Source organism: Aeromicrobium panaciterrae (assembly GCF_039537165.1).
Lineage (GTDB): Bacteria > Actinomycetota > Actinomycetes > Propionibacteriales > Nocardioidaceae > Aeromicrobium > Aeromicrobium panaciterrae.
Map to the genome: position 1 here is coordinate 2,429,997 of NZ_BAAAZZ010000002.1, position 57,157 is coordinate 2,487,153.

At 67.7% G+C, this 57,157-nt stretch carries 50 protein-coding genes (1 of these 50 running past the window's edge); 28 read left to right on the forward strand and 22 right to left on the reverse strand.

Going from position 1 to position 57,157, the window contains the following annotated elements:
- Positions 1-21 precede the first annotated feature (21 nt).
- From ABD683_RS12800 to galK, 3 genes are all read right to left on the reverse strand, one after another.
- Positions 22-1,110 carry a GNAT family N-acetyltransferase gene (locus tag ABD683_RS12800; RefSeq protein ID WP_344770340.1) on the reverse strand — a complete coding sequence of 363 codons (1,089 nt, stop codon included), beginning with the start codon at positions 1,108-1,110 and terminating at the stop codon, positions 22-24.
- Between the two features lie 11 nt (positions 1,111-1,121).
- Complete coding sequence (locus ABD683_RS12805; RefSeq protein ID WP_344770341.1) at positions 1,122-1,958, reverse strand: prephenate dehydratase; 837 nt, start codon at positions 1,956-1,958, stop codon at positions 1,122-1,124.
- Between the two features lie 72 nt (positions 1,959-2,030).
- Complete coding sequence (galK, locus tag ABD683_RS12810) at positions 2,031-3,125, reverse strand: galactokinase (RefSeq protein WP_344770342.1); 1,095 nt, start codon at positions 3,123-3,125, stop codon at positions 2,031-2,033.
- Positions 3,126-3,150: 25 nt separating this feature from the next.
- On the opposite strand from galK, the gene trpS reads away from it, so the two are divergent.
- Positions 3,151-4,176: a tryptophan--tRNA ligase gene (trpS, locus tag ABD683_RS12815; protein ID WP_425548507.1), complete on the forward strand. Its 1,026-nt coding sequence runs from the start codon at positions 3,151-3,153 to the stop codon at positions 4,174-4,176.
- Positions 4,176-4,712, forward strand: coding sequence for a 2'-5' RNA ligase family protein (locus ABD683_RS12820; RefSeq protein WP_344770344.1), 537 nt, complete (start codon positions 4,176-4,178; stop codon positions 4,710-4,712). The genes trpS and ABD683_RS12820 overlap by 1 nt, the downstream gene beginning before the upstream one ends.
- On the opposite strand, the gene ABD683_RS12825 is transcribed toward ABD683_RS12820, so the two are convergent.
- Positions 4,694-6,994, reverse strand: coding sequence for a hypothetical protein (locus tag ABD683_RS12825; RefSeq protein ID WP_344770345.1), 2,301 nt, complete (start codon positions 6,992-6,994; stop codon positions 4,694-4,696). The two genes, ABD683_RS12820 and ABD683_RS12825, sit on opposite strands and share 19 nt — an antisense overlap.
- A 12-nt stretch (positions 6,995-7,006) precedes the next feature.
- Entirely contained in the window at positions 7,007-7,909 is a 903-nt protein-coding gene (locus ABD683_RS12830; RefSeq protein ID WP_344770346.1) for a LysR family transcriptional regulator, read from the reverse strand.
- 87 nt (positions 7,910-7,996) lie between these two features.
- Here ABD683_RS12830 and ABD683_RS12835 point away from each other — a divergent pair, with 87 nt between their 5' ends.
- The 5 genes from ABD683_RS12835 (at position 7,997) to ABD683_RS12855 (ending at position 13,370) form a co-directional block, all read left to right on the forward strand.
- Complete coding sequence (locus ABD683_RS12835; RefSeq protein ID WP_344770347.1) at positions 7,997-8,830, forward strand: hypothetical protein; 834 nt, start codon at positions 7,997-7,999, stop codon at positions 8,828-8,830.
- 27 nt (positions 8,831-8,857) lie between these two features.
- On the forward strand, positions 8,858-10,756 hold the full coding sequence (locus ABD683_RS12840; RefSeq protein ID WP_344770348.1) for a fumarate reductase/succinate dehydrogenase flavoprotein subunit: 1,899 nt from the start codon (positions 8,858-8,860) through the stop codon (positions 10,754-10,756).
- Positions 10,756-11,514: a succinate dehydrogenase/fumarate reductase iron-sulfur subunit gene (locus tag ABD683_RS12845; RefSeq protein ID WP_344770349.1), complete on the forward strand. Its 759-nt coding sequence runs from the start codon at positions 10,756-10,758 to the stop codon at positions 11,512-11,514. Before ABD683_RS12840 ends, ABD683_RS12845 begins: the two co-directional genes overlap by 1 nt.
- 162 nt (positions 11,515-11,676) lie before the next feature.
- Positions 11,677-12,087, forward strand: coding sequence for a MarR family winged helix-turn-helix transcriptional regulator (locus ABD683_RS12850; RefSeq protein ID WP_344770350.1), 411 nt, complete (start codon positions 11,677-11,679; stop codon positions 12,085-12,087).
- A complete protein-coding gene (locus ABD683_RS12855) occupies positions 12,084-13,370 on the forward strand; it encodes an MFS transporter (RefSeq protein ID WP_344770351.1) in 1,287 nt (428 codons plus the stop codon). Before ABD683_RS12850 ends, ABD683_RS12855 begins: the two co-directional genes overlap by 4 nt.
- Positions 13,371-13,375: 5 nt before the next feature.
- Here the strand turns inward: ABD683_RS12855 and ABD683_RS12860 are convergent, their stop codons facing one another.
- On the reverse strand, positions 13,376-13,684 hold the full coding sequence (locus ABD683_RS12860) for a hypothetical protein (protein ID WP_344770352.1): 309 nt from the start codon (positions 13,682-13,684) through the stop codon (positions 13,376-13,378).
- A 71-nt stretch (positions 13,685-13,755) separates the two neighbouring features.
- Here ABD683_RS12860 and ABD683_RS12865 point away from each other — a divergent pair, with 71 nt between their 5' ends.
- The 10 genes from ABD683_RS12865 to ABD683_RS12910 all read left to right on the forward strand — a co-directional run bounded on the left by ABD683_RS12865 (position 13,756) and on the right by ABD683_RS12910 (position 24,596).
- Positions 13,756-14,922, forward strand: a complete 1,167-nt coding sequence (locus ABD683_RS12865; RefSeq protein WP_344770353.1) for an amidohydrolase — start codon at positions 13,756-13,758, stop codon at positions 14,920-14,922.
- 222 nt (positions 14,923-15,144) lie between these two features.
- A complete protein-coding gene (locus ABD683_RS12870; RefSeq protein ID WP_344770354.1) occupies positions 15,145-16,221 on the forward strand; it encodes a BMP family lipoprotein in 1,077 nt (358 codons plus the stop codon).
- A 111-nt stretch (positions 16,222-16,332) separates the two neighbouring features.
- Complete coding sequence (locus ABD683_RS12875) at positions 16,333-17,844, forward strand: ABC transporter ATP-binding protein (protein ID WP_344770355.1); 1,512 nt, start codon at positions 16,333-16,335, stop codon at positions 17,842-17,844.
- Positions 17,841-18,932, forward strand: a complete 1,092-nt coding sequence (locus ABD683_RS12880; RefSeq protein WP_344770356.1) for an ABC transporter permease — start codon at positions 17,841-17,843, stop codon at positions 18,930-18,932. Before ABD683_RS12875 ends, ABD683_RS12880 begins: the two co-directional genes overlap by 4 nt.
- Entirely contained in the window at positions 18,929-20,173 is a 1,245-nt protein-coding gene (locus ABD683_RS12885; protein WP_344770357.1) for an ABC transporter permease, read from the forward strand. The genes ABD683_RS12880 and ABD683_RS12885 overlap by 4 nt, the downstream gene beginning before the upstream one ends.
- Positions 20,173-20,592 carry a cytidine deaminase gene (locus tag ABD683_RS12890; protein ID WP_344770358.1) on the forward strand — a complete coding sequence of 140 codons (420 nt, stop codon included), beginning with the start codon at positions 20,173-20,175 and terminating at the stop codon, positions 20,590-20,592. The genes ABD683_RS12885 and ABD683_RS12890 overlap by 1 nt, the downstream gene beginning before the upstream one ends.
- Positions 20,589-21,773 carry a cytochrome P450 gene (locus ABD683_RS12895; RefSeq protein WP_344770359.1) on the forward strand — a complete coding sequence of 395 codons (1,185 nt, stop codon included), beginning with the start codon at positions 20,589-20,591 and terminating at the stop codon, positions 21,771-21,773. The genes ABD683_RS12890 and ABD683_RS12895 overlap by 4 nt, the downstream gene beginning before the upstream one ends.
- Positions 21,766-23,049, forward strand: a complete 1,284-nt coding sequence (locus ABD683_RS12900) for a thymidine phosphorylase (protein WP_344770360.1) — start codon at positions 21,766-21,768, stop codon at positions 23,047-23,049. The genes ABD683_RS12895 and ABD683_RS12900 overlap by 8 nt, the downstream gene beginning before the upstream one ends.
- A gap of 9 nt (positions 23,050-23,058) precedes the next feature.
- A complete protein-coding gene (locus tag ABD683_RS12905; protein WP_344770361.1) occupies positions 23,059-23,517 on the forward strand; it encodes a MaoC family dehydratase in 459 nt (152 codons plus the stop codon).
- Complete coding sequence (locus ABD683_RS12910; RefSeq protein WP_344770362.1) at positions 23,514-24,596, forward strand: adenosine deaminase; 1,083 nt, start codon at positions 23,514-23,516, stop codon at positions 24,594-24,596. The genes ABD683_RS12905 and ABD683_RS12910 overlap by 4 nt, the downstream gene beginning before the upstream one ends.
- Before the next feature lie 79 nt (positions 24,597-24,675).
- Here the strand turns inward: ABD683_RS12910 and lon are convergent, their stop codons facing one another.
- A complete protein-coding gene (lon, locus tag ABD683_RS12915; RefSeq protein ID WP_344770363.1) occupies positions 24,676-27,006 on the reverse strand; it encodes an endopeptidase La in 2,331 nt (776 codons plus the stop codon).
- 77 nt (positions 27,007-27,083) lie between these two features.
- Positions 27,084-27,848 carry a class I SAM-dependent methyltransferase gene (locus ABD683_RS12920; RefSeq protein ID WP_344770364.1) on the reverse strand — a complete coding sequence of 255 codons (765 nt, stop codon included), beginning with the start codon at positions 27,846-27,848 and terminating at the stop codon, positions 27,084-27,086.
- A gap of 225 nt (positions 27,849-28,073) precedes the next feature.
- On the opposite strand from ABD683_RS12920, the gene ABD683_RS12925 reads away from it, so the two are divergent.
- Positions 28,074-28,202, forward strand: a complete 129-nt coding sequence (locus ABD683_RS12925; protein ID WP_344770365.1) for a winged helix-turn-helix transcriptional regulator — start codon at positions 28,074-28,076, stop codon at positions 28,200-28,202.
- Between the two features lie 6 nt (positions 28,203-28,208).
- Here the strand turns inward: ABD683_RS12925 and ABD683_RS12930 are convergent, their stop codons facing one another.
- From ABD683_RS12930 to ABD683_RS12940, 3 genes are read right to left on the reverse strand one after another with little or no spacing between them, the layout of a single operon-like run.
- Complete coding sequence (locus tag ABD683_RS12930) at positions 28,209-29,180, reverse strand: hypothetical protein (protein ID WP_344770366.1); 972 nt, start codon at positions 29,178-29,180, stop codon at positions 28,209-28,211.
- Positions 29,177-29,722, reverse strand: a complete 546-nt coding sequence (locus ABD683_RS12935) for an RNA polymerase sigma factor (protein WP_344770367.1) — start codon at positions 29,720-29,722, stop codon at positions 29,177-29,179. Before ABD683_RS12935 ends, ABD683_RS12930 begins: the two co-directional genes overlap by 4 nt.
- Positions 29,723-29,772: 50 nt before the next feature.
- Positions 29,773-30,330, reverse strand: a complete 558-nt coding sequence (locus ABD683_RS12940; RefSeq protein WP_344770368.1) for an ATP-binding protein — start codon at positions 30,328-30,330, stop codon at positions 29,773-29,775.
- Between the two features lie 111 nt (positions 30,331-30,441).
- On the opposite strand from ABD683_RS12940, the gene ABD683_RS12945 reads away from it, so the two are divergent.
- On the forward strand, positions 30,442-31,137 hold the full coding sequence (locus tag ABD683_RS12945) for a CE1 family esterase (RefSeq protein WP_344770369.1): 696 nt from the start codon (positions 30,442-30,444) through the stop codon (positions 31,135-31,137).
- 14 nt (positions 31,138-31,151) lie between these two features.
- On the opposite strand, the gene ABD683_RS12950 is transcribed toward ABD683_RS12945, so the two are convergent.
- The 3 genes from ABD683_RS12950 to deoC are packed head-to-tail and all read right to left on the reverse strand — an operon-like array spanning position 31,152 to position 34,401.
- Positions 31,152-32,015: an aldehyde dehydrogenase family protein gene (locus ABD683_RS12950; protein ID WP_344770370.1), complete on the reverse strand. Its 864-nt coding sequence runs from the start codon at positions 32,013-32,015 to the stop codon at positions 31,152-31,154.
- A complete protein-coding gene (locus ABD683_RS12955) occupies positions 32,015-33,463 on the reverse strand; it encodes an aldehyde dehydrogenase family protein (RefSeq protein ID WP_344770371.1) in 1,449 nt (482 codons plus the stop codon). Before ABD683_RS12955 ends, ABD683_RS12950 begins: the two co-directional genes overlap by 1 nt.
- 2 nt (positions 33,464-33,465) lie before the next feature.
- Positions 33,466-34,401, reverse strand: a complete 936-nt coding sequence (deoC, locus tag ABD683_RS12960) for a deoxyribose-phosphate aldolase (RefSeq protein ID WP_344770372.1) — start codon at positions 34,399-34,401, stop codon at positions 33,466-33,468.
- A 239-nt stretch (positions 34,402-34,640) separates the two neighbouring features.
- On the opposite strand from deoC, the gene ABD683_RS12965 reads away from it, so the two are divergent.
- The 3 genes from ABD683_RS12965 to ABD683_RS12975 all read left to right on the forward strand — a co-directional run bounded on the left by ABD683_RS12965 (position 34,641) and on the right by ABD683_RS12975 (position 40,523).
- On the forward strand, positions 34,641-36,863 hold the full coding sequence (locus tag ABD683_RS12965; RefSeq protein WP_344771601.1) for a 5'-nucleotidase C-terminal domain-containing protein: 2,223 nt from the start codon (positions 34,641-34,643) through the stop codon (positions 36,861-36,863).
- Entirely contained in the window at positions 36,863-39,619 is a 2,757-nt protein-coding gene (locus ABD683_RS12970; protein WP_344770373.1) for an ExeM/NucH family extracellular endonuclease, read from the forward strand. The genes ABD683_RS12965 and ABD683_RS12970 overlap by 1 nt, the downstream gene beginning before the upstream one ends.
- A gap of 127 nt (positions 39,620-39,746) precedes the next feature.
- Entirely contained in the window at positions 39,747-40,523 is a 777-nt protein-coding gene (locus ABD683_RS12975) for a DUF2510 domain-containing protein (protein ID WP_344770374.1), read from the forward strand.
- Positions 40,524-40,559: 36 nt separating this feature from the next.
- On the opposite strand, the gene ABD683_RS12980 is transcribed toward ABD683_RS12975, so the two are convergent.
- Both ABD683_RS12980 and ABD683_RS12985 read right to left on the reverse strand, forming a co-directional pair.
- Positions 40,560-42,173 (reverse strand): phospho-sugar mutase, encoded by a 1,614-nt coding sequence (locus ABD683_RS12980; RefSeq protein WP_344770375.1) that lies wholly within the window; start codon positions 42,171-42,173, stop codon positions 40,560-40,562.
- Positions 42,173-42,979, reverse strand: a complete 807-nt coding sequence (locus ABD683_RS12985) for a purine-nucleoside phosphorylase (RefSeq protein ID WP_425548508.1) — start codon at positions 42,977-42,979, stop codon at positions 42,173-42,175. Before ABD683_RS12985 ends, ABD683_RS12980 begins: the two co-directional genes overlap by 1 nt.
- A 43-nt stretch (positions 42,980-43,022) precedes the next feature.
- On the opposite strand from ABD683_RS12985, the gene ABD683_RS12990 reads away from it, so the two are divergent.
- The 4 genes from ABD683_RS12990 (at position 43,023) to ABD683_RS13005 (ending at position 49,697) form a co-directional block, all read left to right on the forward strand.
- Positions 43,023-44,381 (forward strand): NAD(P)H-quinone dehydrogenase, encoded by a 1,359-nt coding sequence (locus ABD683_RS12990; protein WP_344770376.1) that lies wholly within the window; start codon positions 43,023-43,025, stop codon positions 44,379-44,381.
- Positions 44,382-44,526: 145 nt separating this feature from the next.
- A complete protein-coding gene (locus tag ABD683_RS12995; RefSeq protein WP_344770377.1) occupies positions 44,527-47,454 on the forward strand; it encodes a SpoIID/LytB domain-containing protein in 2,928 nt (975 codons plus the stop codon).
- Positions 47,455-47,487: 33 nt separating this feature from the next.
- Entirely contained in the window at positions 47,488-49,326 is a 1,839-nt protein-coding gene (locus ABD683_RS13000; protein WP_344770378.1) for an N-acetylmuramoyl-L-alanine amidase, read from the forward strand.
- Positions 49,323-49,697, forward strand: coding sequence for a hypothetical protein (locus ABD683_RS13005; RefSeq protein ID WP_344770379.1), 375 nt, complete (start codon positions 49,323-49,325; stop codon positions 49,695-49,697). The genes ABD683_RS13000 and ABD683_RS13005 overlap by 4 nt, the downstream gene beginning before the upstream one ends.
- Positions 49,698-49,801: 104 nt before the next feature.
- On the opposite strand, the gene ABD683_RS13010 is transcribed toward ABD683_RS13005, so the two are convergent.
- Genes ABD683_RS13010 through ABD683_RS13025 form a run of 4 tightly spaced genes read right to left on the reverse strand, consistent with a single transcriptional unit; the run spans position 49,802 to position 54,564 of the window.
- Positions 49,802-50,938 carry a hypothetical protein gene (locus ABD683_RS13010; RefSeq protein ID WP_344770380.1) on the reverse strand — a complete coding sequence of 379 codons (1,137 nt, stop codon included), beginning with the start codon at positions 50,936-50,938 and terminating at the stop codon, positions 49,802-49,804.
- Positions 50,935-51,585 (reverse strand): hypothetical protein, encoded by a 651-nt coding sequence (locus ABD683_RS13015; RefSeq protein ID WP_344770381.1) that lies wholly within the window; start codon positions 51,583-51,585, stop codon positions 50,935-50,937. Before ABD683_RS13015 ends, ABD683_RS13010 begins: the two co-directional genes overlap by 4 nt.
- Entirely contained in the window at positions 51,582-52,784 is a 1,203-nt protein-coding gene (locus ABD683_RS13020; RefSeq protein ID WP_344770382.1) for a hypothetical protein, read from the reverse strand. The genes ABD683_RS13015 and ABD683_RS13020 overlap by 4 nt, the downstream gene beginning before the upstream one ends.
- Before the next feature lie 13 nt (positions 52,785-52,797).
- Entirely contained in the window at positions 52,798-54,564 is a 1,767-nt protein-coding gene (locus ABD683_RS13025) for an acetyl/propionyl/methylcrotonyl-CoA carboxylase subunit alpha (RefSeq protein WP_344770383.1), read from the reverse strand.
- Between the two features lie 129 nt (positions 54,565-54,693).
- Between ABD683_RS13025 and ABD683_RS13030 the strand changes: the two genes are divergently transcribed.
- Both ABD683_RS13030 and ABD683_RS13035 read left to right on the forward strand, forming a co-directional pair.
- The gene (locus ABD683_RS13030) at positions 54,694-55,860 is read left to right on the forward strand and encodes an acyl-CoA dehydrogenase family protein (protein ID WP_344770384.1); all 1,167 of its coding nucleotides are present in this window, start codon (positions 54,694-54,696) and stop codon (positions 55,858-55,860) included.
- A gap of 243 nt (positions 55,861-56,103) precedes the next feature.
- Positions 56,104-56,619, forward strand: a complete 516-nt coding sequence (locus tag ABD683_RS13035) for a TIGR03086 family metal-binding protein (protein WP_344770385.1) — start codon at positions 56,104-56,106, stop codon at positions 56,617-56,619.
- A gap of 2 nt (positions 56,620-56,621) precedes the next feature.
- On the opposite strand, the gene ABD683_RS13040 is transcribed toward ABD683_RS13035, so the two are convergent.
- Together ABD683_RS13040 and ABD683_RS13045 are read right to left on the reverse strand one after the other, a co-directional pair.
- Positions 56,622-56,759, reverse strand: a complete 138-nt coding sequence (locus ABD683_RS13040) for a hypothetical protein (protein ID WP_344770386.1) — start codon at positions 56,757-56,759, stop codon at positions 56,622-56,624.
- 128 nt (positions 56,760-56,887) lie between these two features.
- On the reverse strand, positions 56,888-57,157 hold the final stretch of the coding sequence (locus tag ABD683_RS13045; RefSeq protein WP_344770387.1) for a Maf family protein. Its footprint extends 324 nt past the window's final position; 270 of the gene's 594 nt are visible here — the last part of the coding sequence; its start codon lies off the right edge, out of view; its stop codon occupies positions 56,888-56,890.

Below are 57,157 nucleotides of genomic sequence, written 5' to 3' on the forward strand. Positions count from 1 at the left end.
GCACGCCACTCTAGAACTGCCCTAGGACAGACGGAGCAGCTCGTACCCGTGGAGGTCGACGTACGTGCCGTCGCCGAGTCGTTCGGCGAGGGTCTGCGTGCCGTACCGGGTGAAGCCGGCGGCCTCGGCCACCTTGTTGCTGCCGATGTTGCCGTCGGCGGCGTAGAGCACGAGGCGGCGTCGATCGAGTCCTGACCACGCGTGCGCCACGACGAGCCGGGTCGCCTCGGTCATCACTCCCTTGCCGCGGGCGTCGGGGTGCATCCAGTAGCCGATCTCGCCCGAGCCCGGCCGGAGCATGTCCATGACGGCGACGTTGCCGAGCAGCTGGTCAGTGGCACGGTCCGCGATCGCCCAGGTCGCCTTGGAGCCCTTGGCGGCCTGCCAGACGCAGTCGGCGACGTACGCGCGTGCCGTCACCTCGGTGTAGGGCCGTGGGAGGTTGCTCAACCAGTGCTGGGAGTCGGCATCGCTGCACGCCTCGGTGATGCGAGACAGGTCGGACTCGACCATCGGACGCAGCCGCAGTCGCTCGGACTCGAGCACGGTCGACTCGGCCCACGGCGTACGGGCGAACGGAGCGTCGCCGAACCGGATCGACGCGGTCCAGGCGTCGAGGACTCTTCCGCGCTCGTGGAGCAGGCCCGGCGTCGTGCCGTGCATCGTGAACCCCGTGGCGTGCGCGATCCGCAGCGACGCCTCGTTGCCGACGTGGGATCGCCAGTGCACGATCTCGATGCCGCCCTCGGTGAACGCCCAGTCGTTGGCGAGGCGTACGGCGCGCGTCATCAGCCCCTTGCCGCGGGCCCACGGGTGCAGCGCAAAGCCGATGTCGGCAATCGGCCCCTGACGTATGTCGACGTTGCCGGCGAAACGTCCCTCCGCCTCGATCGCCCAGATCCGGTGGGTGCCCTTGTCCCATCCCTCGGGAATGATTCCGAGAGCGAAGTCCTCGCTCATCTCGCGGGTGTGCGGCGTCGCGACCGACGTCCACCTCACCATCTCCGGGTCGGTCGCCATCTCGTACAACCCGTCGATGTCACCGGGTGTGTGGGCGCGCAGCGTCACGACGCCGTCAGACAGCACCGGCACGTTGAGCGGCCACCTCATTGCCGGATGGTTCATGCGCGATAGGGATCGGCGGGGTAAACACCCAAAATCGTCACGTCGGTGGTGAAGAACTCAAGCTCCTCGAGGGCACGCTTGAGCGGGAGGTCCTCGGGGTGACCGTCGACCTCGGCGAGGAACTGCGTTGCGGTGAACTCGCCGCCGACCATGTAGCTCTCGAGCTTGGTCATGTTGACGCCGTTGGTGGCGAAGCCGCCGAGCGCCTTGTAGAGGGAGGCCGGCAGGTTGCGGACGTTGAAGATGAAGCTCGTGACGACTGGTCCGTTGCCTGTGGGCGCCACCTTGGGCTCGCGGGACAGCACGACGAACCGGGTCGTGTTGTGGTCCTCGTCCTCGATCTCGGTGGCGAGCACGTCGAGGCCGTAGATCTCGGCTGCCAACGGTGGGGAGATGGCGGCCTGGGTGGGGTCGTTCGCATCGGCGATCTCGCGGGCTGCCCCGGCGGTGTCGCCGGAGATGACGGTCGTGAGGCCGTACTTCTTGATGATCTTGCGGCACTGGCCGAGCGCGTGGACGTGGCTGTGCACCGTCTTGATCGTGTCGAGGCTGGAGCCGGCGACGCCCAGCAGGCTGAACTGGATGCGCAGGAAGTGCTCCGCGATGATGTGCAGCCCGGAGGTCGGCAGGAAATGGTGGATGTCGGCCACCCGGCCGGCGATCGAGTTGTCGATCGGGATCATGGCCAGGTCGGCGTCGCCCGCGGCGACGACCGCGAACACATCCTCGAAGGAGGCGCAGGCGACCGCCTCGGCGTCGGGGTAGTGCTCGCGCGCCACGATGTGGGAGTTGGAGCCGGGCTCTCCCTGGTAGGCGATCCGAATGTCAGTCACGCCCACAGTGTTTCATCCCGGTTCGTGAGCGTGTCGAAAGGACGTTTCGACAGGCTCAGCGGGCGGGGCGGATCAGACGAGGCGTGCGCCGCCAGCGGCGTGCACGACGAACGTCTCGGGCGCCTTCCAGCTGCGCGCTTCGTAGCGTGCGTCGACCCGCTCTCGTACGGCCGCGACCTTGTCGAGCGGTACGAGGGCGATGACGCTGCCGCCGAACCCGCCGCCCGTCATCCGTGCTCCGAGCGCGCCTGCTTCGAGCGCCGCCTCGACCGCGACGTCGAGCTCGGGGCAGCTGACCTCGAAGTCGTCGCGCAGCGACTCGTGCGAGGCCGTGAAGATCTGACCCAGCTGTGGCCATGCGCCGCGGTTGAGCGCGGAGACGGCACCGCGTACGCGGGCGGTCTCGGTGAGGACGTGGCGGGTGCGTGCCTTGAACACCTCGTCGGTCAGGTTCACGGTGGCGTCGAGGCCCGCATCGGCCAGATGATCCAGTCCGAGCTCGGCGGCGGCACGCTCGCACTCGTCGCGCCGGGCGGCGTACTCACCGTCGGCCAACGAGTGGTGTGCCCCCGTGGCGATGACGAGCAGCACCAGGCCGGCGTCCTCCCACCCGAGCGGCACGGGCGTGGTCGTCGGGGGAGCGGCCTGGGTGTCGATCAGGATCGCGTGGTCCGCCTCGCCGTACAGGACAGCCAGCTGGTCCATGATCCCGACGGGTGCGCCGACGTAGCCGGACTCGGCGCGCTGGGCGATCAGGGCGATGTCGGTACGGCCGATGCCGAGCGCGAACAGCTCGTCGATCGCCGCGGCGATCCCGCACGTGAGCGCAGCCGACGACGACAGGCCCGAGTTGGACGGCAGACCCGACTCGATGACGATGTCGGCACCGCCGAAGGTGTGCCCCGACTGTCCGAGGCTCCACACGGTGCCGGCGGCGTACGACGCCCAGTCGCCGACGTCGCCCGGCTGCACCGTCACGGGGAAGGACGACTTCGATGATCCGGGTCGATCCGTCCACACGTTGACCGTGTCGTCGTCGCGCCGGCGCACCTTGATCGTGAGCGTGCGGTCGATCGCCATCGGGAGGACCGGCCCGCCGTTGTAGTCGAGGTGCTCGCCGATCAGGTTGACCCGGCCCGGAACGATCCACTGGCGCACGTCGGTCACCCGGCGAGCCTAGGCCACTGGCAGAATGCGCTGCATGCCTGCTGACCGTCGACCTCGCGTGCTGTCCGGCGCCCAGCCGACCGCCGACTCCTATCACCTGGGCAACTACTTCGGTGCGTTTCGCCAGTGGGTCGCACTGCAGGACGAGTTCGACGCGTTCTACTTCATCCCCGACATGCACGCCATCACGGTCGAGTACTCGCCGTCGGATCTTCGCGAGCGCACGTACGTCGCCGCCGCGCAGCTGCTCGCCGCCGGTGTCGACCCGGCTCGCAGTGCGCTGTTCGTGCAGAGCCACGTGCCTGAGCACGCCCAGCTGGCCTGGGTCCTGGGTGGCATCACCGGCTTCGGCGAGGCCAGCCGCATGACGCAGTTCAAGGACAAGTCGGCCCGTGGTGGCGCCGACAGCTCGTCGGTCGGGCTGTTCACCTACCCGATCCTGATGGCCGCCGACATCCTCGTCTACCAGGCCGACCAGGTGCCGGTCGGCGAGGACCAGCGCCAGCACCTCGAGCTCGCTCGCAACCTCGCCCAGCGGTTCAACCACCGCTTCGGCGAGACGTTCCGCGTGCCCGAGGCCTACATCGTCAAGGAGACCGCCAAGATCTTCGATCTGCAGGACCCGACGGCCAAGATGAGCAAGTCGGCGTCGTCGCCCAACGGTGTGCTCGAGCTGCTCGACACCCCCAAGAAGGCCGCCAAGAAGATCCGTTCCGCCGTCACCGACTCCGGCGACGAGGTGCGTTTCGACGAGAAGGAGAAGCCCGGGGTCTCCAACCTGCTCGTGATCTACTCCGCGCTGTCCGGCCGGACGATCGCCGACATCGAGCGCGAGTACGTCGGCCAGCAGTACGGCGGGTTCAAGGTCGCGCTGGCTGAGCTGGTCGCCGATTTCGTCGGGCCGTTCGGTGACCGCACCCGTGAGCTGCTCGACGATCGCGCCGAGCTCGACCGCATCCTCAAGGCCGGCGCAGACCAGGCCCGCGCAGTGGCCACAGAGACCCTCGAGCTCGTCTACGAGCGCTCCGGCTTCGTACGGCCTCTCAACTGATGCAGACCATCGGCGTTGCGATCCCGGTCCCCGAGCCATGGGGCTCGATGCTCCGCAACAAGCGTGCCGACTTCGGCGACCCGATGGCCAAGATGGTCCCGAGCCACGTCACGCTGATCGCGCCGACCGAGGTGCCAGAGGCCGAGCTCGAGGGGGTGTGCGCCGCACTCGAACGCGCTTCGGCCTCACTTCCACCGTTCGCCATGCGGCTGCGCGGCACGGCGACGTTCAGGCCGGTCTCCCCGGTGGTGTTCATCGCGGTGAGCCAGGGCATCTCCTACACCGAGATGCTCTCGAAGGCGGTGCGTACGGCACTCGGCACCGAGGATCCGGCGTTCCCGTTCCATCCGCACGTCACGGTGGCGCACAACCTCGACGACGCCAGCCTCGACCGCGCCTATGACGAGCTCAAGGACTTCGAGTGCCAGTTCATGGTCGACGGGTTCGCGCTCTACCACCACGACGACGTCGACGGGTGGGTCCCGCAGCGCATCTTCGACCTCGGGCCCGAGCCGCGTCAGCAAGGCAGCTTGTAGACCTCGACGTCGGACGTGGCGTACAGCTGCCTCGCCACGGGCTCAAGGCTCGGCAGGTCGGGCTGGTAGCGCCGGTCGAGCACGGCGTACGTCGCTCCCGCCCGGCAGAGCTCGGCGGCACCGGCCGCGGTCGGGTCGGCGAAGAACGCGTCGTTGTCGGCCAGTAGCTGCTGGTCCCAGAACGGCTGCCGCTGGTAGGGGATGCCGTTCTCGATCTGGAGCTGGACGGTGCGGGTGCTGAATGCCCAGCCCTCGACGAGCACCCGCCGCTCGGTCCACGCCGAGACCGAGAAGGACACGGTGTTGCAGTCCGTGCGGGGTCCGTCGCCGGGGAACACCTGCTCGACACCGCAGTGGCGGTTGGTGGCAATGACGGCGTCGTGGGGTGAGTGGTCGCGGAGCCACCGCTCCGCCTCGACGCTCTTGCCGGTGATGGCCGAGAGGGTCTTGGAGTCGTCGGCGCGGAGCTTGGCGACACTCGTGCCGTCGGGCTTCGACAGCGTGTACTGGATCGTCGTGGTCAGGCCTGCGGCGATGATGACCGCGGTGATCACGGTGACGGCCGAGACGTCCCGCAGGAGACCGTGCCGGTGCGCGATCACCACGACGGTCACGAGCACTGCCGAGAGCAGCGCGAGGATGATCAACGGCCTGGCAAGGAACACCACCTGGTGGATGAACCCTTCAGTCGGGCGGGCCTTGCCGACGGCGTCCTTGGCGACGTACGCCAGCACACCCGCGCCGGTCGTGAGGACGCCGATCACCGCTGCCGTACGGGCGCCGAGCCGCGGCGCGACCTCGCAGATCGCCCAGGCCGACGCGAGCGCGCCCAGCGGGAACGCGCTGATCATGAAGTATGTCTGGCTGCCACCGGGATGGAACAGCAGCAGGTAGGCGCCGGCGCCTGACAGCAGGATGCCGGTGAGCAGGACGAGCCCCGGGTCGACGGTGCGCCAGCGGGGAATGAGCAGCACGACGCCCCAGGCGCGACCCAGCACCGACACGAGCCAGATGACCGTGATCGCGGAGACCGCCAGGACAGCCGCCGTGGTGGACGCACTCGGATCCATGCCGGTGTCGGCGTAGACCCGGGCGTACTGGCGCATCGTGAACAGCGGGTCCAGGGAGAGACCACCGGCCTGCCGTCCGTAGAAGAGCAGCACGGAGAGCGCGAAAGACGCCGTCAGGGCGACCCCGGCGACCAGCGACCGGATCGTGAGCGGGCGGTCACGGCGCAGCAGGGCGATGAGGAACAGGATGCCGGCACCGCCCATGAACACGGGAAGCTCCGCCGACTTGGCCAGTCCGAGACCGATGAACAGTGGTACGCCGAGCAGCCACAGCTGGCGCTCGGAACCAGCCTGTCTCCGTACGAAGTCGACCACGACACCTGCCGCCGGGATCGCCAGGATCACGGCGAACGTCTGCGTCGGGCTGGCCCAGGAGAAGAACTGCGTCATGGGTGCGAACGGGCGGGCGGTCCACGAGCTCATCACGATCTCGCCGGTTCCGTAGACCAACAGCGCGGCGAGCGGACCGGCCCAGAGCCGTCCGCTGATGCGCGACCCGCACGCAGCGACGATCAGGATGCCGGCCAGCAGGATCACCGGCACCCAGAGCTGGAACAGGATGGTCGAGAGCTCGATGCCGGTCATGCGCGACGCCAGGCCCATGTCGAGGTGGGCGAACCAGTGGTAGTAGAGCGGGTCGCCCGAGACCTGGGGGAGGGTCGGCGGCATCTCGTACTTCGCGTTGCCCGCGACGCTCAGGTGGAAGATCAGGTCGCCGTAGTAGTTGTGCACCGCGCCTGGCTCCGGGGGGCTCCAGCGCAGGTAGTCGCCGCGTAGCCAGGCGAGGGCGACGAGGCAGATCGCGGCCACGGAGGCCGACCACGTGAGCGGTGTCGCGTCGAGCTCGGCGGCCAGCACGCGTCGGCGAGCGGCCGGCCACAGGCCGACCACCGCGACGACGACTGCCGGGAAGACCCAGTACGTGACGTCGAGCCGGACGAGCAACCACCAGACGGGCAGCTGGACCAGGGTGCCGACGGCGAACCCGACCGCGAGGTCCTCGACCCCCGCGCGACGGCCGCTGCGGACCAGCCTGGACAGCAGGACGCCCGGCAGGAGCACGGCGACGACGATGCGCAGTGCGTAGAGACCGAGGTCGCCGTACGACACACCGCCGTGACGTGCGACGACGACCATCGCGGCGACGACGGCGGCGGCGGGCAGGGCTCGTACGACGGAGGAGTCGGCGATCGTCCGGCCGCGGTCTGACACCGCAACATCCAATCAGACGACGAAGGAGCCGTCGCCGACAGTCGTCAGGTGCTCGAGGAGCTCGGCCTTGAACGCCCGGGCGGCGAGCGGAAGCGCCTCGGAGCTGCGGTGCGCGAGTGCGATGACGCGATCGAGCGGCGGGTCGTCGAGCTGGGTGGCTCGCAGCTGGGGGCGGTTGGTCAGCACCATGCTGGGGACGACGGCGTAGCCGAGGCCGGACTCGACGAACCGCAGCACGGCACTCATCTCACCGCCCTCGACCGCGAAGCGCGGCTCGAAGCCGGCGGCGCGGCAGGCGCGCAGCGTGACGTCGCGGAGGTAGTAGCCCTCACGGAACATCACCAGCGGCATGTCCTTGAGGTCCTTGACGTCCATCCGTTCCGGCAGGTCAGATCCGGACGGACTGGCGAGCACCAGCTGCTCGCGGAGCACCGGTGTGGTCTCGATGTCGGGGTCGTCGGTGATGAGCGGGACGATCAGCAGCGCCACGTCGACCCGCCCCTGCACCAGCTCGCGGGTCAGCACCTGCGAGCCGGCCTCCTGCACCTCGAGGTCGATGTCGGGATAGCGGCTGTGGAACCTCTGCAGGGCGTCGGGCAGCAGACCGTCGCACAGGGACGGCGTCGCACCGAGTCGTACGCGGCCACGACGCAGGTCGGCCACCTCGCGCACGGTCCGCTCGGCACTCTCGACGTCGATCAGGATCCGCTGGGCGTGCGGCAGCAGGGCCGAGCCGGCGCTGGTGAGCTCGATCGCGCCGCGGTTGCGTACGAACAACGGCGTGCCGAGCGAGTTCTCGAGAACCCGTATCTGCTTCGACAGGCTGGGCTGCGAGACGCCGGTCATCTCGGCTGCACGGGTGAAGTGGCGGGTGCGTGCGACGGCGACGAAATAGCTGAGCTGCTGGATCTGCATGCCACCATTCTTCCATAGCCGTTGGCTATGAAACGTGGCCTCACTATGACTTTGCGTGAATGACCGGACAGTCCTAAGGTGTGGGCCGTGACCACCACCTCACCAGCTCCGTCGTCAGGAGCACCGTTGAAGGGGCCCAATGGGGCCGGACGCGCGGCCATCGCCGCCCGAACTCTACGCAACGACAGGTGGTGGATCCCGCCGCTTGCGACTGCCGTCGGCCTCATCGCCTGGATCACGTACGCCACGGTGCGCGTGTTCATGCAGAAGGACTACTTCGTCGCGCAGTACGAGTACCTCACGCCGTTCTACTCGCCGTGCATCTCCAACGGCTGCGTCCCGGAGTCTGCGCACTTCGGCACGTTCCTGCCGGATGTCTGGTGGTTGCCGTACGCCGCCGCGACGCTGCCGTTCCTGCTGCTGTTCCGCATGACGTGCTATTACTACCGCAAGGCCTACTACCGTGCGTTCTGGCTGTCGCCGCCCGCGTGCGCCGTCGGCGAGCCGCACCAGAAGTACACCGGTGAGACGCGCTTCCCGCTGCTGGGCCAGAACCTCCACCGCTACTTCTTCTATGCCGCCGCGATCATCTCGGTGATCAACACGTGGGACGCGATCAAGGCCTTCCAGACCGCCGACCACGAGTTCGGCTTCGGGCTCGGCAACATCGTGCTGCTCGTCAACGTGATCGCCCTGTGGGCCTACACCGCGTCGTGCCACTCCTGCCGCAGCCTGATCGGTGGCCGCCTCAACCACTTCTCGAAGCACCCGATTCGCTACAAGCTCTGGGGTTGGGTCTCGGTGCTCAACGGTCGTCACATGGGACTGGCGTGGCTCACGCTCGGCACCCTCGCCTTCACCGATTTCTACATCTGGGGCGTCTCGGCCGGCTGGATCACCGACCTGCGCTTCATCAACTAGCCGAATCAACTGACGGACTGAATCTTCATGACTGCTGACATCGAGACACACACATACGACGTCGTCATCATCGGCGCCGGTGGCGCCGGTCTGCGCGCCGCAATCGAGGCCCGCGTGTCGGGCAAGAAGACCGCGATCATCTCCAAGTCGCTCTTCGGCAAGGCCCACACGGTCATGGCCGAGGGTGGCTGCGCCGCCGCGATGGGCAATGCCAACTCCAACGACAACTGGATGGTGCACTTCGGTGACACCATGCGAGGCGGCAAGTTCCTCAACAACTGGCGCATGGCCGAGCTGCACGCCAAGGAAGCCCCGGACCGGGTCTGGGAGCTCGAGACGTACGGCGCCCTGTTCGACCGCACCAAGGACGGCAAGATCAGCCAGCGCAACTTCGGTGGCCACAGCTACCCCCGCCTGGCACACGTCGGTGACCGCACGGGTCTCGAGCTGATCCGCACGCTGCAGCAGAAGATCGTGTCGCTGCAGCAGGAGGACTTCCGCGAGCACGGCGACTACGAGGCCAACATCAAGGTCTACGACGAGACGACGATCGTCGACCTCATCAAGGACGGCGACAGGATCGCCGGCGCCGTCGCCTACGAGCGCGAGACCGGCCGCCACCTGCTGTTCGAGGCCCCCGCGATCGTCATGGCGACTGGCGGCATCGGCAAGTCCTACAAGGTCACCAGCAACTCCTGGGAATACACCGGTGACGGCCATGCGCTCGCGCTGCGTGCCGGCGCGGCGCTGATCAACATGGAGTTCCTTCAGTTCCACCCCACGGGAATGGTGTGGCCGCCCTCGGTCAAGGGCATCCTCGTCACCGAGTCCGTACGCGGTGACGGCGGAGTGCTGACGAACTCCGAGGGCAAGCGCTTCATGTTCGACTACATCCCCGACGTCTTCAAGGCGCAGTACGCGACGACGGAGGAGGAAGCCGATCGGTGGTACACCGACGCCGACAACAACCGTCGCCCACCCGAGCTGCTGCCGCGTGACGAGGTCGCGCGTGCGATCAACTCCGAGGTCAAGGCCGGACGCGGATCACCGCACGGTGGCGTATTCCTCGACGTCTCGAGCCGCATGCCGGCCGAGGTCATCATCAAACGCCTCCCGTCGATGCACCACCAGTTCAAGGAGCTGGCAGACGTCGACATCACGAAGGAGCCGATGGAGGTCGGTCCCACCTGCCACTACGTCATGGGTGGCATCGAGGTCGATCCGGACACCGGCTCGTCCACGGTCCAGGGCCTGTTCGCGGCCGGTGAGTGCTCCGGCGGAATGCACGGCTCCAACCGCCTCGGCGGCAACTCGCTGTCCGACCTCCTGGTCTTCGGCAAGCGTGCCGGTGCCGGTGCAGCGGAGTACGTCGAGAGCCTCGGCTCGACCCGTCCCAAGGTCTCGGACGCTGCCGTCAAGGAAGCCCGCGATCGTTCGGTGGCGCCGTTCGGCGACGGTGGCCAGGAAGGTGCCGAGAACCCCTACACGATCCACCAGGAGCTCCAGCAGTCGATGAACGACCTGGTCGGCATCATCCGCAAGGCCGAAGAGGTCGAGCAGGCGCAGGCCAAGATCGACGAGCTGCGCGAGCGCGCGAAGCACATGGTCGTCGAGGGCCACCGCCAGTTCAACCCGGGCTGGCACCTCGCACTCGACCTGCGCAACATGCTGCTGGTCAGCGAGTGCGTCGCGAAGGCTGCGCTGATCCGCACCGAGAGCCGCGGCGGCCACACCCGTGACGACTATCCCGTGATGGACGCCGACTGGCGACACAAGCTGCTGGTCTGCAACATCACCGACGACGGCTCGGTCGACGTGCAGGAGAAGGAGCAGATCCCGCTGCGCGAGGATCTCCTCGACCTGTTCGAGATGGACGAGCTGAAGAAGTACTTCACCGAAGCCGAGCTTTCCGGAAGGAAGAACTGATGGGCTACGAGCAGAACTTTCGCGTCTGGCGCGGCGACAGTGAAGGCGGCGACTTCGAGAACTACGACGTCGAGGTCAACGAGGGCGAGGTCGTCCTCGACGTGATCCACCGCCTCCAGGCCACACAGACGCCCGACCTGGCCGTCCGTTGGAACTGCAAGGCCGGCAAGTGTGGCTCGTGCAGCGCCGAGATCAACGGCCGCCCGCGCCTGCTCTGCATGACGCGCATGTCGACGTTGCCCGCCGACAGCACGGTCACGATCACGCCGATGCGTACGTTCCCCGTCATCCGCGACCTGGTCACCGACGTCTCGTTCAACTACGAGAAGGCCCGTGAGGTGCGCGCATTCGTGCCGCCGGAGGGTGTCGAGCCGGGCGAATACCGTATGCAGCAGGTCGACGTCGAGCGCTCGCAGGAGTTCCGCAAGTGCATCGAGTGCTTCCTGTGCCAGGACACCTGCCACGTGCTGCGTGACCACGAGGAGAACAAGCCGGCCTTCTCCGGCCCGCGCTTCCTGATGCGCGTCGCCGAGCTCGACATGCACCCGCTGGATGCCGCCGCCGAGCAGGGCGTCAACCGTAAGGCCGCGGCGCAGGACGACCACGGTCTCGGCTACTGCAACATCACGAAGTGCTGCACCGAGGTCTGCCCCGAGCACATCAAGATCACCGACAACGCGCTGATCCCGCTCAAGGAGCGCGTCGTCGACCTCAAGTTCGATCCGATGATCCGCCGCAAGAAGACGGCCAAGGCCTGACGTCGGGATCCAGATTCCCAGGAGGTCCCTCGAATCAGTCACTCCACCCTTGTTGCAACAAGGGTGGAGTGACTGCTTTCTGACCACGTTGTCAGCTTTCGGGGACCTGCTGGGAATCTGCCCCGATTTTAGTTAGCGTGGGTAATGAGGTATGCTAACGACATGCCAACCGACTCCCATCAGCTCGCTCGATCGGTGGCTCGGCTCAACCGTCGGCTGCGCCAGGAACGCCAGACTGACCTGACGCCGACGCAGCTCTCGGTGCTCGGCTCGATCCTCAAGCTCGGCCCATCGACACCCAGCGCGATCGCCGCCCACGAACGGGTCCAGCCGCCCTCGATCACCCGCACGCTCACCTGCCTTGTCGACGAGGGGCTCGCAATCCGCGCTCCGCATCCCGACGACGGCCGTCAGGTGCTGATCTCAGTTTCCGACAAGGGTGACGCCGTGCTCGCCGAGGAGCGCGACCGCCGCGACGAGTGGCTCGCCCAACGCCTCGCGACGCTCACGACCGCCGAGCGCAAGACCTTGAGGGAGGCGGCCTCACTCATGGAGCGGTTGGCTGCGTCTTGAGCCCCACGTTCAGAGCGCTCTCCAGCCGCAACTACCGGATCTACATCACCGGCTCGATCTTCTCCAACACCGGCACCTGGATGCAGCGGGTGGCCCAGGACTGGCTCGTCCTCCAGCTCACCCACAGCGGCACGGCGCTGGGTATCACGACCGGCTTGCAGCTGCTCCCGGCACTGCTGTTCTCGCCGATCGCCGGGGTGGTCGCTGACCGCGTGCCCAAGCGCACCGTCCTGCGGTTCACCCAGGTGGCGATGGCGTTGCCGGCGGCCCTGCTCGGCGTGCTCGCGGTCACGGGAGTCGTGCAGATCTGGCAGGTCTACCTGCTGGCCTTCCTCTTCGGCATCGGCACGGCGTTCGACGCACCGGCCAGGCAGTCGTTCGTCGTGGAGATCGTGGGCAAGGACGACCTGGCCAATGCGGTGGGACTCAACTCGGCGTCGTTCAACGTCGCCCGCATGATCGGTCCGGCTGTTGCGGGTGTGCTGATCGCCGCGCTCGGCTCGGGAGCCCGGGCGGCCGGCTGGGTCATCCTGGTCAACGCCCTGAGCTATGTCGCGGTGCTCATCTCCCTCCAACGCCTGGACGGCCGCCTCCTGAAGCCGTCGCCCGTCACGGGCACCCGCAAGCGGGCGGTGCGCGAAGGCGTCGCGTACGTCCGCTCGCGCCCTGACCTGATCCTGATCCTGTGCTGCGTGTTCTTCATCGGCACGTTCGGCATGAACTTCCAGATGACGAGTGCGCTGATGGCGACCGAGGTGTTCCACAAGGGCGCGGGGGAGTACGGCATCCTGGCATCGATCATGGCGGTCGGCTCGCTCGCCGGTGCGCTGCTGGCCGCGCGGCGGAACAAGCCGCGACTGTCGTTCGTGGTGCTCGCAGGTGCGGCGTTCAGCCTGGTCGAGATCGCGTCAGGTCTCATGCCGACCTATCTCACCTTCGCCGCCGTGCTGCCGCTGCTGGGTCTCTGCGCCCTGACGATGGTCACCTCGGCCAACGCGATGATCCAGATGACCTCGAGCCCCATGATGCGCGGGCGGGTCTCGGCGCTCTACCTGATGATCTTCCTGGGCGGCACGCCGTTCGGCTCGCCCCTGATTGGCTGGGTCGGCGAGACGTTCGGTGCGCGGTGGATGCTGATCGGCGGCGGAGCGGTGTCATTCGTCGGCATCGTGGCCGGCACTGCGTGGTACGCGCACCGCCAGGGTGAGTTCGCGTGGCGGCCGCGGCGGCTGCGTACGCGCACCGTGCAGATCGACCAGGACGACCTGATCCTCGCCGACTGAGACCCCTAGCCCTTCAGGATTGCCGCGCGCGCCGCAGCGTGCTCGGCGTCGCTGATGACACCGCGCTCGTGCAGGCCGTCGACCTCGGCGAGACGTGCCTCCATCGACTTGCTCGGCGACATCATCCCGCTCTTCATCGCGGTGGTCGTGAGGTCGGTCTGCAGCGTGAACGGGTCGTAGCCAGCCTTCTTGGCGGCCATGAAGTTGCGGATCGCGACGAAGATCGTGAACGCGAAGCCGAGCGCGATCGCGATGGCGGCGAGCGTGAAGATCGTCGAGAACGTGGAGTCGCTGGGGAACCCGTCGTCATACATGCCGAGAACCCTAGCGATCGTGCGGCTGGACGTCGTCGGGCGATGGGTGACGACAGCGATATCCTGAGCGGATGCACCGTGCAGAATCTCTCACGCGCTCGATCGAGGTCGTCACGCCCGACCTCATCGAGGTGCGTCGTGACCTGCACGCCTATCCCGAGCTCTCCTGGGCCGAGGACCGCACCACCGATGTCGTCGCGAGCTGGATGGACAAGCTCGGCGTCCCCTACGAACGGTTCGAGGGCACCGGGCTGATGGCGGAGATCGGTCCCGAGGAGGGGCCCATCGTCGCGCTACGCGCCGACTTGGACGCGCTGCCGGTCGATGACACCTCGCAGGACCCGTGGAAGTCCACGGTTCCCGGTGTCTCGCACTCCTGCGGCCACGACGTCCACGTGGCAGCCCTGCTCGGCGCAGCGGTGGCGCTCACCGAGGCGCACGTCAGCGAGCCGTTGCCCGTACGTGTCCGGCTGCTCTTCCAGCCCGCCGAGGAGGTCATGCCCGGAGGCGCGCTCAAGCTCTTGGCCGCGGGAGCGCTCAAGGGCGTCGGCAGGGTGTTTGCCCTGCACTGCGACCCGTCGCTCGACGTCGGCCAGGTCGGGCTCCGCGAGGGCCCGATCACGGGTGCGTCCGACCGCATCCACGTGGTGCTCGGAGGTCGCGGCGGCCACACGTCCCGGCCGCACCTCACCGAGGACCTCACCTATGCGCTCGGCAGCCTGGTCACGCAGCTGCCCGCCGTGCTGTCGCGCCGCTTCGATCCGCGCGCGGGCGCCAGCATGGTGTGGGGCAGCATCCACTCCGGCAACGCGTCCAACGTGATCCCGTCGACGGGTGAGCTCAGCGGCACGCTGCGCATGCTCGACGCCGCGGCCTGGCACCAGGCCGAGCACCTCGTACGCGGCCTGATCAGCGACATCATCGCGCCGTTCGGCGTCAGCGCCGATGTCACCTACGTGCGAGGCGTCCCTCCCGTCGTCAACGACTTCCGGGCAACCGAGGTCCTGCGCCAGGCCGTGACCCAGGCCGTGGGCCCCAGTGCGGTCGCCACGACGACGCAGAGCCTCGGCGGAGAGGACTTCGCGTGGTACGTCGAGGCCGTCCCGGGAGCCATGGGCCGTCTCGGCACCCGCACTCCCGACGGGCCCACGTACGACCTCCACCAGGGCAATCTGCGGGTCGACGAACGGGCGATCGCGATCGGCGCCAAAGTGCTGGCCTGCGCTGCCGTTGCCTGAGTTGTGACGCCGCACCAAGGCCTCGCAACCTGGCGGCTTCGCACGCGCACGCTCACGCTGCGCTGGCTTCCCGTGCCGCTCGGCCGCGGACGGACTCGGTCACGTGAGGTGACAAATCGGTTACAGCGCCGGGGATTCTCTGTGAGCCACTCCCAATGCTCCCGCCCGTCAACTACGGTCGGAGCACGTGCCGGGCTCCCGGCTCCGTATCGAGGAGGAATTTTGCGTCGACTGACGAAGTTTTCCGCCGTCGCCGCCGTGGCCGCGCTCGCACTTGCGGGCTGCGGAGGCAGCGACAGCGATGGTGGCACTGACAAGCCCTCAGCCAGCAAGGATGTCTGCAAGACAGCCAAGGGTGACGGACCCAAGATCGGTCTGGCGTATGACGTCGGCGGACGAGGCGACCAGTCGTTCAACGACTCGGCCTACGCAGGTCTCGAGAAGGCCGTCGCCGACTTCGACGCCACCTGCATCGAGGGCGAGGCCACCGATGGTGAAGCCGAGTCCGCCCGCGAGGACCGTCTTCGCAACTTCGCCGAGAACGGCGCCACCGCCGTCATCGGCGTCGGTTTCGCCTACAGCGAGTCGGTCAACAAGGTTGCTCCCGACTTCCCCGAGGTGCACTTCGGCGTGATCGACGGATTCGACCCCGACACGACACCCAACGACAACGTCGCCTACCTCGGCTTCGCTGAGGAGCAGGGCTCCTTCCTCGTCGGCGTCGCTGCTGCCGAGAAGAGCAAGTCCGGCACGATCGGCTTCGTCGGTGGTGTCCACAACGACCTCATCAAGAAGTTCGAAGCGGGCTACGTCGCGGGCGCCAAGGCCGCCAAGCCCGACATCAAGGTCGAGGTCGCCTACATCCAGGAGTCCGACCTCAAGGGCTTCGGCGATCCTGCCGGTGGCAAGGCCGCCGCGACGGGTGAGTTCGACAAGGGCGCCGACGTGGTCTACCACGCAGCCGGCGGCTCGGGATCGGGCGTGTTCGACGCAGCCGTCGACGCCGGTGAAGGCAAGTTCGCGATCGGCGTGGACTCCGACCAGTACCTCACCGCGACGGACGCCCAGAAGCCGCACATCCTGACGTCGATGCTCAAGCGCGTCGACACGGCGACGTACGACTTCGTGAAGTCGGTCGACGCGGGCAAGGCACTCGTCAGCTACACGGTCTACGACCTCAAGGCTGATGGTGTCGGCTACTCGACGTCCGGTGGATTCGTGGACGACATCGCCACTGACATCGACGGCTACAAGGCCAAGATCATCAGCGGCGAGATCAAGGTCCCGACGAAGCCCTAAGGCATCGAAAAGATCGACCCGAACCTGGGTCGGGCGCACCTGCGTCCGGCCCAGGTTCGTGCCATTTGTGTGCCGTAGAGTCCATCCGAGACGTTCGAAGAGGAGTGCCTTGTGACGCAGCAGCCCGCAGCGGTCGAGCTGCGGGGGATCGGGAAACGGTTCCCCGGAGTGATCGCCAACCATGACGTCGACCTCTCGATCCGACCGGGCACGGTGCACGCCCTGATCGGTGAGAACGGTGCTGGCAAGTCGACGCTCATGAAGATCCTGTACGGCGTGCAGAAGCCCGACGACGGCACGATCGTGATCAACGGTGGCGAGATCGAGCTGAAGTCGCCGACCGACGCCATCGAGGCAGGCGTCGGCATGGTGTTCCAGCACTTCATGCTCGCCGACAACCTCACGGTCCTCGAGAACATGGTCCTGGGCGCCGAGAAGCTCCACGGCATCGGCGACGATGCCCGCGCCGAGATCCGTCGCATCTCCGACCGGTTCGGGTTCGATCTCGACCCCGACGTGCTGGTGGAGCGCCTGGGCGTTGCCGCGCGGCAGCGTCTCGAGATCGCCAAGGTCCTCTACCGCGGCGCGAGGATCATCATCCTCGACGAGCCCACCGCTGTGCTCGTGCCGCAGGAGGTCGACGCGTTGTTCGACAACCTCCGCGAGCTGCGCGACGCCGGCAACTCCGTCCTCTTCATCTCCCACAAGCTCGACGAGGTCCTCGCGATAGCCGATGACATCACCGTCATGCGCCGCGGCACCACGGTCGGCACCGCCGACCCGAAGTCGGCCACCAAGCGCCAGCTCGCCGAGCTCATGGTCGGGTCCGAGCTGCCGTCCCCCGAGACCGCCGAGTCGACCGTCACCGACGTGGTGCAGCTGACCCTCGACGACGTGACGCTCACCGACGAGTTCGGCCGCAACCTGCTCTCCGACATCTCGCTCAAGATCCGTCGGGGCGAGGTCCTCGGCATCGCCGGCGTCGAGGGCAACGGCCAGTCCGAGCTGGTCGAGACGATCATGGGCATGCGCATCCCGTCCAGCGGCCGCATCACCCTCGGCGAGACCGACGTGACGCACTGGCACACCCGCAAGCTGCGCGAGTCCGGCATCGGCTACATCCCCGAGGACCGGCACCGCCACGGACTGCTGCTCGACTCCCCGCTGTGGGAGAACCGCATGCTGGGGCACCAGACACAGCCCCCCAACGCCAAGGGGCCCTGGATCAACCGCTCCGGCGCGCGCAAGGACACCAGCCGGATCGTGGCCGACTACGACGTACGCGCACCGGGCATCGACACGCCCGCCCGGGCGCTGTCGGGCGGCAACCAGCAAAAGCTCATCGTGGGCCGCGAGATGAGCGGTGACCCGGTCCTCCTGATCGCCTCGCACCCGACCCGGGGTGTCGACGTCGGCGCCCAGGCGGCCATCTGGGGCCACATCAAGCGCGCCCGGAAGGAGGGCCTCGCGGTGCTGCTGATCTCGGCCGACCTCGACGAGCTGATCGGCCTGTCCGACACGATCCAGGTCGTGCTGCGCGGGCGCTTCGTCGGGACGTTCGAGCCGTCTGCGGTCACGCCGCAAGACCTCGGCGCGGCCATGACGGGAGGCGAGGCGGCATGAACGCGTTCAGCCTGCGCCGGGTCGGCCTGGCGCTGCTCGCACCGGCCATCGCCGTCGTCGTCAGCGTCATCGTCACCACGATCGTCATCGCCGCCGTGGGCAGCTCGCCCGGTGACTTCTGGTCGGCGATGTTCAGCAATCCACTGCCTCGCATCCGGGTCAACGTCGTCAACCAGACGGCGATGATCTACACCTCGGCGGTGGCCGCTGCGATCGGCTTCCGCATGGGGCTGTTCAACATCGGTCTCGAGGGCCAATACCTCATGGCGTCGTTCGCGGCAGCCTCGTTCGCAGGGGCGGCGTACGTCGGGGGCTTCCTCAACGTGGGCCTCTCGCTGCTGATCGCCATCGCAGTCGGTGCGGCCTGGGCCGGCATCGCGGGCATCCTGCGTACGACCCGCGGTGTCAGCGAGGTCATCTCGACGATCATGCTCAACGCGATCGCCCTGACGCTGGTCGGCTATCTGGTCGACCGCTACGGGGTGCACGAGGGCAACACGGTCCGTACGACCAAGATCGCTGCCGGCGACATGGTCAAGGGCTTCACGCCCTACCAGGCCCGTGACGGGCAGGTGTGGGCATTGGCGATCATCGCGGTGCTCGTGGGCGTGGGGTTCTGGGTGCTGCTCAACAAGACCCGGTTCGGCTTCGACCTGCGCGCGAGCGGCCAGTCCGAGTCGGCCGCGCTCGCGTCGGGCGTCAACCCCAAGCGCATGATCCTGGTGTCGATGATGCTGTCGGGTGGTGTCGCCGGCCTGATCTGGATGCCGGCACTGTTCGGCAGCGCTGGTTCCTACGGCACGTCGTTCCAGTTCGGCCTCGGGTTCCTCGGCATCGCCGTCGCGCTGCTGGGCCGCAACAGCCCGATCGGCATGCTCTTCGGCGCCGTCCTTTTCGCCTACCTCTCAGCGCAGTCCAACACGCTGACGTTCAGCACCGACATCTCACCCAGCATCGTCCAGATCACGCAGGGTGTTGCCGTCCTCGCCGTGGTCATCAGCTACGAGGTCGTACGCCGATGGCGCGCCAGGCTCGAGCAACGCGTCGTCAGCAGAGAGCTGGCCGGAGCGATGGGAGCGACGGCATGAGCACCACGACCAAGACTCCGGCAACGCCGAGCCTGCTCGAACGGCTGACCAAGGGCTGGTTCTACCTCGCCCTCCTGGGCATTGCGGTCGTCTCGCTCGTACGCATCGTCACCGACACCAACGACCTCGACTCGGCCGGGACGATCCGTGCCGCGATCATCGCGACCTGCCCGATCCTCATGGCTGCCCTCGGCGGTCTGTGGGCCGAGCGCGCCGGCGTCGTCAACATCGGCCTCGAGGGGCAGATGATCCTCGGCACGTGGGGCGCGGCGTTCTTCACCTACCACTACGGCCCGTGGATCGGCATCCTCGGCGCCGCACTGCTGGGGCTCATCGGGGGCCTGATGCACGCGGTGGCGACCGTGACGTTCGGCGTCGACCACATCGTCTCCGGTGTCGCGATCAACCTCATCGGCGCCGGCGCTGCGACCTATCTCGCCGAGGCGGTGTTCTCCGACTACAACGGTGGCGGTCCGCGCCAGCTCGTCGGCCTCGATCCGCCCACCAACATCACGATCCCCGGCATCTCCGACTGGTCCCTCGACCTCGCCGACAAGCACTGGTTCTTCGTGTCAGACATCGCCTCCGTCGTCGCGGCGCTGACGACTCGCATCTCGTCGTTGAGCGTCGTGGTGTTCGCACTGGTGGCGCTGTCGGCGTTCCTGCTGTGGCGTACGTCCTTCGGCCTGCGCCTGCGCTCCTGCGGCGAGAACCCGCAGGCGGCCGAGACGCTGGGCGTCAACGTGATCCGCTACAAGTACATCGCGGTCCTGATCTCCGGCGCACTCGCGGGCATTGGCGGCGGATTCCTGGCCCTGGTGTCGTCCAGCGGCTACTCCGCCAACCAGACCGGTGGCCGTGGCTACATCGGCCTGGCGGCGATGATCTTCGGCAACTGGCGTCCCAGCGGGCTGCTGGCCGGGGCACTGACGTTCGGCTACACCGACTCGCTGCGACTTCGCGATGCCGATGCGGTCCACGCCCTGCTGCTCCTCGTCGCGCTCGGACTGTTGGTGCTGGCGGTGCTGCGCCTCGTACGCAAGCAGGTCGAGGGCGCGATCGTCATGGGCGTCGCAGGGGCCGCGATCCTGGCGTGGTTCCTGTTCACCGACAGCGTGCCGCGCGAGTTCACGGTCATGACGCCCTACGTCACGACGTTGTTCGTGCTCGCCCTCGGCGCCCAGCGGCTACGAATGCCCGCAGCCGACGGCAAGCCCTATCGCAAGGGCAGCGCAGGCTGATGGCTCTTGGAATCAAAGGCGCTGACGACCCCGTCGACTGGGACGCCCTCACGCGCTATGCCACCGAGGTGATGGGACGGGCCTACGCGCCCTACTCCAACTTCAAGGTCGGCGTCGCGGGTCTCGTGGACGACGGTCGGGTCGTGCTCGGCTGCAATGTCGAGAACGCCGCGTACGGTGTGGCCCTCTGTGCCGAGTGCGGCATGGTGTCGGCGTTGCACGCGACGGGTGGCGGACGGCTGATCGCGGTCGCATGCGTCGACGCGCACGGCCGGCCGCTGATGCCGTGCGGGCGCTGCCGCCAGCTGCTGTGGGAGAACGGCGGGCCCACCATGCAGCTGATGACGGCGAGCGGCGTCAAGACCATGGCCGAGGTGCTGCCCGACGCCTTCGGCGCCGATGACTTGGCGGAACGTTGACCAAGTACGCGGTCCAGCTTGACCCGGGGGAGCCGTCCTTCATACGCGATCCCTACCCGGTCTTGGCATCCCTGCGAGCCAACGGTCCGGTGCTGTGGCACGAGCCGATGGGCATGTGGTTGGCGACGACCCATGATGCCGTGAGCAAGGTGTTGCGCAGTCGCGACTTCGGACGCCTCTGGTCCGACTGGGAACCGGTCGACGAGCTCGAGCCGTTCAACGCCTTGCATCGCAACCAGATGATGGAGAACGAACCACCTGCGCATACCCGGCTCCGTAAGCTGGTGGCCGGTGCGTTCGGTCGCGGCCACGTCGAGCGGATGCGTCCGCGCATCGAGTCGCTGGCGGCCGAGATGGTCGACCGGCTCGACGACAGGTTTGACCTGCTGGCCGACTATGCCGAGCCGATGCCGGTCTACGTGATCGCCGATCTGCTCGGCGTACCGCGTGAGGATCACCAGTTCCTGAGAACGAGCTCGCAGGCCATCGTGCACATGTACGAGCCGCGGCCCAGCGACGAGGTCAAGGCGGCAGCAGTCGAGGCGAGCACGGCGTTCGCGGACTACGTACGAGATGTCATCGCCGACCGCCGCAAAAACCCTGGCGAAGACCTGATCAGCGACCTGATCCGCGAGCGGGGACGAGGCGCGAAGCTCACGGATGACGAGCTCGTCGCCTCAGTCGTCCTGCTGCTCAATGCCGGCCACGAGGCCTCGGTCAACGCTTTCGGCAACGGGATGTACGCGTTGATGTCCCACCCTGAACAGCTCACTCGCATCACCTCGGGTGACGTGCCGGTCGAGGTCGCGCTCGAGGAGCTGCTTCGCTTCGATGCGCCCTTGCAATTGTTCGAACGTACGGCCACCGCCGATGTCGAAATCGCCGGACAGCCGATCAAGTCCGGCCAGAAGATCGCCTGCCTGATGGGGTCGGCCAACCGTGACTCGGATGCCTTCGCGGATGCTGACACGTTCGACGTCGGCCGCGATCCCAATCCCCATGTCGGCTTCGGCATGGGTCGACACTTCTGCCTCGGCGCTCCGCTGGCGCGACTCGAGCTGCAGATATCGATGACACACCTGCTCAGGCGCTTCCCCCGCCTGGAGCTCGACGGGGAGGCGCCGCGGCGACCGACCTGGGTGCTGAGGGGATTCGAGAGCATTGGAGTACGCCATGACTGAAGCCTTCGACGCGGTTGAAGTGATTGCCACCAAGCGCGACAAGGCCGAGCTGAGCGACGAGCAGATCGACTGGGTCGTCGATGCATACACGCGCGGTGTGGTCGCCAACGAGCAGATGTCGTCGCTGGCGATGGCGATCCTGCTCAACGGCATGAACCGCCGCGAGATCAGCCGCTGGACCAACGCGATGATCAACAGCGGCGAACGCATGGACTTCTCCAGCCTGTCGTGGAAGACCGCAGACAAGCACTCGACGGGTGGCGTCGGCGACAAGATCACGCTGCCCCTGGCACCGCTCGTCGCCGCGTGTGGCGTCGCCGTACCCCAGCTGTCAGGTCGTGGACTCGGGCACACGGGAGGCACCCTCGACAAGCTCGAGGCGATCCCGGGCTGGCGTGCCGAGATCAGCAACGACGAGATGATGGCGCAGCTCGAGGACGTCGGAGCCGTGATCTGCGCCGCCGGCGCGGGTCTCGCGCCGGCTGACAAGAAGCTGTACGCCCTGCGCGACGTCACCGGCACGGTCGAGGCGATCCCGCTGATAGCCAGCTCGATCATGAGCAAGAAGATCGCCGAGGGGACCGGGGCTCTCGTGCTCGACGTGAAGGTCGGCACGGGTGCCTTCATGAAGTCCGAAGACATGGCCCGAGAGCTCGCCGAGACGATGGTCGCGCTCGGCAACGACGCCGGCGTCCACACCGTCGCGCTGCTGACCGACATGTCGACGCCGCTGGGCCTGACCGCCGGCAATGCCGTGGAGGTCGCCGAGTCCGTCGAGGTGCTCGCAGGTGGCGGACCCGCCGACGTCGTGGAGCTCACCGTGGCACTCGCACGCGAGATGTTGGCGGGCGCGGGCAAGACCGATGTGGACCCGGCGGACAAGCTCGCCTCAGGTGCGGCGATGGACGTCTGGAAGCGGATGATCGCCGCCCAGGGTGGCGACCCGGACGCTGCCCTCCCGACGCCCAAGGAGACCCATACGATCACGGCCCCGGAGAGTGGCACCATGACCCGCCTGGACGCGCTGGCAGTCGGCGTGTCCGCCTGGCGACTCGGTGCGGGACGCTCGCGCCCCGGAGAGCAGGTGCAAGCCGCAGCAGGCATCGTCATGCACGCCAAGCCGGGCGACACGGTGACTGCCGGACAACCCCTGATGACGCTCCACACCGACACGCCTGACCGCTTCGACCGGGCGATCGCAGCTCTTGACGGCGCCTACGACATCGGCACCGACAACGTCGAGGCGGCCTCTGTCGTCATCGACCGGGTTGAGTAGGTTAGAGCGATGCGCATCTTGAACAACAGCAAGGAGATCGCCGACGCAGCCGGCGAGGAGCTGGGTGTCAGCGAGTGGGTTGCGGTGACCCAGGAGCGCATCGACCTCTTCGCCGACGCCACCGGTGACCGGCAGTGGATCCATGTCGACCCGGAGCGGGCAGCCGGCGGGCCGTTCGGCGCCACGGTCGCCCACGGCTACCTCACGCTGTCGATGTTGCCGTTCCTCGGAGCTCAGGTCTACGCGTTCGCCGGCGACGTGGCGCGAGTCAACTATGGGCTCAACAAGGTGCGATTCGTGGCACCGGTCAAGGTCAACTCCAAGATCCGCAACCGCGTACAGCTGCTGTCGGTCGAAAACATCGACAAGGGCCAGCGCGCGACGCTGCAGCACACCGTCGAGATCAAGGGCAGTGACAAGCCGGCGTGCGTCGCCGAGACCGTCGTCCTGCTGATGGGCCCCGAATGAAGGCGACCGCCGACCAGATCGCCAAGGCGCCGAAGGTCGCGCTGCACGAGCACCTCGACGGCGGCGTACGTCCAGCCACGATCGTCGAGATTGCCCACGAGATCGGGCACGACCTTCCCGCCAATGACGCCGAGGCCCTCCATGCCTGGTTCGTGGAGTCGTCGAGCTCCGGATCGCTCCCGCGCTACCTCGAGACGTTCATCCACACGGTTGCCGTCATGCAGCGCCCGCAGGACCTCGCGCGCGTGGCGCGTGAGTCCGTCGTCGACCTGGCAGCCGATGGCGTGGTCTATGCCGAGCTGCGCTGGGCGCCGGAGCAGCACCTGTCTGCCGGCCTGACCCTGCAGGAGACCGTCGACGCCGTGCAGAAGGGCATCGACGAGGGGCGCACGGAGGCCGCTGCAGCTGGCAACTCGATCGTGGTCGGACAGCTGCTGACCGCGATGCGGCATGCCAAGCGCGGCCTCGAGATCGCTGAGATCGTGGTCGCCAATCGCGACAAGGGCGTCGCGGGCTTCGACATCGCCGGCGCCGAGGACGGTTACCCGCCGATCCTGCACCTCGAGGCGTTCGAGTTCCTGCATCGCGAGAACGCGCACTTCACGATCCATGCGGGTGAGGCGTTCGGCCTGCCGTCCATCTGGCAGGCGATCCAGCGGTGCGGCGCCGAACGGCTCGGCCACGGCGTACGCATCGTCGACGACATCCTCTGGGATGCACCGGGTGGACCCACGCTCGGCCGGCTGGCGGCCTACATCCGCGATCGCCGCATCCCGCTCGAGATGTGCCCGTCGTCCAACCTGCAGACGCACGCCGTCCCCGACATGACGTCGATCGCCGATCACCCGATCGGCAAGCTCAAGGAGCTCGGCTTCCGGGTGACGGTCAACTGCGACAACCGGCTGATGAGCAACACCTCGATGAGCCGCGAGATGCAGCTGCTCGTCGACGCGTTCGGCTACACGACGGACGACCTGCGCTGGTTCACGATCAACGCGATGAAGAGCGCGTTCCTCCCGTTCGACGAACGCCTCGACCTGATCAACAACACGATCAAGCCCGGCTACGCCGCGCTCTGAGCGCTCACCGCCGCGATTTGTGACCTTACGAGCGTCATCTCGGGCGCAGGGCGCCTAAAAGGTCACAAATCGCGGGGTGTCAGGCGGCCTGACTCGCTTCGCTCGTCTCGGCGGGCTCAAGGGCGAGGGCGAGGATCTCGGCGACATCCGCCACGGGGCGTACGTCGAGCTCGGCGAGCACCTCGTCGGGCACGTCGACCAGGTCGACCTCATTGCGGGCCGGGATGAAGACGGTCTTGAGCCCGGCGCGTTGGGCCGCCATCAGCTTCTGCTTGACGCCGCCGATCGGCAGCACCCGGCCGTTGAGGGTGACCTCGCCGGTCATGCCGACGTCAGCCCGCACCTTGCGGCCCAGCGCGAGTGAGGTGAGTGCGGTGACCATCGTGACACCGGCGGACGGCCCGTCCTTGGGGACGGCCCCAGCCGGTACGTGCAGGTGGATCGAGCGCTCGAGCGTCTCCAGATCGATGCCGATCTCGGCAGCGTGCGAGCGTACGTATGAGAGCGCGATCTGCGCCGACTCCTTCATCACGTCACCGAGCTGACCGGTGATCGCGAGCCCACGCTCACCGTCGTACGCACTCGCCTCGATGAACAGCACGTCACCACCGAGTCCCGTGACCGCGAGGCCCGTGGCGACACCGGGTACGGCGGTGCGCTCCTCGGACTCCGGGGTGAATCGCGGGCGGCCGATGTAGTCGGTCAGCGTCTTCTCGTCGACGACGACCGGCTGCACGACGTCCGGCTCGGTCAGCTTGGTCGTGACCTTGCGGAACACCTTGGCGAGCAGTCGCTCCATCTGGCGCACACCCGCTTCGCGAGTGTATGAAGCCGCGATCTCGCGCAGCGCCTCGTCGGTGATCTCCACCTCGTCGTCCGTCAGAGCTGCACGCTCCAGCTGCCGCGGCGCGAGATAGCGACGGGCGATCTGCACCTTGTCGTCCTCGGTGTAGCCGTCGAGCTGCACGAGCTCCATGCGGTCGAGCAGTGGCTGCGGGATTGATTCGATGACGTTGGCCGTCGCCAGGAACAGCACGTCGGACAGGTCGAGGTCGAGATCGAGGTAGTGGTCGCGGAACGTGTGGTTCTGCGCCGGGTCGAGCACCTCGAGCAGAGCCGCGGCGGGGTCACCGCGGTAGTCGGCGCCGACCTTGTCGATCTCGTCGAGCAGGATGACGGGGTTCATCGATCCTGCTTCGCCGATCGCGCGGACGAGTCGCCCTGGCAGGGCGCCGACGTACGTACGACGGTGGCCGCGGATCTCGGCCTCGTCGCGCACACCGCCGAGGGCGACGCGCACGAAGTTGCGACCCAGCGCGCGTGCGACGCTCTCACCGAGTGACGTCTTGCCGACGCCGGGAGGGCCCACGAGCGCCATGACGGCGCCGGAGCCGCGTCCGCCGACGACCTCGAGGCCGCGGTCCTTGCGACGTGCGCGCACGGCGAGGTACTCGACGATGCGGTCCTTCACGTCATCCAGACCGTGGTGATCGGCGTCGAGCACCTCACGGGCAGCGCCGATGTCGGTCTTGTCGTCGGTCTTGACGTTCCAGGGGAGCTCGAGAACGGTGTCGAGCCACGTACGGATGTAGCCCGCTTCGGGGTTCTGGTCGCTGCCGCGTTCGAGCTTGCCGACCTCGCGAAGCGCCGCCTTGCGTACGTCGTCGGGCAGGTCTGCCTCTTCGACGCGCTCGCGGTAGTCCTTGGTGTCCTCCGGCTCGTCGTCGCCGAGCTCCTTGCGGATTGCGGCGAGCTGCTGGCGCAGCACGAACTCGCGCTGGTTCTTGTCGATGCTCTCCTGCACCGACTCGGAGATCTTCTCGTTGACGTCTGCCTCGGCGAGGTACTCGCGGGCCCAGCCGATCAGCACAGTCAGGCGCTCCTCGACGTCGGACGTCTCGAGCAGCTGGCGCTTCTGCTCCAGGTCGAGGTAGGACGCGTAGCCCGCGGTATCAGCCAGCTGGCCGGGGTTGGTGATGCGCTGGACCGAGTCGATGACCTGCCAGGCGTTGCGCTTCTGCAGGATCGTGACGAGCAGGCCCTTGTACGTCTGCGCCAGGTCAAGCACGGCCTCGGTGGGCTCGGAGTCATCGACGAGCTCGGCCTCGACCCACAGCGCAGCACCGGGTCCGGTGACGCCGCCCTGGATGTGTGCACGCTGCTCGGCCTGGATCACGGCGCCGGGGCCACCGCCTGGGAGGCGGCCGACCTGCTGGATCGTCGCCACGACGCCGTACGTCGCGTAGCGGTCCTCAAGTCGCGGCGCGACGAGGAGCCGGTCGTTGTTGCTCGTGCGTGCGGCGTCGACGGCGGCGCGAGCGGCGTCATCGAGCTCGATCGGGACGACCATGCCGGGCAGGACGACGACGTCCTCGAGTGCCAGGACGGGGAACTTCTGCAGCGTGCTCATGCGATTCTCCTGAAGTTGAGTCTGATGGGCTCAACTACGCCCAGGAGTCGCTTGTTCCTGCGAAAGGCGGTGTTCGCTCAGGGCTGACGCCCGCGTACGGCGACTGCGACTGCCGTGAGGTCGAAGGAGGCGGTGGGGGAGCCGAGCTGCGTGAAGCACGCATTCTTGAGCTGCTCCAGCGTCTCGGCGTCCAGCGAGGTCGCGTACGCCCCTCCGGGGCCGACGCCGAGGGTGAACGGCAGCCAGTACTCCTCGAAGTCGTCGTATGTCGTGCTGACCTCAAGATCCGCAGACGTGATGTCCCGCAGACCGTGCGCCTGCCAGGTCGCAACGAGCTCGTCCTGCGAGCAGAACGGCATCGTGCTCTGCTCGCCGGGAGCGTCAGGATCGAGCGTGAGGGCGGCATCCCAGAACGTACGCAGCATCTGCATACGTCCTCGGTAGTCCCAGGTGCACGCTGCGATCGTCGCGCCGGGTCGCGCGACTCGGGACATCTCACGCAGTCCGGCATCGGCGTCGGGCAAGAAGTTGAGCACGAGCTGGGAAACCACGAGATCGAACGAGTCGTCGTTCCACGGCAGCTGGGCCGCAGGAGCGAGACGTACGTCCGCATCCGGCACTCGCTCGCCGCAAGCGACCACGAATGACTCGGACGGATCAGCCGCCGCGACGCCGGAGGTACGGGTCGCGAGCACCTCCGTCAGGGCTCCCGGCCCGCATCCGACATCCAGCACCTTGGCATCTGCGGGCACGACAGCGAAGTCGGCGAACACGTGTGCCAGCTGGTTGGAGTAGCGACCCATGTAGCGGTCGTACGAACTCCGCGAAGCATCGAAGCTCATGCCTCGCATTGACTCAGACCGTTGTGCGGTGCGTCAAGAACTCAGACGGAGACTGCCTCGCGCAGGCTGTCGACGAGTGGTGTCGTCGGGCGACCGATCAGGGCGCTGAGCTCACCTCCGGGTGACGTTTGTGAGGGAGACGTGGTCCCGGCAGTCCGGATGCCGCGATGAGATCTTCCGTGGCAGACCCTCAAGACCCTTGAGGCCGACGGACTCGTACGTCGCGTGGCGCAGCCGGTCGTACCTCCTGACGTCGAGTACATCCTGACTGCTGAGGGTCGCGAACTTCATGACCGACTTCGTCCGCTCATGGAGTGGGTCGCGGCCAACGCCGACCGAATCATCGAGAACTAGGCGCTCTCACTCGGTTCCCTTGCCCAGGGTTGGTGTCGGCGTCGGCGCGGAGCTCGCGGGCCCGGCCTCCAAGTAGGTCACCCGGTAGGTCGATCCGGTGTTCTCGACCTCAGCTTGCAGGATTGCGCCCGACGCCGGGTCGACGATGAAGCGCTGGCTGCCGTGACCCTTGAGCGCGAAGGTGAGGTTCCAGCCCTCGCGACCAGCCGAGTCGGTCACCTTGCCGGATGTCGTGACACCGGTGAGTGTGGCGAGCTCTTTCCAGAGCGCCTTGCGAACCGCGGGAGACGCAGGGGTGTCGCTGAGCAGCTCGCCGGCCTGCTTGAAGAAGTACCACTCGTGCGGTGCCCGACCGGGCTTGTCAGGGATGCCTGCCTCACCCTCGGTCAGCAGCGCGCGGATCTGGTCGCCGCTGAGGGCGCCGGCGTTGACTTGGCGCCATGTGTAGGAGCGCCCCCCGACGCCGAGCTTGGTCTGCGGCAGCGCCAGGGTCTCGCCCGGAGAGTCACCGCCGAAGGTGTCGCGCAGGACGCTTGGTCCGTCGATGCCCTGCCAGATCGTGCGCGTGCCAGCGCTGTCCTGCGAAGGATCGTTGGCGTCGGTCTGCGCGTACTCCGAGATGACCTTCCAGTAGGGCGCGTCGCCGAGGTGGTCGGAACCGTGGCCGGCTCCGACGGCAGCGGCCGCAACGATCTGCGAGGCGTTCTCGTACTTCACCTCGACCACGGGCGGTGTGGGCGTGGCGACGTGGTCGTTGGCCTTCTCGCCGCTCGGCACGACGACGAAGGCGACGCCGGCGGCCGCGGCGAGGGTGGCGACGGAGACAACGCGGCGACGTACCCGGCGTCGGGCGATCCGAGCGCGGCTTGTGAGGTCCTGGTGGACCGCCGCGAGCGCGGCATCGCGCGCCTGCACGAGTGTTGCACCGTCAGGGGTGTCCACTTCGCGCGTGGCGGTCAAGAGTTCGTCGAGTGTCATGTCAGCTCTCCAGTGGTGATCGATGCCAGTGCGGCGGCGGCGTGGGTTCGGGCTCGATGAAGGCGGCTACGTGCTGCGGTGGGCGTGATACCGAGCACGGCTGCTGCCTCGGTGACGGTTAGCTGCTCCCAGGCCACTAGGAGCAACAGGTCCCGCTCGATGTCGCTGAGCTTGGAGAGCGCCATCTGCAGCTCCTGGGCAACCGCAGCGGCGTCGACACGGGCATCGACCGCGTCCCAGTCGACTCCATCGGTGTCCGCAGCGGTGCGTCTGGGGGTCGTGCTTCTCAGGTGGGTGCGTACGACGTTGTGGGCGATGCCGTACAACCACGGCAACGCCGAACCGCTGGTATGCGGTCGTACGCGACGCCGGACCTGCACGGCAACCACGAATACCTCCGACAGGAGGTCTGCCGCCGCGTGTCGACCAGCCCGTCTGGCGAGGTAGCTGTGCACGGCAGGCGCGTGTCGGTCGTACAACGTACCGATTGCCTCAGGGTCGGTACGCGACCGGATGAGGAGCTCGGTGTCCGACACGTTCACGCTCACAACCTGCTTATGTCGCCAACCCGAGAAGCGTTGCACCCATCGGGCTAGTCGCCCAGCTTCTTGCGCGCCTGGCGCGGTGTCATGGGCTCGCAGCCGTGCGCGACGGCATCGGCGACGATGCGGGGCTCGTCCTTCAACAGCCGCCACCCGCGGCGTACGAGCACCAGCGGCGACTTCCGCCCCTCGCGCAGGTCTCGCACCAGGCGCAGGGCGAACGTGACGACGCGGTTGCGGCGCAGGCAGATCGCCGCGTCGAGCATCCCGGCCGTCCGGCAGGCATCGACGATCGCCGGAGCGAAGAGTCCCTCGGCGATGAACCGTTCGCCATCGAGCGTGAGGGTGTGCGAACCCGTACGCGCGCTGGAGGCGATGTCGTAGACCGGCACGTCGGCGACTCCGGTCTCGCAGAGCGTCCGGATGGCATCGACGGCAGCAACGGCGCTCCACGAACCGACGTCGTCCCAGTCGACGATGCCGAGGCTGGAGAGTGGCATGTCAGGCTCGTCGGCGTCGCGATAGAAGTCGTCGAGGCGCAGCACGGTCCAGCCCAGGCGCGCAGCAAGATGCGACTTGCCGGAACCCGAGGGCCCAGCGAGGATCACGACGCCCACTAGCGCCGTGCAGTCTTGGTCGTCCTCATCTCGGCGACTCTATCGCCAGCCTTTCGGCGGCAGCCATCGACATCACGGCCTCGTTGGCCCGACAATCGTGCCATGAAATTCTGGCTCATTGCGATCGTGTTTGCCGTCGTGGGCCTGCCGGCGCCCGCGCAAGCAGACCCTGGTCAACCGCTCGTGGTGTTCCTGCACGGATGCGGCGCAGAACCGTCGATGTACGGGCTGGACGCATACGCTCAGGACCGCGGCTTCGTGGCGATCCATCCACGTTCGGGCGGAGACGGATGCTGGCATGGCACGGCTCAGGAGGCGGTGAGCATTCTGCAGGCCACCCGCGAAGCCGAGGAGGATCAGGAGATCGACCCATCGCGGGTGTACATCGCCGGTCACTCGTCAGGTTCGACGATGGCCGCCCTGACGGCTGAGACCTACCCAAATGTGTACGCGGCCGTCGGGATGGTGTCGGGCGCGAACGCGACGTTGAAGACGCCTGCCCGCCCGCTCCCCGCCTACATCGTGTGGGGGAGCAAGGACGCCACCACGAGCTACCTGATCGGCCGGCGGCAGCTTCTCCAGTGGTTGCTCGGCAACAAGCTTGCGACGTCCTTGGTTCCGGCGGTTGAGCTCCGCCCTGCCAAGGGCTCAGCGCCGGCCTTCGTCATCGAGCACTATCGCGGCCGGGCCAATGTGGACTTCGCGACAGGTGTCGGGATGGGACACATCCCCGATTTCTCATGGCCGGCGGTGTTCCCGGACATGCTGACGTTCCTGCTGGCCCAACGTCTGGCTTAGACGCTCGGCCGCGGTCAGACGCCGATCGGGTGCCAGACGGTCTTGGTCTCGACGAACGCCTCGAGTCGTGCCAGCGACGGCTCGGCGAGCCAGTCGACCTTCTCGGCAGGTGCGCGGAGCACGCGCTTGAGGTTCTCGGCGGACGCGACCTCGAGCTCGGCAGCGAGCGCAGCATCATCGACTCCGGCCAGGTCGAGCGCGTTGACGTCCATGTGCGACGCCAGCCAGGGCGCGATCTCGGCGGCTGATCCGGTGAGGATGTTGACGACTCCACCCGGTACGTCCGACGCCGCCATGACCTCCGACAGCGTCACCGCGGGGACGGGGTACTTCTCGCTGGCGATGACGACGACGGTGTTGCCGGTGACGATCGCGGGAGCGATGACGGACACGAGACCCAGCAGGGGCCCGGTCGGCGCGACGATTGCGACGACACCGGTCGGCTCGGGCGTCGAGAGGTTGAAGAACGGACCCGACACGGCGTTGGCGTTGCCGAGGACCTGGACGTACTTGTCGGCCCACCCGGCGTACCAGACGACGCGGTCGATCGCGGCGTCGACGAAGGTGATGGCCTTCTTCTCGGTCACACCCTCGGAGGCGCGGAGATCGTCGATGAACTGGTCGCGGCGCCCCTCCATGACCTCGGCGATGCGATAGATGACCTGGCCGCGGTTGTAGGGCGTACGAGTCGACCAGCCGCCGAACGCCTTGCGAGCGGCGACAACGGCATCGCGGGCGTCCTTGCGTGACCCCTTGGCCATGTTGGCCAGGAACTCGCCCTTGGAGTCGAGCGCCTCGTACGTGCGACCGGACTCCGAGCGCGGGAACGCGCCACCGATGTAGAGCTTGTGCGTCTTGCGCACCTCGACGCGTGCCATCAGATCGCTCCCTTGAGGTAGGCGGCGAGACCGTGCTTGCCGCCCTCGCGGCCGTAGCCCGACTCCTTGTAGCCGCCGAACGGCGAGGACGGGTCGAACTTGTTGAACGTGTTGGCCCACACGACGCCGGCGCGCAGCTGGTTGGCCATCGACAGGATCCGTGAGCCCTTCTCGGTCCAGACACCGGCAGAGAGACCGTACGGCGTGTTGTTGGCCTTCTCGACCGCCTCCGACGGCGTACGGAACGTCAGCACCGACAGGACCGGGCCGAAGATCTCCTCGCGGGCGATGCGGTGGGCCTGGGTGACGCCGGTGAAGATCGTCGGCGGGAACCAGAAGCCGCTGTCGGGGATCTCGCACTGCGCCGACCAGCGTTCAGCGCCCTCGGCGTCGCCGACGTCCGACAGCTCCTTGATGCGGGCGAGCTGCTCAGCGGAGTTGATCGCACCGATGTCGGTGTTCTTGTCGAGCGGGTCGCCGAGGCGGAGCGTCGACATACGGCGCTTGAGGCGCTCGATCACGTCGTCGTAGACGTTCTCCTGCACCAGCAAGCGCGATCCGGCGCAGCAGACGTGGCCCTGGTTGAAGAAGATGCCGCCGACGATGCCTTCGATGGCCTGGTCGAGTGGAGCATCGTCGAACACGATGTTGGCGGCCTTGCCGCCGAGCTCGAGCGTGACCTTCTTGTCGGTGCCGGCGACTGAGCGAGCGATGGCCTTGCCGACCGCCGTCGAGCCGGTGAACGCGACCTTGTCGACGTCGGGGTGGGTGACAAGCGCCTCGCCAGTCGCGCCTGCTCCGGTGATGATGTTGACGACGCCCGGCGGCAGGTCGGCCTGCTGGCACACCTCGGCGAACAGCAACGCCGTCAGGGAGGTGGTCTCAGCCGGCTTGAGGACGACGGTGTTGCCGGCCGCCAAGGCGGGCGCGATCTTCCACGCCAGCATCATGATCGGGAAGTTCCACGGGATCACCTGACCCGCGACGCCGAGTGCCTTGGGGTCCGAGCCAAGTCCGGCGTAGCCGAGCTTGTCGGCCCAGCCGGCGTAGTAGAAGAACCACTGCGACACCAGTGGCAGGTCAACGTCGCGCGACTCCTTGATCGGCTTGCCGTTGTCGAGCGACTCCAGCACCGCGAACTCGCGTGAGCGCTCGGCCATGATGCGGGCGATGCGATAGAGGTACTTGGCTCGCTCGCCGCCGGGCAGCTTGGACCAGACGGTCTCGTACGCCTTGCGCGCTGCCTTGACCGCGAGGTCGACGTCGGACGCCGTGGCCTCGGTGATCTCGGCGAGCACCTCTTCGGACGACGGGCTGATCGACTTGAACGAGCCACCCTTGCCGTCGACGAACTCGCCGTTGATGAACAGCCCGTAGGAGCTCTTGATGTCGACGATGGCGCGCGACTCGGGAGCCGGTGCGTACTCGAACTTCTTCTTGGCAGCCATGATCAGTCCAGGGTGACGTAGTCGGGGCCGGAGTAGCGGCCGGTGGCGAGCTTCTGGCGTTGCATGAGGAGGTCGTTCAGCAGCGTCGAAGCGCCGAACCGGAACCAGTCGGGGTCGAGCCAGTCCTCGCCGACGATCTCGTTGACCATGACGAGGTACTTGATCGCGTCCTTCGACGTACGGATGCCGCCGGCGGGCTTGACGCCGACCTGGCGACCGGTCTCTGCACGGAAGTCGCGCACGGCTTCGAGCATCACCAGGGTGACTGGCAGGGTCGCAGCCGGCTGCACCTTGCCGGTGCTGGTCTTGATGAAGTCGGCGCCGGCCTGCATCGCGAGCCACGAGGCCCTGCGGACGTTGTCGTAGGTCTGTAGCTCACCGGTCTCGAAGATCACCTTGAGGTGCGCGTGCGTTCCGTCGGGGCGGGCGCAGGCCTCCTTGGTGGCGACGATCTCGTCGTACACCAGGCCGTAGTTGCCGGCGAGGAACGCGCCGCGGTCGATGACCATGTCGATCTCGTCCGCCCCCGCCTCGACGGCGTCGCGGGTGTCGCCGAGCTTGATGTCGAGTGCGGCGCGACCCGACGGGAAGGCAGTGGCGACGCTGGCGACGTTGAGCCCCGAGTCGCCGAGGGCTTGCTTGGCGACCCCGACCATGTCGGGATAGACGCAGACGGCGGCCGCCGACGGGCACGTCGGATCGGTCGGATCGGGTCGCATCGCCTTGTTGGCCAGCGCCCGTACCTTGCCCGGCGTGTCGGATCCTTCGAGCGTCGTCAGGTCGACCATCGAGATGGCGAGGTCGATCGCCCACGCCTTCGAGGTGGTCTTGATCGAGCGGGTGCCGAGCCCGGCGGCGCGCGCCTCGACGCCGACCTGGTCGACGCCGGGAAGGCCGTCGAGGGTCTTGCGCAGGGAAGTCGTTGTCGTCGGGGCCACCGGTCAAGGTTAGGCCCTCCCGCCCAGCACAGGAAACTTTCGAGGCACCTCCTGTGACGTTCACCGAGTTGTCATCTTCGATACGTCGGCAACCCGTTGACACGGGTGTGGTCGAAGGGTTCTCCTTGGCCTCACTGCTTCCCGGGCGACCGGGAGTCTCATCGGGGGATGAGCCGTGCCGGTTCCTCACCGATTCCGTGTCTGAGAAGGAATGTTCGGGAGGAATGACCGTGAACACCATGTCCCGCCGGTTCGCCGGAGCCGTCACCGCAGCGCTGCTCGGCGCTCCGTTCATCGCCGCAGCACCGGCCCAGGCCGCTGACGAGGTGACCCTCAACCTGATCGGCATCAACGACTTCCACGGTCGTATCGACGCCAACACCGTGAAGTTCGCCGGGACCGTCGAGCAGGTACGCCAGTCCGGCGGCGACGCGAGCTCGCTGCTGATCTCGGCGGGTGACAACGTGAGCGCCTCGCTGTTCGCCTCCGCGGTACAGGACGACATCCCGACGATCGACGTGCTCAACGCGCTTCACCTCGACGCCTCCGCGGCGGGCAACCACGAGTTCGACAAGGGAGCCGCTGACCTGACGGGGCGCCTGAGCGACGCCGCTGACTTCCCGTTCCTCGCGGCCAACGTGTTCAAGGCCGACAGCTCGGCGTTGCTCGACAAGTACAAGATCTTCACGATCGACGGCGTCGACGTCGCCGTGGTCGGCGCGGTCACGCAGGAGACCCCGTCGCTGGTGTCGCCGGCTGGCATCCAGGGACTCACGTTCACCGATCCCACCGACTCGATCAACGACACCGTCGACGAGCTAGAGGCGCTGCCCGACCCGCCGGACGTCATCGTCGCGTCGATCCACGAGGGTGCCCCCGACGGCACCAAGACGCTCGACCAGAACGCCGCCGCGAGCCCGGCGTTCAAGAAGATCGTCGAGCAGACCGATCCCGAGGTCGACGCGATCTTCATGGGCCACACGCACCAGGCGTATGCCTATGACGCACCTATCCCGGGTGAGCCGGGCAAGACCCGGCCGGTGCTGCAGACCGGCAACTACGGCAGCAACGTCGGCAACATCAAGCTGACGTTCGACAAGGACACCGGCGAGGTGACCTCCTACACCAAGGCCAACATCGCCCGTACGACGACTGCCGACGCCGACCTCGTCTCGACCTTTCCGCGCGTCGCGGCGGTCAAGCCGATCGTCGACTCGGCGCTGGCGTATGCCGCGACCATCGGCAACGAGCCGATCGGCAAGCAGACCGCCGACATCACCCGCGCGTTCAATGCCGGCGTCGAGGACCGGGGCGGTGAGTCGACGGTCGGCAACCTGGTGGGCGACTCGTTGCTCGCCAAGGTCAAGGACACCCCGGCTGGCGCCGACATCGGCGTGACCAATCCCGGAGGCCTGCGCACGGACCTGCTCTACGCCGGCACGGGTGGCACCAACACCGACGGCGTCATCACGTACGCGGAGGCCAACTCGGTCCTGCCGTTCGCCAACACGCTCAACACCGTGACGCTGAGCGGAGCCTCGTTCAAGAAGGTCCTCGAGCAGCAGTGGCAGCGCAACGCCGACGGCACGGTGCCGAGTCGCGCGTACCTCCAGCTGGGGCTCTCCAAGAACGTCCACTACACGTTCGACTCGACCCGGCCCGAGGGTGATCGCATCACCTCCGTCACGGTCGACGGCGCACCGCTCGACGCGGCGAAGTCCTACAAGGTCGCCGTTCCATCCTTCCTCGCGACCGGCGGCGACAACTTCCGCGCGTTCACCGAGGGCACGACGGTTGACACCGGGCTGCTCGACTACGAGGCCTGGATCGACTACCTCCGGGCGAACGCCCCGGTGTCGCCCGACTTCGCCCGCCGAGCCGTCCAGGCTGAAGGGCTCAAGGGCTCGTACGGCGGCGGTGACACCGTGGCGTTCTCACTGCCCAAGCTCGACCTGACGTCGCTGGGCAGCCCCAAGAACACCTCGCTCACGGTGACACTGCTCCACGGTGGCAACGAGACCTCGCTCGGCGAGTTCCCCGTGACCGCCGGCGCCGCGTCTCCGTCGGTCAAGCTCCCGGCGGGCGTCAGCGGGCCGGCACGACTGCGCGTGGACGTGGCGCCCTCCGGTACGTCGGCGCTGCTCCCGCCGTTCGAGATCACCAAGCCGGCGTCCACCGTGGAGTCGGCGACCCTGCCCGTGATCCCGCAGGGGTCGTGGACCGTGGTCGCCGTGAAGGTCGAGGGCGTTGCCGGCACACCGACCGGCAAGGTGACGGTGTCCGAAGGTGACAAGGTCCTCGGCACGGCCACGCTGTGGCGCGGTGTCGCACTCGTGCTGACCGACGCGAGGTCGCTACCACCCGGCGAGCACCAGCTGACGGTGACGTACGCCGGGGACGACGCCAATGGTGCGGGCACCGACGTCGTCGCGGTGACCGTGATCAAGAAGCGCGGCCACTGATGAACAGGCTCGGCGGTCTCGCCCTCGGCGTGGTGCTGACGGCTGGTGTCGTCACGATGGCACCACCCGCGGGCGCCAGCCCGGCGAACGACGACGTCGTGATCGCCGAGGCCTACCTCAACGGGGGCAGCGCGGGTGCGTCCTACCTCAACAAGTACGTCGAGCTCTTCAACCCCACCGATGAGGTCATCGACGTCAACGGCTGGTCGGTGCAATACCGCTCCTACAGCTCGACGGCTGCATTCACCGGAGTCATCCCGCTGGGCGACCATCACATCGAGCCGGGCGGCAGGTTGCTCGTCGGAGGTGGTTCCAACGCCGCCAACGGCGCGCCGATCTCGCCGGACGTGGCCTCGGCCGTCTCGTTCTCCGGCAACGCCAACGGAGGCACCCTCGCGCTGGCCAGGACGACGACACCTTTGAGCGGCGACCGCGCTGCCGTGCTCGGCAACGACGCGGTGGTCGACGTGCTCGGCTACGGTGCGTCCACGACGTACGAGGGCAGCGGTCCCGCACCCTCGGGCTACTCCGTGACGAGCTCGCTCAACCGCACGGCTGCGGGCACCGACACCGATGACAACGCCACCGACCTCGCCGGCGCCGCACCGACACCGGTTGCCTGCGGCGACGCCTGCGACGGCGGCGGCGGTCCCGTCGACCCTCCCGTCGAGAAGTCGATCGCCGAGATCCAGGGCGACGGGACAACGAGCCCGTTCGCGGGCAAGGAGGTCATCACGACCGGAGTCGCCACGGCGGTCTACAAGACGGGTGGCTTCGGCGGCGCCTACCTGCAGACGCCGGGCACCGGCGGACCCCTCGACGTGGCGACGCATCACGCGTCGGACGGGATCTTCGTGTTCTCCTCGGCACTCGCCGCCGCGGTCGAGAAGGGTGACCTGGTCAGGGTCACGGGTGGGGTCAGCGAGTTCAACGGACTCACCGAGATCAGCACCTCGGCGGGCGAGTTCCAGGTGCTCGCCGACCCGACCGCGACGGTCGAGCCCTCGCCGGTCGCGTTCCCACTGAGTGCCGCACAGCGTGAGTCGCTCGAAGGGATGTTGCTCGAGCCGACCGGCCGGTTCACGATCACCAACAACTTCACGACCAACCAGTACGCCGAGATCGGTCTCGCTGATGGCGACAAGGCGCTCCCGACCCCGACCAACGTGGTCGCCCCGGGCGCCCCGGCTGCCGCGTTGCAGGCCGAGAACGACGCACGGCTCGTCACGCTCGACGACGGCTCCAGCATCAACTTCCTCAACCCGGCCAACCAGGGACTCGCCCTGCCGTGGCTGACACCCGACAACGAGGTACGCGCCGGAGCTCCCGTGACGTTCGACGATCCTGTCGTGCTCGACTACCGCAACAACCTGTGGAAGCTGCAGCCAACGCAACAGCTCACCGCTGGTGGCGACGAGCCTGTCGAGATCGGCACCACGCGTACGGCTGCTCCCCAGGCGGTCGGCGGTGACATCAAGCTCGGCACGTTCAACGTGCTCAACTACTTCACCCAGACCGTCGCCGACCACGTCGCCGCAGGTGGCACGTGCTCGACGTTCAACGACCGGGCCGGCAACCCGGTCACCGCCGACTCGTGCTCCGACAACGGTCCGCGTGGCGCCGCCGACGAGGTCAATCTCGAGCGGCAGCAGGCCAAGATCGTCGCGGCGATCAACACGCTCGACGCCGACGTCGTTTCGCTCGAGGAGATCGAGAACTCCGCGGCCGTCGGACTCACCGACCGCGATGATGCGCTGGGCAACCTGGTCGACGCGCTCAATGCGGCAGCGGGCAGCACCAAGTGGGCCTTCGTGCCCTCGCCCGCCGAGGTGCCGGCAGGGGAGGACGTCATCCGTACGGCGTTCATCTACCAGCCGTCTGTCGTGCAGACCGTCGGCGACTCCAGGATCCTGATCGGCGCCACCGCGTTCGACAACGCCCGTGAACCTCTCGCCCAGGCGTTCAAGCCGGTCGGCGGCGGCGACGCCTCGACGTTCGCGGTGATCGTCAACCACTTCAAGTCCAAGGGCAGCGGCACGACCCCGGAGGATGCCGACCAGGGCGACGGCCAGGGTGCGTCCAACCACTCGCGCACGCTCCAGGCACAGGCGCTGGTCGACTTCGCCGACGCGTTCAAGGCGTCGGCGGGGACCGACACGGTCTTCCTGACCGGCGACTTCAACGCCTACAACGAGGAGGACCCGGTCAAGATCATCGAGGCCGCCGGCTACGTCAACGTCCCGCGCAAGCTGACCGACAAGGAGACCTATCAGTTCGACGGCCAGATCGGCTCGCTCGACCACGTCTTCGCGTCGGCGGCGGCGTTCCCTGCCGTCACTGGTGCCGACATCTGGAACATCAATGCGTACGAGTCGGTGGCACGCGAGTACAGCCGCCACAACTACAACGTCACCGACTTCTACAAGCCGGACCCCTACCGGGCGAGCGACCACGACCCGGAGATCGTCGGCTTCGACGTGGACGAGGACAGCAGCGAGGTCACGGCCACCGTCAAGCCGACGAAGTACGGCCACGCCGCCGTGGTGACGCTGACGGCCACGAAGGGCTCAACGGCCTTCGTGTACGTCACCGAGGGCAGCAGGATCGTCGGCCTCGGAGCGATCATCGACGGTTCCGGTCGTGCCGTGCTCGATCCCAAGCTGAAGCCGGGCACGCACCACCTGGTCGTGCACGTGATCGGCGACAAGGAGCTCGGCACGCACGACATCCCGCTCGACCTGGTGGTCACGAAGTAGTCAGCCCGCCAACACCCGCAGCGGCGCGGTGCTGGGCCGGGCTGACGTCGCGGACTCGTCAAGGTGACTCCGACGGTTCTGGCCAAAGCGGCGACAGTACGGGCCGCGGGAGGAGAGGATGAGAGGCATGGTGAACCCTCCCGGTTGGTACCCGGACCCGACAGGCTCGTTCGACGTCAGATACTGGGACGGAGCGGCGTGGACGGCGCACGTCGTGGCGAACGAGGTCCAGACGGAGTCCCCGATCCCGGACACCGACCTCGACCAGCCGGTCGCGGCAACGTCCCCGCGCACATCGCGACGCAGGCGGAAGATCATCCTCCTGGTCTCGGCTGCCACCGCGGCTGTCGTCGCCCTCGTCGGCCTGCTCGTGCTCATCGTCGAGTACAACTCCGAGAAGGATGACCTGGCTGAGTACCGTGCGTCGGTCAAGAAGGAGTCGGCACGCCGGGTGTCCCTGCTTGAGAAGTACGAGGCACGCGATCAGGCCCTTCAGAAGGTTGTTGCTGCACAGGCCAAGATCGACAGTCTGGTCGCGAAGATGAAGAAGTCCGATTGCTACCGGACTGATCCGTGCTACGGAGCTGACGCCTGGAACAAGAACTCCAAGAAGTTGGACACGTTGTTCGATCAGCAGGAAGCGTGGAAGAACGAAAACGCCGCAGCGATCGGCGATATCCGGCAGGTGGCTCCGCCAGACGACTTGTGGATGCTCTCGCTCCTGGGCAAGGACGACAGCGCCGAGGTGAAGGCCGAGCTTGAGCGCCCGATGCCGGCCATCCGTGACGCGAGAGAGGCGATCAACAAGAGCATCGACGTGATCGATCGGTGGAACAACGACTGCAAGCCGGACAAGATCGTCTCGTGCGATGGCGATCCCGTCATTCTTGGCTCGGAGGCGTAGGCAGGCGATCCTCGTCGCCTGCTCCTGCTAGGCGCCCTAGAGGCCCAGTGCAGTCGCCAGGTCGGACTTGATCGACGCCAGGGCGGCGTCGGCGGCCGTACGAGCTGCGTCGATCGAGCCGGCGACCGGCACCACGATCTCGAGGTAGCACTTGAGCTTGGGCTCGGTTCCCGACGGCCGGCAGATGATCCGAGCGTCACGGTCGAGCTGCAGCCGGATGCCGTCGGTGGGTGGCAGCCCGTTGTAGCCCTCGGCGAGGTCGTCGACCGCGGTCACGTCGTGGCCGCCGAGCGTCGTCGGGGGAGACGTACGAAGCGTGTCCATCGCGCGGGTGATGATCGCGAGGTCCTCGACGCGCACCGACAGCTGGGTCGTGGCGTGCAGCCCGTGCTCGCGGTAGATCTCGTCGAGGCGGTCGACCAGCGTCCTGCCCTCGGCCTTCAGGCCCGCGGCGAGCTCGAGCACCGTGATGATTGCGGAGACGCCGTCCTTGTCGCGGGCGATGTCGGGTGCGACGGCATAACCGAGCGCCTCCTCGTAGCCGAAGGCGAGGTCCGCGATCTTGCCGATCCACTTGAATCCGGTGAGGGTCTGCTGCCACGGCTGGTCGTACGCGCCGGCGATCCGGCCGAGCAGGTCCGACGAGACGATCGACGAGGCATAGGTACCGGTGATCCCGCGACGCAGCAGGAAGTCGGCCAGGAGCGCGCCGACCTGGTCGCCGCTGAGCATCCGGTAGGACTCGCCGTCCCGCACGCCGACGGCGCAGCGGTCGGCATCGGGGTCGTTGGCGACGATGATGTCGGCGCCGACCTCCGAGGCGAGCTTGAGCGACAGGTCCATCGCCCCGGGTTCCTCGGGGTTGGGGAAGGCGACGGTCGGGAAGTCAGGATCGGGTTCGGCCTGCTCGCGTACGACGTGCAGCGCCGGGAAGCCCGCTCGCGCCACCGCTTCAACGAGGGTGTCGCGTCCGACTCCGTGCATCGGGGTGTAGACCGCCACGATCTCACGCGGCCCGTCGGACGGCAGCGCCACGACGGCCTCGACGTACGCCTCGGCGACCTCGGGACCCAGCAGCTCGTACGCGTCGCTCCGCGGCAGCTCGTCGACACGACCGACCCGGTCGATGGCGTCGGAGATCTCGGTGTCCTCCGGCGGCACGATCTGGCTGGAGTCGGCGAGGTAGACCTTGTAGCCGTTGTCCTGCGGCGGGTTGTGCGATGCCGTGACCATCACCCCGGCGCTGCAGTGCAGGTGCCGGATCGCGAAGGCGAGCACGGGTGTCGGCAGGTGCGTCGGCAGCAGGTGCGCGTGCACCCCGGCCGCCTCCATGATCTCGGCGGTGTCGCGCGCGAAGACGTCGGAGTTGTGGCGGGCGTCGTAGCCGACCACGACCGACGGCTTCGGCTCGCGCTCGAGGAGGTAGGCAGCGAGTCCGGCGGCGGCCTGGGCGACGATGACGCGGTTCATCCGGTTGGGGCCTGCTCCGAGGGCGCCCCGGAGCCCGGCGGTGCCGAACTGCAGCCGACCGGAGAACCGGTCCTCGAGCTCGGCCGCGTCGTTCGCGTCGATCAGGGCCTGCAGCTCGTCGCGGGTGACGGGATCAGGGTCTTGGCTCAGCCACTCGCGGGCCTGCTCGACGACGCCCATCAGATCCTCGGCAACACGTCGGCGAGCAGGGCGCCCATCCGTGATGCGGCGGCCTTGCCGGCCTCCAGCACCTCTTCGTGGTTGAGCGGCTCGCCGGAGATGCCGGCAGCGAGGTTGGTGACCAGCGACAGCCCCAGCACCTCCATGCCGGCCTCGCGAGCAGCGATGGCCTCGAGCACGGTCGACATGCCGACCAGGTCGCCACCTATGGCCCGCACCATGGTGATCTCGGCCGGCGTCTCGTAGTGGGGGCCGGGGAACTGGACGTAGACACCCTCATCGAGGCTCGGGTCGACCTCGCGGAACATCGCGCGCAGGCGCGGCGAGTAGAGGTCGGTGAGGTCGACGAAGTTGGCGCCTTCGATCGGCGACGTCGCGGTGAGGTTGATGTGGTCCTTGATCAGGACCGGGGTGCCGGGCACCCAGGCGGGGTTGAGACCGCCGCAGCCGTTGGTCAGCACCATGGTCTTGACGCCGGCGGCAGCGGCGGTACGTACGCCGTGCACGACCGATGCGACCCCGCGACCCTCGTAGAAGTGCGTCCGGCCGAGGAACACCATCAGGCGTTTGTCGCCGAGCGGCACCGAACGGATCGTGCCGCCGTGCCCGGCCACCGCGGGAGCGCTGAACCCGGGGAGCTCGCCGACCGGGATCTCGAACTCCGGTTCGCCGAGGGCGTCAGCGGCGGGAAGCCAGCCCGAACCCATGACGAGAGCGGTGTCGTGCTGGACCCCGCCGGTACGCTCGCGGATCGCGTCGGCGGCCTGCGTTGCACGCTCTTGGTAGGCACTGTGGGAGGTGGTCACCCGCCGTACGTTATCCGGTGCACTGCGGTGAGAGAATATGCGCGTGACACATGTGACGATCATCGGCGGCGGTCCTGGCGGCTACGAGGCCGCGCTGGTGGCGTCACGCCTCGGCGCCGACGTGACCCTGGTCGAGCGCGACGGTGTGGGCGGATCCACCGTGCTGACCGACTGTGTCCCGAGCAAGACCCTGATCGCGACCTCCGACCTCCTGACAGACGTGAGCGGTGCGGCGGAGCTGGGCATCGAGGCGCCCACCGCGGTGCGCGCCGACCTCGCCGCGGTCGACAAGCGCGTGCTGGCGCTGGCCCAGGCCCAGTCCGACGACATCGCCGAGCGACTCGCCGCGAGCGGGGTGAAGGTGCTCGCCGGCACTGCGACGCTTGAGTCGGCACAGCTGGTGGTCGTCGGCGACGCGCGCATCGAGACCGACGCGATCCTCCTGGCAACCGGAGCGCACCCACGCGTCAGCGACGACGCACAGCCCGACGGCGAGCGCATCCTCACGTGGGAACAGGTCTATGCGCTCGAGGAGCTTCCCGAGCACATGATCGTCGTGGGCTCCGGCGTCACCGGCGCGGAGTTCGCCAGCGCCTACAACGGGCTGGGCGCAACCGTGACTCTCGTGTCGAGCCGTGACCGGGTGCTCCCCGGCGAGGACGCTGACGCCGCCACCGTGATCGAGGACGTCTTCACCCGCCGCGGCATGACCGTGATGGGCAACTCGCGGATGGCCTCGGTCGAGCGGATCGACGACGGCGTACGCGTGACGCTCACCGACGGACGCATTGTTGACGGCTCGCACTGCCTGCTGGCCCTCGGATCGATCCCCAACACCGAGGGGCTCGGGCTGGACACGATCGGTGTGGAGCTGGACGACGGAGGCTTCATCAAGGTCGACCGGGTCTCGCGCACCAACGTACGAGGCGTGTATGCCGCGGGTGACTGCACCGGCGTGCTGATGCTGGCCTCGGTCGCCGCCCAGCAGGGGCGCATCGCGATGTCGCACCTGTTGGGCGACGCGGTGCACCCGCTCGACCTCGGCAAGGTCTCGAGCAACGTGTTCACGTCGCCGGAGATCGCCACGGTCGGCCTCTCGCAGAAGCAGGTCGACGAGAGCGATGCCTCGATCGTGTCCGCGACCTTGCCGCTCGCCTCCAATGCGCGCGCCAAGATGCAGGGGGTCCACGACGGCTTCGTCAAGATCTTCGCGCGCCGGGGGATGGGCATCGTCGTCGGTGGTGTGGTCGTCGGGCCCAAGGCGAGTGAGCTCATCCACGTCATCTCGCTGGCGGTCTCGGCATCGCTGACGGTCGACCAGGTCGCCGACGCGTTCACGATCTATCCCTCGCTGTCCGGATCGGTCGCTGAGGCGGCGCGCAGGCTTCACGACACCCCCTGACGCGCCAAAACCGCTGGGAAATCACACGGTTGTAGTTCGCCGCCAATCGTGTCGTCCGTGGATTCTGGCGGTCTTGTGTGCGCATAATCGTTGGGCGACGCAACTGCACCTCCAGTCACACCAGCCACAGGATCGGACTTCCCCCATGCTTTCCTGGCGCTCGATACGCCTCTGCGCGACCGCACTCACCGCGGTCGCTCTCGTCCTGTCCGGACTGCTCGTGAGCCGCGCCCAGGGACCGTCGACGAGTGCGGCCTCGCTGGCCGGCCTCGACCAGACCGCTCCGGCGCCCGACGATGTGCCGGACGAGGTGCCCCACGACGCACCGTTCGTGCCCGACCCGAAGGGCCCGAAGCCGGTCGTCAGCACCAAGGAGACCGAGGTCCCGAGGGCGCCGGCGGCGGCCGGCAAGGACGTCGTCGCCGAGCTGCCCGAGACGCGCACCACTGCGTACGGAATGGTCGGCGTGACCTGGAGCGCCGCCACGACCGAGAAGGACATCAGCGTCGCGATCCGCTCGCTCGTCAAGGGCAGCTGGACCCCTTGGCAGACGCTGGAGAACGACGACGACAACCCGGGTGACCCGGGTCGCCCCGGCACCGAGCCCATCTGGGTCGGCGAGGCACAAGGCGTCGCGGTACGTGTGTCCTCGGCGTCTGGCACGAAGCCCGACGACATCAAGGTCATGACGATCGACCCCGGAGGCGTGAACGAGGCCACCGCTGCGACCGTGTCCCCGGCAGCCTTCACGACGAACGGAGTCATCGACGGGACCGCGCGTGTCTCGACTGCCGCGACCGCCGCGGGGGACGGCACGCCCAGCTACACGCCGCGACCGACGATCATCCCGCGCTCGGCGTGGGGCGCCTCCGCAGGGGGTACGTGCTCGGCACCGCTGGTCGGCAGCACGACTCGCGGGATCGTGGTGCACCACACGGCCGGCAGCAACTCCTACACGGCCGATCAGTCGGCCAAGATCGTCCGGGGGATCCAGGCGTACCACGTCAACGGGCACGGCTGGTGCGACATCGGCTACAACTTCCTGGTCGACAAGTACGGCCAGATCTTCGAGGGCCGCAAGGGTGGTGTCGACCGCAACGTCCGCGCTGCGCACTCGGGCAACAACGAGGTCAACACCTACACGACCGGCATCTCGATGATGGGCGACTACGACAAGTCGAGTGTCCCCGCGGCGCTCAAGTCATCCATGGTCAAGCTGGTCGGCTGGCGGATGGGCACGACCTACCTCAAGGCCAAGGGCACCTACAGGGTGACCGAGAAGAACCTCACGCTCAACATGATCGCGGGGCACCGCAACGTCGTGGGCACGGCCTGCCCCGGCAAGTACGCGTACGCCTGGCTGTCGGAGACAGGTGGCCTGCGCGATCGCGTCGAGGCCTACATGTCGAAGTACTCGTCGGACATCAAGACCCGTGCTGCATCGCTCGGCTCGACCGCCACGGGCGCCGTGTTCGTCGGCGAGTCGCAGATCAGCGGCGGACGACGTACGCAGTTCGCCAAGGTCGACATCTTCTCCAAGGTCGGCCCGGGCACGCACGTCGTCTCGCAGGCCGGCGGCTTCCGGGCGAGGTACGTCGCGGCCGGCTACACCATCTCGGCGCTCGGCTTCCCGACCACGGACAGCCCGACGGTCGGTACGAGCGGAACGTTCGCGCAGCGGTTCGAGGGCGGCAGCATCTACGCGGTGCGCAACGCGACCTCGACCGTCAACTACCTGCTCTGGGGTCCGACCGCGACGCTCTACCAGAACCTCGGCGAGGCCTCCGGCAAGCTCGGAGCGCCGAAGTCCAATCTCGTGCCGGAGTCCGGCGGCTATCGCACGACGTTCGCCAAGGGCTACATCCGCTACAACGCGTCGACCAAGAAGGCCACGGCCTACGACAGCTCGGGCACCGTGATCTCCTCCGTCACGCCCCCGCCGCCCCCGGCGGTGGCCGACACCCTGACGATCCCCTCGACCCGTACGTTCACCCTCAAGGGGCACGGTTTCGGCCACGGCATCGGCATGAGCCAGTACGGCGCACAGGGCGCAGCGAACAAGGGCGTGAAGTACGACGCGATCCTCGCGCACTACTACCCGGGCACCGCGATGGGCACCAGGACCGGCAACATCCGGGTGCTCATCTCCAAGGACACGACGACGTCGGTCGTCGTGGGCGCGCGCGGTGACCTGGTCTTCCGCAAGGTCGCGGACAACAAGCCCATCGCCCTGCCCACCACGGCAGGCAGCACCAAGATCACCCAATGGCGCATCGTCCCGCTGTCGACGGATGCCACGAAGTCGGTGCTGCAGTCACAGATCAACGGTGCCTGGGCGACGTACGCCGGCTTGACCTGGACAGGCGACGCCCAGTTCGAGGCCTCGACCCTGACGCTCTACATGCCCGACGGCAAGGGCGTCGTCTATCGCGGCATCCTCCGCTCCGCCGTCCCGAAGGCCGGATCGCCCGATCGCGACACCCTCAACGTGCTCCCGATCGAGTCGTACGTCCGCGGCGTCGTCGCGGCCGAGATGCCGTCGTCGTGGTTCCCGGAGGCGCTCAAGGCGCAGGCGGTGGCAGCCCGTACGTACGGCGTGCGTGGCATCGTGCCGAGCCGCTACTACGACATGTGTGACACGACCAGCTGCCAGGTGTTCCGTGGCGTCGCGGGCGAGACGGCCAACACGGACAAGGCGATCTACGCGACGAGCGGCAAGATCCTGACGTACGGCGGCACCCCCGCCTTCACCCAGTTCTCGTCCTCCTCGGGTGGCTGGACGGCGATCGGCAGCCAGCCCTACCTCCCGTCGAAGGCGGACTCGTACGACAACTGGTCGGGCAACCCCAACTTCAGCTGGACCGCGCCGGTGAAGGCAGCGACGCTCGAGAAGGCCTATCCGGCGATCGGCGGACTCACCTCGCTCAAGGTCACCAAACGTGAGGGCGGCGGCGAGTGGGGTGGGCGGATCTCGACGATCCAGCTCATCGGACCGAAGGGCACGGTGTCGATCTCCGGAGCGACGTTCCGCTCGGTCCTCGGTCTGAAGTCGTCATTCGTCGCGCTGCGTTAGTTGTCCGCGCTGGGGGCGCTTACGATGGATCGCATGTTTGCCGGGGGAAAGCTCGTCCTGCTCGTCGCGTCCGCTGGTCTGATCCTGTCGGGGTGCCAGTCGCCCGCGAAGTCGACCTCCAGTCCGGACGCTCCGTCGGCTTCTGCGGCGCCCCAGGCGCCCCAGGCGCCCGAGTCGTCGCCGCCGGACCCGCAGGAGACGACCAGCCGCGACATCGCCGTACCCGCTGCCGTGAAGTCCGGCTCCAACATGGTCGCCGAGCTCGCCCCGACCAAGACCCGGTCGTTCAAGCTGGTCGGCGTCACGTGGGACAAGTTCGACAACGACGAGCACGTCACGGTCGAGGTCCGCGTACGCAAGGACGACGGCTGGACGGCATGGGAGCCGCTCGAGGTCGATGAGGACGGCGGTGAGGCCAAGCGCGGCGGCACCGAGCCGTGGTGGACCGACTCTGCCGACCAGGTCAGCGCACGCGTCACGACCGCCAGCGGCGCGACCCCCACCGGCGTCAAGGTCGTCACGGTCGACCCGGCGGCGGGCGACACCCCTGCCGGGACCGTCGCCCCGGCGTTCTACTCGACGAGCCAGCAGTCGTCGGTCATCGCTGCTGCTGACGGCACGCCGGGGTTCACCCCGCAGCCGCCGATCATCATGCGCACCTCGTGGGGCGCCAAGGCGCCGATCGGGTGCGGTGAGGATGGTTACAACGTCTACGGCACCACGACCTTGGGCGTGAACCTGCACCACACGGCCGGGTCCAACTCCTACTCCAAGTCGCAGTCGGCGTCGATCGTCCGGGGCATCCAGACGTTCCACCAGAACGGCCGTGGCTGGTGTGACATCGCCTACAACTTCCTCGTCGACAAGTACGGCCAGATCTTCGAGGGCAGGGCGGGCGGCATCAACCGCCCGGTTCGCGGGTCCGACTCCGGCCTCAACTCGGTCAACGAGCTGACGATGGGCGTCTCGCTGATGGGCAACCTCGACAAGGTGCAGCCCAGCACCGCGATGAAGGATGCGACGGTCAAGCTGGTCGGCTGGCGAGTTGGCACGTTCTACCTCATCCCGGTCAAGGGTGGCCTCAACATCGGTGGCGTGTGGCTGCAGCGCATCTCGGGTCATCGCAACGTCGTGAGCACGGCCTGCCCCGGCAAGTACGGCTATGCGTGGCTCAACGCCAAGGGCGGGCTGCGTGACCGCGTCTCCAACTACGTGTCGCAGTACCGCTCGGCGATCAAGAGCGCGGCCTGGCGACTCGACGGACTCAAGCAGACAGTGACCGGTCCGGTCGAGGCTGGCGAGGTCGGCTCCGCCACTTGGCGCCAGACGGCGTTCACGAAGTACGACTTCTTCTGGCGCTCCAGCTTCGCCACGGCCTACTACGTGACGGGCACGGCACGCGCCAAGCACCGCCAGTTCGGTGGCCAGGGTGCGTACGCCGGCAAGCTCGGTTTCCCGACCCAGAACATGACGGCGACATCGACTCCGGGCTTCTCGGTCCAGAAGTTCGAGCGTGGCGCGATCTATCAGGTCGACGCGTTCTCCTACGCGCTGTGGGACGACATCTACAAGACCTACAACACCGGCGCCAACGCCGCCAACCTCGGCAAGCCGACCTCGAGCATCGTCGAGTCCGGCAGCGACAAGACGGCGACGTTCGACAACGGCACGATCACACAGACCGGCACGAATCCGCCGGTCGTCAAGCTCACTGGCGCGCCGGCGAAGGAAGCTCCGCCGACCGAGCCGACGCCTTCTCCGGCACCTTCCCCGTCGGCCGGCGACGTGGGTGCCGAGTCGGCCGACGTGACGGGCACTGCGGCGGCCTTTCCAGTCCTGTGGCTTCGCAGGTCTGGGATGATCTCTGCATGACCGCGCTCCTCAAGTCGATAGCGATCTCGCTGACCGTCAATGCCGCTTCGCTCGCCTTCGCCGCCTGGATCTTCGACCGGTTCAACATCCGGTTCGGCTGGTTCGTCCTGGCGGTGCTGCTCGTCACGCTGCTGTCGGTGACGCTGCGCGAGATCGTCATCAACACGGTCAACCGTTTCGCCCGTGGCTACACGATCGCGGGTGGCCTGGTGCTCACGGCACTGGTGCTGTTCCTGACTGAGCTCGTGGTGCCCGAGACAGGGTTCTACATCGAGGGCTGGGGCACCTGGATCGGCGTCACCTTGATCGTCTGGGCCGCCGGCATCGCCTACGGCGAAGTGGACAAGAAGGCTCCCACACCGCGAGCGTAGCGAGCGCGTGTGGGAGGGCTAAGGCGCGAAGCGACTGGGAGCGTCCACGCGCGAAGCCCTGGTGAGGTGTCTCAGCAACCAGTCAACGCGCAGCGACTCGACCCTCAGAGCTTGGACAGCAGATCCGGGTCCAGCGATCCGTACCCGGTCGAGGCCCACGGCTCGACGGCAGCATCGACGTAGTGGACGACGGTGTCGCCGACCGGAAGATCGAGAAAGTCGGGCGTGCGCTTGCGGCGCACGGTCTTGCGGCACGGGGCACAGCACGGGACGTCGCGCGACCCGGCAGGTGTGGTCCAGCGGACGGTGGCCGTGGCGTGGCCGTGCAGGGGGTTGAAGAAGCAGACGACCGACGGGGACCACGGCTTGCCGACGACAGCGTGGTCGAGCGCGTCCTCGCCACGGCGGGCCAGCACCAGGGCGCCGATCGAGTCGGCTGCCTCGGCGGAGCGCTTGAGCACCTCGCCGGCGGCGTCGTAGTGGTCGAGGGCCGCAGTCCATGCTTGCGGGTCTGAGCCTTCGGAGATCTGCAGCTGTTTGATGCGTTCGCCCAGCGCATCGGTCTCCGACTGCGCCCGCCGGCGCCAGTCCTGGGTCTGGGCGGTGGAGATCCGTTCGAGCGCCCGACCGGTGATCTGTAGATCTCGTCCGGCTGTGAACCGGCGGCGCACCACACCGAGCACCGCCAGCAGCACGGCGATCGCGACCCCGAGAGACACACCGAAGACCGGTGGTGACATGCCGAGGATGTCGTTGGAGTCACCACCTGGGGATGTCGAGGAGGAGGTCTGGCGTTCCGGGAAGGTGTCGTCGTACGCCTCGCGCGCCGTGCCCGTTGCGACCAGCTCGGTCGCCTTCAGGAGCTGCAGGCCGAGGTCGGCCGGGTAGAGCTCGGTCGCGACGTAGCCGGCCAGGTTGTTGGCGTTGTCGGTCACGACGCCGTACGAGGTCGACGCGAGGTCCCACCGACCGTCATAGACGGGTCTCGACACGAAGTAGATGCCGTCCTCGGGAAGCTCGCGGTGCACCAGCGAGACGAGCTGGATGGGACTCAGGTCATCGTGGCCCAAGGGCGCCACGATGACGTAGATCGGGGTGTCCGCGCCGGTGATCGTCTTCTTGAGCTGGGTCAGCTGCTGTGGCGTGATCGCGTCGGCTGTCGAGGCGTCGAGGTGTACCTGGCCGTCCCGGAGGTCGGCGACGATCTTCGCGACGTCGGGAGCGTATGGCTGGGTGGTCATTGTGCGCCTCGTCTCGTTCGTACGACGAACCACGCGATCGCGAGGACGCCGGCCAGCCCGATCCCGGCAAGTGTTCCGATGAACGCGCCGGCGGCGATCGTGCCCGCCCGGCCGCCCCAGTACTGGCTGCCCGTCGTGTCGGCCTCTGCGAACTCGCGGCCGTCGTTCTCGTCGATGACCGCGAGCAGACCGGTCGCCAGCTCGCCCGCTGACAGTCCATCGTCGTACTCGATCGTGTCGTCGTCGCCGACGTAGTCGTCACTCTTGATGCCGACCTCGTCCGCCGCCATCCCCTTGGCACCCGCGGAGATGTAGTAGCCGGGTCGGTCGAGCTCAGCGCCGATCTGGTCAAGGGCCTGGGACGGGAGGTAGTAGCCGGCTTCGCTGCTCTCGCGCCAGATGATCACGAAGACCTCAGGTCGCGATGCGGCGGCCGCGGCGTCGATCCTGGCGATCTCGGCCGGCGTCAGCAGGCCTTCGGAGTCTGGGTCGACGTAGACGTGCGAGGACTTCAGTCCGGCGACGGCCGCGAGCACCCGGTCGCCCGAGGGCGGGAACGCAGATATGTGGGCCGATGCGACGGTCCAGCCGATCCAGGCCGCCACGACCGCCGAGATGGTCGTGAGAAGGAGTCCGAGGCGGCTCATCCGCGACCGCCTTGGCACTGCAGCACCTGACTGGCCAGGTCGTCGACGAGTGCGCCGAACCCCGTGCTGGCCCAGACGGTGTCGGTGTCGAGGTAGGGCCGGCTGCCGCGCCACGTGCGCGCCCGGAGGAAGTCACCCGGTTGCCTTGCGCATGCTCGGCAGACCGGTGCGTCGAGGGCGGTGCCGGAAAGCTGGATCGTCTCCGACGCTTCCCCGTGGAGCGGGTTGACGACGCAGGGCCGGTACGCAGCGAGGCTCGGCTTGTCGATGCGGTCGAGCTCGCGGCCGGCGATCAGGGCCAGCACCCGGGCCCCGACCACGTCGAGATCCTTGCGGGAGCCGACGACCGTCCTGGCTGCGCGCAACGCCTCGTCGGCGCTGTGTGCGCTGGCGGATCCGAGCTGCGCGGCTGAGAGCGCGTCGAACCGGTGCTGAGCCTGGTCCAGCACCCGCTCGGTGTCGGCGAGATCTGGCGGCTCCGGGGCGCCGGGTGAGTGGTCCGGTGCCCGTCGAGCGGCCATCGGCGCTCCCACGGCAACACGGCTCAGCGTCAGTCCGGCGATGGCGACGGCAAGACCGGCGGCAATGGCGTAGACCCATCGACGTGCGACCTGGTCCGCGTGCTCGTTGGACTCGGTCGCGATGAACGCCCACGGCTCATCCATGAGCTTGCGGAGCGTACGGTCGCTGATCGGCTGACCGGGCTCGGCGGCGGCGCGGAGCAGCGCCGCGGCGTCGAAGACCGCGGTGGTCCGGTTGTACTCCTCGGGACCTTCTTCCTCCGCGGCTCGGATGGCCCGGTAGCCGAGATTCAGGTCGAGGGACGCGGCCTTGCCGAACCCGCGCGCATAGTCGATGCCCTCGTCGAACTTGATGATGTAGAGGCCGTCGCCCAGCTCCTGACGTAGCAGGGCGGCTGCCTGCTCAGCGGGGTGCTCCGCGCCGTCGAGCTCTGCCGGGAGAGCACCGAGGACGACATACACGGGCGCATCGACGCGCTCGGCCAGGCCCGCGAGCATGTCGTGGGCCACGTGGGCGTCGCCGGTACCCATCACCGGCTGCACCAGCACCGGGTCGGTACGCAGCTGCGCGACCATCTCGTCGATCGTACGGGCGACAGGTCGTCCAGCGGCTCCCGTGGGCGCGGCGATCAGGAGTCCGAGCAGGAGCAACAGCCCTGCAGCCAGCCCCCGAGTCACGATCAGCAGTCCGTTAGGACGGGTCCTTGATCTCTGCCAGCACCTGGCCCGAGGTCACCGTGGCGCCGACCTCGATCGACAGCCCCGTGACGACGCCGTCCTTGTGGGCGTTGATCGGCTGCTCCATCTTCATGGCCTCGACGACCACGATCTGGTCGCCGGCGGAGACGGTTGCACCCTCCTCGACGGTGACCTTGACGACGGTGCCCTGCATCGGAGCGGTGAGCGAGTCGCCACTGGCCGCGGCGCCGGCCGCCTTGCCGCCCTTGCGCTTGGTCTTCTTGGGGCCCGCTGCGGCAGCCGAGGCGCCGAGTCCACCAGGCAGGACAACCTCGACGCGCTTGCCGCCGACCTCGACGACGACGCGCTCGCGCTCAGCAGGCTCGTCGTTGTCATCGGTGGCGCCGCCGTACGGCTCGAGCTCGTTGACGTAGTCGGTCTCGATCCAGGTGGTGTAGACCGTGAAGTTGCCGTCGGGGGCGGCGAACGCCGGATCGTCGATGACCGAACGGTGGAACGGGATCACGGTCGGCATGCCGTCGACGACGAACTCGTCGAGGGCGCGCCGTGAGCGGGCCAGGACCTGCTCACGGCTCGTACCGGTGATGATCAGCTTGGCGACGAGGGAGTCGAACGAGCCGGGGATCGTCTCGCCCTCCTCATAGCCGCCGTCGAGGCGTACGCCGGGGCCCGACGGGGGAGCCCACTTGGTCAGCGTGCCGGGAGCCGGGAGGAAGCCGCGGCCGCCGTCCTCGGCGTTGATGCGGAACTCCATCGAGTGGCCGCGGATCTCGGGGTCGTCGTAGCCGAGCTCTTCGCCGGCGGCGATGCGGAACATCTCGCGTACGAGGTCGATGCCGGTGACCTCCTCGGAGACCGGGTGCTCGACCTGGAGGCGGGTGTTGACCTCGAGGAAGCTGATCGTGCCGTCGGCGGCGACCAGGAACTCGCACGTGCCGGCACCGACGTAGCCGGCTTCCTTGAGGATCGCCTTGGACGAGGAGTAGAGGCGCTCGATCTGGTCGTCGGTGAGGTAGGGAGCGGGCGCCTCCTCGACGAGCTTCTGGTGGCGGCGCTGCAGCGAGCAGTCACGGGTCGAGATGACGACGACGTTGCCGTGGCTGTCGGCGAGGCACTGGGTCTCGACGTGACGCGGCTTGTCGAGGAACTTCTCGACCAGGCACTCACCACGGCCGAAGGCGCTGATGGCCTCGCGTACGGCCGATTCGTAGAGCTCGGGGATCTCCTCGATCGTACGGGCGACCTTGAGGCCGCGGCCGCCGCCGCCGAAGACGGCCTTGATCGCGACCGGCAGCCCGTTCTCCTTGGCGAAGGCGACGACCTCGTCGGCGTCCTTGACGGCGTCCTTGGTGCCCGGGGCCAAGGGGGCATTGGCCTTGAGGGCCAGCTGCTTGGCCTTGGCCTTGTCGCCGAGGTTCTCGATGGCGTGCGGCGGCGGGCCGATCCAGATGAGGCCGGCGTCGATCACGGCCTGGGCGAACTCGGCGTTCTCGGCCAGGAAGCCGTAGCCGGGGTGCACGCTGTCGGCGCCGGAGCGCTTGGCGACGTCGAGGATCTTCTCGATCGACAGGTAGGAGTCACCGGGCGTCGAGCCCTCAAGGGAGTAGGCCTCATCGGCAAGACGGACGAACAGTGCGTCCCGGTCGGGCTCGGCATACACGGCGACGCTTCCGATGGCCGAGTCCTTGCACGCGCGGATCACTCGTACGGCGATCTCACCACGGTTGGCGATCAGGACCTTGGTCAGGGGCTTGCTCACTGATTGTTCTCCTCGACGCGACGGGACTGCCCCGTGAGTCTAGGGGTTGCGGCCGGTGCGCTGCGTATGAGGTTGGTTACCCGGACGTAGGTTTGTGGCCCTCGGTTAACGGTTGTTAACATCGCTGCCATGACTTTCGCCCTTTCGGCCGAGCACGAGACCTTCCGCCGCAGCGTTCGCGAGTTTGCGGAGGCCGAGGTCGCACCGCACGTGGCGAAATGGGACAAGGAGCACCACTTCCCGGTCGACCTGGTCGCGAAGATGGGCGATCTCGGACTGTTCGGTCTCACGGCTCCCGAGGAGTTCGGCGGCGCCGAGGGCGACTTCACCAGCCTGTGCGTCGCGATCGAGGAGCTCGGTCGCGTCGACCAGTCGATCGGCATCACGCTCGAGGCCGGCGTCGGCCTCGGCATCACCCCGATCCTCGAGTACGGCACGCAGGAGCAGAAGGAGAAGTGGCTCCCTGACCTCGTCGCGGGCCGTGCGCTCGCAGGCTTCGGCCTGACCGAGCCCGGTGCCGGCTCGGACGCCAGCGCCACCAAGACCAAGGCCGAGCTCGACGGCGACGAGTGGGTAGTCAACGGGTCCAAGCAGTTCATCACCAACTCCGGCAGCGACATCACCTCCTGCGTGACGGTGACGGCTCGTACGGGCACGCGTGACGACGGCAGCCCCGAGATCTCGGCGATCATCCTGCCGTCCGGCACGCCCGGCTTCGTCGCGGAGGCGCCGTACGACAAGCTCGGCTGGCACATCTCCGACACGCACCCGCTGTCGTTCACGGACGCGCGCGTTCCCGCCGACCACCTGCTGGGTGAGCGCGGTCGTGGCTACGCACAGTTCCTCGCCACCCTCGACGACGGCCGTGTCGCGATCGCCGCGCTCGCGGTCGGTTGCATCCAGGCGTGCCTCGATCTGTGCGTCCAGTACGCGGGGGAGCGTACGACATTCGGCGTGCCGATCGGCACCAAGCAGGGCGTGGCCTTCCAGGTCTCCGACCTCGCCGTGATGGCGCAGGCGGGTCGCGCGCTGACATATCAGGCTGCGGCGATGAAGGACGGCAACGCCTCGGCGAAGGACTTCAAGCAGGCGGCCTCGATCGCCAAGCTCTACACATCGGAGGCGGCGGTCACAGCCACGCGTGTTGCGACGCAGGTCTTCGGTGGCTACGGCTTCATGGAGGAATACCCCGTCGCCCGCTTCTACCGCGACGCCAAGATCCTCGAGATCGGCGAAGGCACGTCCGAAGTCCAGCGCATGCTCATCGCCCGAGGCCTGGGCCTGCCCGTCGAGTAGTGAAGGAGAACTGATTCGTCGTGCTAGGCGGCGTCGGACAGCGACTCGACACTCGGAGCGAACGTGGGGCCATACCCCCAAAACTACGGGCTGCCACCGACAAGAACGTGGCGGGAATCCCTCGGCGCACAGGGAGAAACGCGGTACGCGACCACGGAGATTCGAACGCAAGGGGTCAGATGGCATCCGGCCGACGCATCTGCTGCGGTGGCCCTTGTCAGTGGTGGGGGGTTGACTGTGGGAATGTCCTCACATCTCATCGCCACCGGCCTCGACCAGGCCGTTGCGCTTGTCCAAAGCATCTCGGCTGACCAGCTCGAGCTGCCCACTCCGTGCACTGACTGGAACGTGCGAGACCTGACCAACCACCTCGTCAACAGCTCGGCGCAGATGGCCGTGATGGCACAGGGTGGCCAGCCCGACTGGGCGTCGTTGTCGGATCACCACGACGAACCGGCGCCGGTGCTCCGCCAGGCAGCCGATGACATCGTGGCCGCGCTCGGCTCCGGCGACTCCAAGGCGCCCGAAGGGATGCTGGCCTCCGAGATCGCCGTGCACACGTGGGATCTGGCGACGGCGCTCGGCCGTGACACCAACGAGCTCGATCCCGCTCTGGCCGAGCTGGGTCATGAGTTCATGTCGAAGTCGCTCACACCCGACAACCGAGGTGACGCGTTCAAGCCCGAGCAGCAGGCATCGGAGGGCGCGAACGCCTACGAGCGCCTTGCAGCGTTCGCGGGTAGGTCAGTCCCGGGCTGAGCTCAGAGGTTGGTCATCTTGGCGCACGGAAGTGGGATGTGCTTCGCGCCATCGCCGAAGTCGACCTGAGCCGACGACGTGCCCTGGAGGCTGACGATGCGACCGAGACCGTAGGTGTCATGTGAGACGCGAGCGCCCACTTCGTAGACTTCGTCCACAACCTCCGGGCCGGCCTGGAAGGGACTGGATGCGTGGTAGCGGCGCCGCCGCGGTGAAGTTGCCATCGTTTGACCATTCTCCCACTTTTCAGGGGGAAATGACCAACTCGTCAGGAAGACGAACGCCGCCAGAGATCCGTCCAGGCGATTCCGAGGTCGCCGACGAGCTCGCGAAGCAGCGGCAACGACAGGCCGATCACGTTGTGGTGATCGCCCTCTACGCCGGTCACGAACGCCCCGCCGAGACCGTCGATCGTGAACGCGCCGGCGACGTGCAGCGGTTCGCCGGACGCGACGTACGCGTCGATCTCGGCATCCGTGATGTCGGCGAAGTGGACGATCGTCGACGCAGTTTCGACGAACTCCTCATCACCGCGCCG

What these genes read in the sequence shown, in the direction of transcription:
- ABD683_RS12975 (WP_344770374.1), top strand. Translation starts at nt 39,747, where the DNA reads ATGGTGAACCCTCCCGGTTGGTACCCGGACCCGACAGGCTCGTTCGAC.
- lon (WP_344770363.1), bottom strand. Translation starts at nt 27,006, where the DNA reads ATGAGCACGCTGCAGAAGTTCCCCGTCCTGGCACTCGAGGACGTCGTC.
- ABD683_RS12950 (WP_344770370.1), bottom strand. Translation starts at nt 32,015, where the DNA reads ATGGCACGCGTCGAGGTGCGCAAGACGCACAAGCTCTACATCGGTGGC.
- ABD683_RS12965 (WP_344771601.1), top strand. Translation starts at nt 34,641, where the DNA reads ATGTCCCGCCGGTTCGCCGGAGCCGTCACCGCAGCGCTGCTCGGCGCT.
- ABD683_RS13010 (WP_344770380.1), bottom strand. Translation starts at nt 50,938, where the DNA reads ATGACCACCCAGCCATACGCTCCCGACGTCGCGAAGATCGTCGCCGAC.
- ABD683_RS12920 (WP_344770364.1), bottom strand. Translation starts at nt 27,848, where the DNA reads ATGAGCTTCGATGCTTCGCGGAGTTCGTACGACCGCTACATGGGTCGC.
- ABD683_RS12865 (WP_344770353.1), top strand. Translation starts at nt 13,756, where the DNA reads ATGCACCGTGCAGAATCTCTCACGCGCTCGATCGAGGTCGTCACGCCC.
- trpS (WP_425548507.1), top strand. Translation starts at nt 3,151, where the DNA reads ATGCGCTGCATGCCTGCTGACCGTCGACCTCGCGTGCTGTCCGGCGCC.
- ABD683_RS12880 (WP_344770356.1), top strand. Translation starts at nt 17,841, where the DNA reads ATGAACGCGTTCAGCCTGCGCCGGGTCGGCCTGGCGCTGCTCGCACCG.
- ABD683_RS12955 (WP_344770371.1), bottom strand. Translation starts at nt 33,463, where the DNA reads ATGGCTGCCAAGAAGAAGTTCGAGTACGCACCGGCTCCCGAGTCGCGC.
- ABD683_RS12800 (WP_344770340.1), bottom strand. Translation starts at nt 1,110, where the DNA reads ATGAGGTGGCCGCTCAACGTGCCGGTGCTGTCTGACGGCGTCGTGACG.
- ABD683_RS12930 (WP_344770366.1), bottom strand. Translation starts at nt 29,180, where the DNA reads ATGACACTCGACGAACTCTTGACCGCCACGCGCGAAGTGGACACCCCT.
- ABD683_RS13005 (WP_344770379.1), top strand. Translation starts at nt 49,323, where the DNA reads ATGACCGCGCTCCTCAAGTCGATAGCGATCTCGCTGACCGTCAATGCC.
- ABD683_RS12945 (WP_344770369.1), top strand. Translation starts at nt 30,442, where the DNA reads ATGAAATTCTGGCTCATTGCGATCGTGTTTGCCGTCGTGGGCCTGCCG.
- ABD683_RS12890 (WP_344770358.1), top strand. Translation starts at nt 20,173, where the DNA reads ATGGCTCTTGGAATCAAAGGCGCTGACGACCCCGTCGACTGGGACGCC.
- ABD683_RS12995 (WP_344770377.1), top strand. Translation starts at nt 44,527, where the DNA reads ATGCTTTCCTGGCGCTCGATACGCCTCTGCGCGACCGCACTCACCGCG.
- ABD683_RS12885 (WP_344770357.1), top strand. Translation starts at nt 18,929, where the DNA reads ATGAGCACCACGACCAAGACTCCGGCAACGCCGAGCCTGCTCGAACGG.
- ABD683_RS12845 (WP_344770349.1), top strand. Translation starts at nt 10,756, where the DNA reads ATGGGCTACGAGCAGAACTTTCGCGTCTGGCGCGGCGACAGTGAAGGC.
- ABD683_RS12910 (WP_344770362.1), top strand. Translation starts at nt 23,514, where the DNA reads ATGAAGGCGACCGCCGACCAGATCGCCAAGGCGCCGAAGGTCGCGCTG.
- ABD683_RS12860 (WP_344770352.1), bottom strand. Translation starts at nt 13,684, where the DNA reads ATGTATGACGACGGGTTCCCCAGCGACTCCACGTTCTCGACGATCTTC.
- ABD683_RS12900 (WP_344770360.1), top strand. Translation starts at nt 21,766, where the DNA reads ATGACTGAAGCCTTCGACGCGGTTGAAGTGATTGCCACCAAGCGCGAC.
- ABD683_RS12970 (WP_344770373.1), top strand. Translation starts at nt 36,863, where the DNA reads ATGAACAGGCTCGGCGGTCTCGCCCTCGGCGTGGTGCTGACGGCTGGT.
- ABD683_RS12840 (WP_344770348.1), top strand. Translation starts at nt 8,858, where the DNA reads ATGACTGCTGACATCGAGACACACACATACGACGTCGTCATCATCGGC.
- ABD683_RS13000 (WP_344770378.1), top strand. Translation starts at nt 47,488, where the DNA reads ATGTTTGCCGGGGGAAAGCTCGTCCTGCTCGTCGCGTCCGCTGGTCTG.
- ABD683_RS12830 (WP_344770346.1), bottom strand. Translation starts at nt 7,909, where the DNA reads ATGCAGATCCAGCAGCTCAGCTATTTCGTCGCCGTCGCACGCACCCGC.
- ABD683_RS12850 (WP_344770350.1), top strand. Translation starts at nt 11,677, where the DNA reads ATGCCAACCGACTCCCATCAGCTCGCTCGATCGGTGGCTCGGCTCAAC.
- ABD683_RS13015 (WP_344770381.1), bottom strand. Translation starts at nt 51,585, where the DNA reads ATGAGCCGCCTCGGACTCCTTCTCACGACCATCTCGGCGGTCGTGGCG.
- ABD683_RS12980 (WP_344770375.1), bottom strand. Translation starts at nt 42,173, where the DNA reads ATGGGCGTCGTCGAGCAGGCCCGCGAGTGGCTGAGCCAAGACCCTGAT.
- ABD683_RS13035 (WP_344770385.1), top strand. Translation starts at nt 56,104, where the DNA reads ATGTCCTCACATCTCATCGCCACCGGCCTCGACCAGGCCGTTGCGCTT.
- ABD683_RS13030 (WP_344770384.1), top strand. Translation starts at nt 54,694, where the DNA reads ATGACTTTCGCCCTTTCGGCCGAGCACGAGACCTTCCGCCGCAGCGTT.
- ABD683_RS12820 (WP_344770344.1), top strand. Translation starts at nt 4,176, where the DNA reads ATGCAGACCATCGGCGTTGCGATCCCGGTCCCCGAGCCATGGGGCTCG.
- ABD683_RS12905 (WP_344770361.1), top strand. Translation starts at nt 23,059, where the DNA reads ATGCGCATCTTGAACAACAGCAAGGAGATCGCCGACGCAGCCGGCGAG.